Source organism: Pseudobacteriovorax antillogorgiicola (assembly GCF_900177345.1).
GTDB lineage: Bacteria > Bdellovibrionota_B > Oligoflexia > Oligoflexales > Oligoflexaceae > Pseudobacteriovorax > Pseudobacteriovorax antillogorgiicola.
The window spans coordinates 173,014-230,684 of record NZ_FWZT01000006.1 but is presented as its reverse complement, the minus strand read 5'-3'; the positions used below and the strand labels follow the sequence as shown (position 1 = coordinate 230,684).

Genomic DNA, 57,671 nt, shown 5'->3' with positions numbered 1-57,671 from the left:
TCCAGCACTTTCAGTGGCGTTTAGTAAGGATAAGGCCAGTTTTATCCACCTCACACAACAAGCGATTCGATTTCTTTTGATTATTACCTTTCCACTTTCTATGGCCATGACTCTTTTTGCTGGTGAGTTTGCAACAATTCTATATGGGGATGGATTTGAGCCCAGTCATAAAATAATCGCTTATCTAAGTCCTGTCTTGCTATTAACCTATCTGGCCACACTACTGTCTTCGGCACTCTCTATTTCAAAAACAGGAAAAACGCTCGCAACAGTAATTTTTGTAGGGGTTTTGATCAATGTCAGTTTGAATTCGTTCACAGTAAGCTTAGGGTTAGCACACTGGGGAGTCGGGGGCGGAGGATTAGCAGTAACAATATCAACTTTGATCAGTGAAGTCGTCGGTGTTTGTCTCCTTATGCGGTTGTTCCCAGGGAAGCTGGTTAACACAAAGATGATGATGTTAATCGTCCTCTTGGAAGTTCCTGCTTTTCTTTGCCTATGGTTCTTCGATGCCTTACGTGAAACCCCATTAGTGTATCGGATTCTCGGATTTGGTCTGACTCCTTTATATTTGTTTACGATTGGCGCATTGAAAAGAAGTGAGCTTGTAGAAATGATGAAAGAAATTCGGAGACGCTGAAGGGTAAAAAATTCCCAGCAGCTTCATATAGAATATTGGTATGGTTCCATTACAATTATTTTTCAGAGGAACTATGAAAAATAGAACAGATGAATTTAACCAGAACGAGGAAGATTGGCAATTAGCAGGTCCTCTTCCAGATCTAGTTTATCTAAAAAAGTTATTCAAAAGGCATATCCTTTTTGCCATCCAAGGAATCGTTCTCAGCCTGGTGGTTGCAATAGGCATTGCTCTAACAGCAAGAAATGTCTTTGAATCTAAGATTCATGCTGTCTTTGATCAAACTGATATATCAGGTTCAGGGCTGGGGGTCAGTAGCCAAGCGTCTTACAATATCGTCTCTCGCTTGTTTCTGGCACGATTCAACTCTCAAGAATTCTTATATAAAATTGGCAAAGACCTGCATATAATTGACGAACTACGCAAACCTAGATTTCCCTATAATCTTCTGGGTGCAGAGCCGTCGGTGCCTGAAACTCAAGAAGAAATCATTGCTGAAAAGCTCGCAGTTGTTGATTATATGAAGAAGCATCTAAAGGTAGAAGCAGAACCTTATACTGGAATCTTAAATCTCTATTCATATGCAGATACACCCGCGAAAGCAGCTAAACTTGCTACGGTGGCGATGAACGATTTTATTAAGCAAGAGCTTGAGTTTCAGCTAGAGTCCGTTGAGAAAAAGCTCGCTCTTCTGGAAACGGGCGTTGAAAGTGTGACTTTGATCGAGGAAGATGATAGCTCTCAAGACACCTCGGCTTCTCAGCCAGATAGGCTTAAGAAGCTACAGATACGTGAACAGGAATCCCGGCTTGAGGATGATTTAAAGAGGGTAACCTCGGAACTCAACAGTAACCAAGTGAAGCAGAAAAATCTTGAAGCAGCTCATAAAGCCGATCTGGAGAAATTGCTTGGTAGCCTACAGCCTAGCCATCCCACAGTACAAAGCAAAGAACGAACGTTTCGAGTTGAAATGGGTGCTCTTAAAACGGCAGAAGCCAAGCTGATTCGTAACGCTGAAGAAATGCGCCGTGAACTCTGGCGTACTAGAGTTAATAAGGTCAGAACCGAGGGTACCATGGTACCAACTGGAGAAGGTCTTACCTATCAAGGGGCATTTTTTATTGCCGTTTCTGATAGAATTAAGGACCTTTCCTTAGAAAAAAAGAACCTTATTCGGCAAATCAATGACCCAGACCAGAGAACTCGGATCAAGATTCTTTTCCCATCGACATTGGAACGAGTGCCATTTAAAAGTAATCGTCGTAAGATGGCGATGGTAATTAGTGTCATTGGTGGCATGATAGTCTTGGCTCTGGTTTTACTGAGAGAGATTAGAAACCCTATTGCTCGTGATGATTGGCGGATTTTACGTAGAAATGGTCAGCCAATCCTAACCCAGATCGCTCTCGAAAGTAGAAAGCAATTTGAGAGAATTACCCCCCAAGATGCTGACAGTTTGAGATCACTATTTGCCCAAGGAAATCCAAACGAGGAGGGGTTGCGGACCCTGCTTTCATACAGAAGACTTGAATTGGCCGTGAGCCAGAATTGTACAGGAAATATTATCTTGCTCACGAGTTCAGGATCACGAGATGAGCTAGGATCATCTATTTTTAGCTTTTTGAATATTCTAGCTACGGATACTAATCAAAGGGTTCTCGCAATCGACTTTAATGGTTACGATCCTATCTGCCCGAATATCGAACCTAAGAATGACGTGATTGATGTGATTCAAAAAAAGTGCTCCTTAGAATCAATCATTCAAAAAGGAGGTAATGAAACTCATCAGTTCGATGTTATTCCACCCTTCAGAGAGTACGCAGGCGAAAGGACAAGGGTCTTTACTTATAAGAACCTTAGCTCAATTATTGATTCAGTCAAAGGGTCTTACGATCTAATGTTCTTGCGAAGTTTTCCTGAAAGCCAATTCACTGAGAATGTAGTACTTAGTAACATTGCAAGTGACAGCCTTGTTTGTGTAGATGCTGAACGAACATCATTCAACGAATTAGATCGAACGATAACGCATATCGACTCTGAGAAACTACGTGGCCTTGTGTTAGTAGGTACCTAGATGGATCATAGACCCATATTTCTGAGTGGCTTGGTATTCTTATTATTAACTTTGTCGAGCATCGTTCTCCTAGGTGGAAACTTCATTCCAGCCGTGATTCTAGCAAGTGCTTTGTTCGCGGGTGTATTGATTTATTGTCTTAGACCCAGCGTCGACCAGGTCTGCCTTGTTTTGCTTGCCGTCGCTGTAGTTTTGGAGCCACCCGCAGCAAATCCTTACTATGACCACACTCCCATCACAGAGATATTGGGAGCTTTATTTTTTAACTCTATAAAAAAGATCAGCGGTATCCCTCTACCTTTCAATATCTATGAAATGATATCCTTTCTCTGCGCAGGTGCAATCTTAGTCAATTTTCGCCTTAGAAAAAACCCTGTAAATATCGTGACTATCATCGTAGCAGCCTCGATTCCTCTAGTTGCTGTATTCTCCATTCTGGTAGGACAATTGAAAGGCAATCAGTTAGGACTGGCAATCACTCAGATACGTTCGTTTCCGATCCTGCCCACCTGGGTCATTCTTGGCTTCTATTTAGCGCGCAAGCGAGAGAATCTATTTCATATTCTTAATATAGTAAAATGGGGCTCCCTTTTTAAAGCGGTCTATGCCATCCTATTTTTCTCCATATCAATGGGTGGCACCCTTGGGGATCAAGAGTATCTCATCGATCACATGTCATCCTATATTTTGGGCTTAGCCATGGTTATCGTTGCAGCTGAGGTTGTTTTTGATCGCCGAGCTGAGATTCATAAGATTCTGATAAACATGATATTCTTCTTCATTTACCTGATACCTTTTATCATCAACGATCGCAGAACCGCGATGCTAGGCCTCGTATTCATCGTGCTCAGTTTTCCCGCGCTCATTGAAAAAAATCTTCTGAAGAAGCTTTTAGTCCCTCTTCTCATGATCCTGCCATTTGTGATAATGACCATAGTAGGGGTCGTTGGTTTTGCTTTTGTCAGCAATTCAGCCGGAGCCCAGCTGATCCGCTCTTACATATCTGCGGCTCCTGAGCAGAATCTAAGCTATCGCTCCATCGAGAACTTCAACTTATTCCAAGGGGTTCGTCAATCCCCCATCCTAGGCCAGGGCTTCGGTTCGAAGTATCCGATTTATATGGAGCTTCCAGATATTTCTCATGCATTTGAGTTATTTGATGCCATCCCTCATAACCATGTGTTTTATATCTGGGTCTTTGCCGGGCCCATTGGAATCGGGGGGCTGAGCTTAGTCACCTTGATTCCACTAATTTCCGCGGTGAGGCTTTCAGGGCATTCGAGCCATGGTATTATTCCAATTATTGGCTTCGTCACCTTTTCGGCTTTGGTACTGTGGCTTGTCTATGTGTTTTTTGATATGGGTTTGCTTGCTATCCGTCCCATGACGATGACAGCTATTCTGATTGGTGCAACATTTGCTCTGTATAGAAACTACGTTCAGACGGGTAGGGGTGGATTGAGAACCAAACTGTTCTTCAAGCTTTAGAAAGTGGCTCTCAATATCGTTTCTTTAAACCGCATCCACGATATCGACCGTGTTTGCTTTCAACGAAAAATGGGATCCCTGCATCCCAATTACGGTATCAAGAGCGTAGGTATAGTTCTCCTGCCGAGCAGCTGTCATAAGTTGAATCGAGTCTGAAACCAAACTCGTATACCCAGAGACGAGAGCGAGTTCTAAGATATTTTGACTAAGAGCTTCTAATTCCTCAAATTTTTTGAGTGCGATCATCTTGTGGGAGCGCAAGATGAGTTGTTCCAGTACCTCGCTCTTATCGATCAAGTCGGCATTGATTTCACTTTTTAGATTTTTCTTGGTAGTCAGGATACAAGTAGCCTGAGCGACAGGATTTACTCCCACGTCTATCTCCTTGGGTTTGATGTTTTGTCTAGTCGGCGTTTTCATTGGTATCGGAACATAAGGTTGATGAGGCTTACTTATTTTGTAAGCGCAGAAAACAATCGGGGGATTATGGTCAGTAATTGTTGAGTAAGAACATCTTGCTGCTTGACAGGTGATTTATATAGAGAAGACGGCAGTAAATATGATTCAACGTAGAAAACAAACTGGTCACTATAAAAAATTCGTACAGATTTGTAATAGCCCCGATAACTCTAAGAATCCCATATGCATACACACAAGCGGAGGCTCGTCGTGTTTTTTTGCTATCAAGCTCCTTTTCGATTTCTACAAAAAACACCGCCCGTAAAGGTCTTATTAGTTCAATATTAACAGATGTTTATAGACTTAAATATTTTTTTGCTGCTGGTATATGGCTTGCATAGGTGTTCCCATATTTTAAACGACACCCATGCATAGAAATATCAGGAGGCTTTTGTGAGCAAAGCGACTTCTCCATTGAAAACCAACTTTACTGCTGATGACCAAGTTGAACTAAACCCCGTTTTCGTTAAGGTCTACCAAGATGATCGTCGAGGCGGTATCCGATCAGACGACCAAGAAGTTATTATTGGTGGTTTCAATCCAGGTGCACTCCCTGAAAGGCGCTATTCAACACTTTCAGAAGGCATCAAGCGAGCGATCGATATCGCTGGAGCACTGTGTGCGATTCTCCTCTTTTCACCTTTTCTGATTTTATCTGCTTTGGCTGTCAAGCTTACTAGCAAGGGCCCGCTTCTATTTAGCCAGGAGAGGGTAGGACAGGGTGGACGAATATTCAAAATGTATAAGTTCAGAACCATGGTTACCAATGCAGAAGAGTTGAAGGACTCATTAATGAGTAAGAACGAATCTTCGGGTCCTGTTTTTAAAATGACACATGACCCACGAATTACTAAGGTTGGCCGAGTTCTCAGGAAGTTTAGCTTTGATGAATTACCTCAGTTATTTCAGGTTCTTAGCGGTGATATGAGCTTGGTAGGTCCGAGACCTCCGATTCCAAAAGAAGTTAAGAAGTATAAGCAGTGGCAGACGGAAAGGCTTGCCGTGAAGCCAGGTATCACTTGCATCTGGCAGGTGAGCGGAAGAAACCAGATAGGTTTCGAAGACTGGGTTCGTCTTGACATTAAGTACATTAGAAATCGGACCTTATTTCTCGATTTCTTGATACTAGCAAAAACTGTAAAAGTCGTATTTATTTCACCTGATGGTAAATAGATAGCATGGGGGCCTCCAGGTTAACTGGAGGCTTTTTTCTTACCTAAATACTGATTCCCTAACAATTAGAAAAAAATGATCGATAGTTAAAGCATCGTGACGATTGCTTGGACTACCTGCTCATGAATCTAGTGATTTTCATCATTTTTTTTCCTGTCTACCTGCAGGTTATCTGGCTATGTTTGATATTTCTGGGAAACTTAAAACGGCCCAGAGAGCATAGCTCCTATCATTCACCAAAACGTAAGTTTCTGATCCTAGTGCCAGCTCATAATGAATCCGCAGGAATTGCGAATTGTATCCGTTCGCTGAAAACCATCGACTACCCAGAAAATCTTTATAACATTCAGGTTATCGCAGACAACTGCGATGATGATACCGCTCAAAAAGCTCGGGACGAAGGTGCTTTAGTCTGGGAACGAAGCAGTGAGGAGAGAAAAAGTAAAGGTTATGCCTTAGAAGATGCATTCAAAAAGTATCTGGTGGAGACGGATACAGAGGCTTTCATAGTTATCGACGCCGACACAGAGGTTGATAGGAACCTCTTAAACGAGTTTAACGAGGATCTGCAACTAGAGAAGGATTGGATTCAAGCCTACTATACCGGCTCGAATGTCGATGCAAGTTGGCGAACCAGGCTAATGGAGTGGGGCTTTGCTGTTTTCAATGGAAGTTATCTACAAGGACTATCATCTCTTGGATTGAGTGTGCCTCTAAGAGGAAATGGTATGTGCTTCTCCCGTGAAGGCCTTCAAAGAGTGCCATGGTCTTGCAGTGGCTTAGCAGAAGATATGGAGTTTGGCTGGGAATTGAGATTCAAGAACGAGAGAGTCCACTTTAATCCAAATGCACGAGTTAAGGGAGAATTTGTTAGCCAGGGAGCGACTGCTTCGAGTCAGCGCAAACGGTGGGAAGACGGTAGGAGTGCTGTTCGGTCTAGCTTCAAAGATAGGATGAACGAACTGCCTGCCTTCAAGCGTTTCCTCTATGGTTTTGATTTACGTATGTGGCCAATGGCGAAATTGCTTGGATCATTGTTTCTTTATGGCTTGTTGGCTTTCATATTAGCGAGAGATGTTCTGGCACTTGCCATTGTCCTCCTTTTGATTGTCACCCTTTATGTATTCAGCCCGTTTATATTTGGTCTGGCATCACCACGGTTAGTTGGGGCTGCGGTTCATGTTCCTAGGTATGTTATCTGGAAACTATTCGTGAAAATGAAGAAAAGTACGAGTTCATGGGTTCGGACGACTCGGGAGGCAGAAAATTCGGCGGAAACTTTCGATTTCTGCGACCTTCAGTTTTCAAGGCTTTCGAAATCGGAAACCGTAGAAAAAATACTAAGTATCTCCCAAGAAGAGCGAGTCTCCTGGATAGTAACTCCAAATTCGGATATTGTTCTGAGAGCACAGAAGGATCCGAAATTTAAAGGTGTTGTTCAAAAAGCATCTTTGCTTACTCCAGATGGCATGCCCATTGTATGGGCATCCAAGATTTTAGGAGGCCCCATTCCTGAAAGGGTTACGGGGGCAGATTTATTACCCGCGATTTGTCTGGCAGCAGCCAATAGGGGGATCAAAGTTTGCTTTCTTGGTGGACATGAAGGTGAAGCGGAGCAGGCTGTAGAAAATTTTAAGAAGCAGAATTCAAACTTTGACTGTATGACTATATACCCGCCCATGGGATTTGATCAGGATGAAAAACTGAATGATGGCATTGTTGCCAAGCTTCGTCAGGGCAAACCTCAGATTGTTTTTGTGGGTGTTGGTAGTCCAAAACAGGAGTATTGGGTCTACGATAATCGAAGCGATCTTCCTCATGGGGTGTATCTAGGAGTCGGGATGTCGATTTCTTTAGCCGCAGGCAACAAGTCTAGGGCACCTCAGTGGATGCAAGATTCAGGGCTAGAGTGGGTCTATAGGATCTTTCAAGAACCTCGGCGGATGATCAAGAGATACAGCGGTAACTTTGAGATCTTTGTTCTAATATTTCAAGAATGGCGGAAAAAGAGGAGGTAGGGCCCATTTTTCCCTCTTTGATAAGGTATGATGGAAGCGAAGGATTTTATACACAACGAAATCGATTAGAGATTACCATGAAGCCTCTCAAAACATTATTGTATTTAGCCTTCTTGTGGATTTTGGTAGCTGTGACCTCATGTGCATCTAGTGGGGAAATTCTGCCACTACGCAAGGCAGTGAAAGGTAGTACATTCAATGACGATGGCGAGTATCGCCTTGGAGTGAACGATGTTATAGAAATGAAAGTGGCTGGTCAGCCTGATTACAATGGCAATTACGTGATTTCACAATCTGGGGTGCTGAATCTTCCCTTGACTGGCTCGATTCAAGCCCGAGGAATGACCGAAAGACAGTTATTAAGAGTTCTCGAAGGTAGGCTTAGAAATTACATTAAAAATCCAGTGATTACCCTATCTATAATATCCTACGAGAGTTACAAGGTATTTATCTCTGGCACTGTTCGGAACCCTGGGGTTTTTATCTTCAAGGAATCAACAACAATCGTTCAGGCCATAGCTGTTGCTGGTGGGTTGACGCCATTATCCAATGGTGAAATCATCTTGCATAGAAAGAAACCAAATGGTGTCATCGGTAAGTATACAGTGGATTACGATGACCTCATCAGAGGCCCGGCTTCGATTGCCTCTTTTGTCCTAGAACGAGGCGATGTACTTTATGTACAATAAGATCATCACCCTTGGAATTCTAATTTCGTTTTTTGCACCGGCTCTCGTGCTAGCTCGCATTCCTGTGAGAATCACGCCACGATTCGCTTTGAAAGTATTTGTTTCTTATACAGTCGCTTACCTATTCCTAGGTTTGGCTATTAAGTTTGTACCTAATTTAGTCAACCCTTGGTAGGCCTATCGTTCTTCCGATCAATTAGTAGCTGATTTAGGGTTTTAATTTGGGGCAAGGAAGCTCCATGGAAGTCATGGAGCTGTCAGTGTTTTATTTGATGTGATCTAGATCAAAACGATCAAGATTCATAACCTTTGTCCAAGCATTTACAAAATCATGAGCAAATTTCTCCTTAGCGTCGCCAGAGGCATATACTTCAGCCAAAGCTCTCAACTCATGATTGTGTCCGAAGATGAGGTCCACACGGCTTGCGGTGTACTTGCGTGCCCCTGATTTTCTATCGACGCCTTCAAACAGCTGTTCACTACTATCGACGGGCTTCCACTCAGTAGCCATATCGAGGAGATTCACAAAGAAGTCGTTGCTTAAAATGCCCACCTTATCTGTGAAAACCCCATGCTTAACATCTTTGTAATTAGCTCCCAGGACTCTCAGCCCACCAACGAGTACCGTCATCTCGGTGGGTGTTAAGCTAAGGAGTTGGGCCTTATCCACAAGTAGTTTTTCTGAAGAAACAGAGTACACCGTTTTCATAAAGTTGCGAAAACCATCTGTTTCAGGCTCTAATGGTTGAAAACCTTCCGCATCAGTGTGCTGATCTTCGGCGTCCACCCGACCCGGAGTAAATGGAACTTCGAGCTTAAAGCCACCGTCATTTGCCGCTTTTTCAATTGCAGCACAACCGCCAAGAACGATTAGATCAGCCATTGATACCTTGTTGCTGAATTCGTTTTGAATGCCTTCATAAACTTTTAGTACCTTGGCTAGGTTTTCAGGGTCGTTAGCTTGCCAGCTTTTCTGGGGTTCTAGCCGAATGCGTGCGCCGTTCGCACCACCTCTACGATCGGAATTACGATAGGTGGATGCTGATGCCCAAGCAGTTCGAACTAGCTCGGCGATTGATAGCTCCGATGCAAGAATCTTTGCTTTAAGCTTGGCGACCGTATCGGTATTGATAGACTCGCCTTTTGGTTCCGGAAGGGGGTCTTGCCAGATCAGCGATTCTTTGGGAACTTCAGGCCCTAAGTACCTGACGACAGGCCCCATATCTCGGTGAGTGAGCTTAAACCATGCCTTCGCGTAGGCATCTTTAAAATCTTCGTGGTTCTTATGATAACGTTCCGAAATCTTGCGATACTCAGGATCAGTGATCAATGCAATATCTGTCGTTGCCATCATCGTTGGAACTTTTTTACTGGAGCCATCAACTTCTGGGGCAAGATCCGAATCCTCGGCATCGATTGGGTACCACTGCCAGGCACCAGCCGGCGACTTCTTCTTTTCCCATTTATACTTGAAAAGCATATCGAAATAGCCGCTATCCCATTGGGTTGGATTGGGTGTCCAGGCACCTTCAAGGCCACTAGTGATTGTATCGACGCCCTTACCACTGCCGTGACTATTAGCCCAGCCGAAACCTTGTTGGTCGAGAGAGGCAGCGTTTGGGTTTGGCCCTACATTGCTATCTGGAGCAGCACCGTGACATTTGCCAAACGTGTGGCCTCCAGCGATGAGAGCGACAGTTTCCTCGTCATTCATAGCCATGCGCGCAAACGTCTCTCGGATATCCTTTGCCGACTCCATCGGTTCCGGGTTGGCATTGGGACCTTCGGGATTCACATAGATTAACCCCATGTGAACAGCGGCAAGTGGTCGTTCTAAAGCCTCAGCCCCTTCTTTTGCCCGGTCCCCATCATAGCGGGATTTGTTGCCCAACCATTCTGCTTCTTCTCCCCAATAGATATCTTCAGCTGGCTCCCAAACATCCTCCCGTCCACCACCGAAACCGAAAGTTTTAAATCCCATGGATTCGTGGGCGACGTTGCCAGTTAGGATAAATAGGTCAGCCCACGAGATGCTGCTGCCATATTTCTGTTTGATTGGCCATAGCAAACGTCTCGCTTTATCAAGGTTGGCGTTATCGGGCCAACTGTTGGTCGGCGCAAAGCGTTGCAAGCCTTGTCCCGCACCACCACGGCCATCGCTGGTTCGGTAGGTGCCAGCCACATGCCAGGCCATTCGAATAAAAAATGGCCCATAGTGGCCATAGTCTGCGGGCCACCAGTCTTGTGAATCTGTCATCAAGCCGTGAAGATCTTTTTTTAGGGCTCCTAGATCGAGTGCCTCAAACTTTTTAGCATAGTCGAAATTCTCGCCCATGGGTGTGGATAGGGAGGAGTGTTGCCTGAGGATACTGAGATTAAGCATCTCAGGCCACCAGTCACGGTTGCTGCGGCCGCCGCCTGCGGCATGTTTTGCGTTAATTCCTGACATGGGACATGAACTCATGGGAGTCTCCTTGCTAGATTTCTCAAACGACTTATATCTTAGCAAGTGTCAGGGATAGGAGGCAGTGTTTTTCTTGGAAACACGCCAGCCGCAACGCTTTTGCAGCTTGATCCTAGTGACTTTGCTTTCGTTTCTTCCGTGATGCTGCTTTGATATTGATAAACTCGACCATCACGCTAAAGCCCATTGCAAAGTAGACATAGCCTTTAGGTATATGGAGACCGAAACCTTCGGCCAATAGTACTAAACCAATCATTAGCAAGAAACTAAGTGCCAGCACTTTGAGCGATGGGTGTGTTTCGACAAAATCCGAAATTGTTTTTGCAGCCAGCAGCATGACGCCGAGGGCGATAATGTTGGCCAAGACCATCACAGAAATATAGGGGCTGAGTCCTACCGCTGTAATGACTGAGTCAATGGAGAAGACAATATCGAGCAACATGATTTGGCCGATGACTGCTCCCATGGTGCTAACTTTTGTGGTGACGTGAGATTGGTCTCCTGCACCTTCAAGCTTGTGGTGGATCTCGCGGGTTGCCTTGTATAGTAGAAACAAGCCGCCTATCATTAGTATGATTGATTTCCAAGAAATATCGCGACCAAAAATTTGAAAAAGTGGGCTGTCCAACTGCACGATAATCGAGATAACTGACAGCAAAGCCAGCCTCGTCACAAGCGCTCCTGTAAGACCCAGTTTTCTGGCTTTTTCCTGCTGCTCAGCTGGAAGTTTTCCTGCTAGTATTGCGATAAATATGACATTGTCGATTCCAAGCACGATTTCAAGGGATGTTAATGTCAGTAAGCTGATCCAAACTTCGGGAGAGCTAAGTAATTCAATCATCGAGATTCCTATAGTGGTCGTGGCTGCAGTGCAAAGTGCACCACCAATGAAACGATCTGATGTTCGTATGTCAACCTCTTTATAGAGTCGATCTCTTAACTGTCTTATTGCATCGACTTCATATTTGCCGATTATACAGTGGAATGTGTAGATCTGCATCGTCATGGATGATGGGTTGCAAGTAGTTCTAATCTTTATAGAAAAACTACCGACAAGGAAATGTTCGAAATTTTGCTTAAGAGGTGTCTGGACATATGGCAAAATACGTCATATACCCCTGGGTTCTTTGGTCCTTAGTGCTTTCATGCGGTGGGGAGGTCAAGGTCCAATACGTGGGAGGAGAGACTGACTTTTCAGAGCAGGACAACCCACGGGTGCCCATCGATGCACAATTAATTCAGGTGCCCATCACTTTTCGGCAGCAGGAAAACCTTACCCTCCTTGCAGATGCAACTACTTTTTCGATCTCGCTAGATTCCTGTGCGACTGGTCTGACCGCAACAGTAGATGAGACATCGAACTACCTCGAAGTCTACGAGTTTGATCGTGACTGTCTAGCAAAGTTAACGCAGTTTACCCTGAACAGTAAGACCTATACTCCCAAAGCTGGATCTGTTTTCGATACCTGGCAAGCAGGTGACATTGCAACTTTTGAGGTGAATGCAGCAAGCCCAGCTGACGAACTGACAGTAGAAGTGATTGAAACCCTAGGCAGCCCCATATCAAGTACCGATGCAATTCACTATGAATTTTCGGAAATTACTGACGGTGGTGATCAAACTATTGGAGAGCCAACTGTTCGTGAGTCCGCTGAATTGAGCGTTGATGGCCAGGCAGCACCTGATTTTACTGTAAATCAGATTGAATTGGTCGGGATTACAGCAAATGGCAACGGTGAATTCAGGTTTCAGCTCGAATGCAACCAAGCAGTTACAGGGACAGGTAACGACATTACTTGCTTCGATGTACGATTGGATTCCATTTATCTTGCAATGGGCACGGACACATACGGAGGCTCTCCTTCGGTTTCAGACTTGGAAACCATGTTCACTGCCTTTGGCGGGGGAAGTCAAGTCGATATGTCCACAGAAGCATTTGTTGCCGGAGGCGGTTCACCTGTTTTAACAAACGGCGGTTTTATAACCGCTGATACAGGGGATGCTGATGTTATGGTATTGCCAGGCAGCGCCCCCATGCACAGTAACGCAAACATGATATTTGCATTGAAGTCCGGCCCGTCATACCTCTACTTCAATGTGGATGTTACCACTATAGTGCAGAGTGGAGACGGCCCCTAATATGCGCACAGTAATTTTAATCGTTCTAGGTGGTTTATATTCCTGTGGCAAAGAATCGAATGTTGGAGAGGTTAGCTATAACTTAGAAACGGTTGCTAGTTCTGAACCTGGTAATAGACTCTTTCTCACGTCAAGCAAAGGCAGTCCGCCATTCTTTAAAATCACTGGCAATGGCCTAACTGCTAGTGTGGACCTTGATTCTATCTATCCTCTAAGGGATGTTGTGGATTTGATGACTACTGGAGAAGGAGAATACGAATTAGAGCTAGTTCTCCTGAATCAGGATTATCATGCTTACTTAGAAGATAGTCTCTTCTGGGAGTTTAGTACCGAACCTCCTCCGGATCCGGTCGTCAGTTTTAATGAAAATGCTACCCACGATACAGACGTCATTTTGTTAATCCCCTCGACTAAAGGTGAAGATACCAATCAGATTTGGATTGCGGGGGATTTGAATCAATTTTCCGCCGGACAGTGGTATGACATTCCTCTAGATGGTCAAATACCTCTGGTAGTTAGTAGTGAAGATGGAATCAAAAAGTTTCAAGTACGCTATAAGAACATCTTTGGATTAGAAAGCGATCTAGTAGATCTCGAACTTGTTAAAAAATCTACTCCACCACTAGATTGCCAAGCAAATACCAAATCTAACATCGTCAACGAATCACAGGTTGAAATCGCGGTGAGTGCTATTGATCCTTATCCTCTCCAATTTCAGATTACAGGTGATGTAAGGACCATTTACGACTACCAGACATTTTCAGAAGGCGTGAGAGCGTATCGACAGCTAAAGAACTTAAATGGATATAACGATATTCAAGTAACGATAGCAGATATTGCGGGCAATCAATGTGAACCGATCAATCTTAAAATTTACAATGATCCGCAACACAGTGAATTTCAGGTTAGCTTTAAACAGCACACTTTCTATACATTCGACCCTAGAGTCATCGTGCAAGCTCGTGTCGATAGTCTAGAAGATGTGACTATGAAGATAGTTGGAGATGTTATGGACACAGATTCTACTTTCACGACTATGCCTTTCAGTCCTGAAACAGAAGTCGTATTGAGCCCCTCTCAAGGAACAAGAATTGTTGAAATAATATACTATCTAGAGGGACAAGAATTTGGTCGAGCTTCGGGACATATCTATTTACTTCCAGAGCCATCCCTGCAGGGAATAGATCCCAACTTTATCATCGTTCCTAACAAGATAATAGAGCTTTCGAGCATATCTGTCACAGGCTGTGCTGAAATGATTAGCCAGGTAAGCTTTGCTGAAACTCTAGTCTGTACCCGCGTAGATTCGCAAATTAAGGTAAGCTATCTACTCAGTAATGGGGAGATTCTTGAGCACAGCTTCGAATTTTAGAAATTGGCTCTAGAGCGTAAAGCCCAGAACTAAACTGACGCTTAAGATCTGTATTTGACTGTCTTCAATGTCTCTGTTGGTTTCAGAAGGAAGAACTGATTCTTGTGAACTAGATTTAACGATCGAGACTTTGTTGATCGCTTGGGCAACGCCATCTACCGATAGACCATAGAGCAAAAGCTGATCTTTGCTTAAACGGCGATCGCTTCCTTTGAATAGGTATTCAAATCTGGCCCCAATAGGGGGCATACCGCTATGAGTTTCGACCACAGAATAACCATATCCCTTACCATTGATGCGAACCTCACTGATTCCAAGAGTCGAAAAATCTGATATCGGGTAGCTAGAAATGGTGAACTGCAAAAAACTGGATAAACCATCGAAACGAGCGCCCATGGTTGCTCCCACTAAATTGATGGTGGCTGTCTTTGCCATAGGTGCTCCGATGCTTTTTAGTTTGATTTGTTGGCCAGAAACACCGGTTAATAGGCCTAAGAAATCAAAACTCCACAACAGTTGACCAGAAAGATTTAACCCTTGAAAAGTTGTCGACTTATGACTTGCCGTGCTAGCACCTGAGTGAATAAGAAGATTTAAGTTAGCATAAGCGATGTTACTGCTTAAGATTTGAATCCAAGCAAAACAGAGAAGAGCTACATAGATATTGGGTCGTAATATACTGTGCACACCAAGACCTAGCTGTTCGTTTCCAGAGGCAATACACCTTCCTTGTGTTTTATCGTCCTAAAAAAGTAATGACTCAATCGATAATACCTACTTCACCATTTTTTATGATCAGGCAGACTAGCTTGTTTTCCACAAGAGGACAGAAGATGTCGATAATTTCAAGGTCAAGTGAACGGTGTAGGGTACAAAATATTTCGAGTGACTTGGGCTATACCAGAGCTAGTAAAGAAAGCGGCCATATCGCTTATTGTATAATCTTTTTGTAAGATGGCTCGTTCTAAATGTTCAGCCTGGGTTGCTACAATTCTCTCACAATCTCCTAAGGCAGAAAAAATAGGATGTTTTGACCAGTCCATGAACAGTATTTGTGCTGATGGCTGGAAACCTCCAACGATGAACGGGAAATCTTGTATTTTTTTGTTTTTTAAATAGACTAGCATAAGCTTCGCAAGGGCAACGTTGTCCAAATTTTCTTGGATCTGCTTGATGATTGGCCCCCGAAACCAGTGTTTTTTCAAACCTGCGCCAATGTTCTGCCCGTGATTCTTCACAAAACCTTGCACTGCATCCATGGGCACAGCGAAAGTTTGCTGATGCATGGTTCGTCTAATACTGTCAGCGAGATCGCCATAGCACTGCTTTCTCGTGGTATCGAAGTGATTGAAGCGAAGTTCAAGTCCCCATAACGAGGGTTGATCGTAGATATCCCCACTACGAACCCCGACGTTATTTTTCTTAAGTGTTCCTCGTAATTTTGGTTCCTTACCTTGGTAGATATCGAGAAAATAGTGATAAGTCTTTTCAATCTTATCTTTACTTAGAAAATCAATCATAGGAGGCTTTGAAGGAAGCTTATGTGGAATAGTATCCAGGCCAATACCATAGGATCTAGCGTTATCAATAATCAAGCATAGTTCGGCCATTTGCACATAAAATGTCAGAGCGACAGCGGCTTCTTCCCCACTATAGCCCTGTTTTCGAAGTCTTGCAAAATACTTCATTGGTAAGACAGCCGGAATATGTAAATGTATGCCATCTGGAACTAGCTTACTTTCTCCCTCGATACTCGGTACCACTGATTTAAAAAAGATATCGATTTCTCTTCGAAACTCAAGGAAAGGAAGCTTACTTCGAAAATGAAACTCGATTCCAATAGCACCTTTAACACGAGAAGAAGACGAGTACTCAACTAGATCTTGCAAAAAACCTTCTAGATTCAAAGTATAGCTTCTGCCCTTACGGTACTTTACGCCTAAGAAGACAAAATCTTTGCGCGCCTTGATTTCAAAGTGGCGTCGAGCGACAAATCCTGGTAACCGTCGGTCCTTGTCAAAGTCTACTCGACTGGAAAGATCATCAAGAATTCTATTTTTTTCATCCAGATCCAAGTTAACCCAAGGAAGTTGAAGTATCGTGTCCTTGTCCCCATAACGGTCTAAAAGAAATCCTGGTATGTTTTCCTTAGGGTAAAGACCTGAAAGCAACCCATTGCTTGGGGCTATTAAATTGGTAAGTTTAGCTCGACGTAGTACCTCAATTTCAATTGCAGTTTCGGGCATAGAGGTAGCTAAGGCTTGGCATGATTGTGAGCCATGCAGAAGATGAGTGTCGTTAATCAGTTCTGAGTCCATCAGAGGTATCCCCCTACCATTCTATTTCTTTTTCTATCGGGGGTAATACTTTTCTATGCTGGGAAAATCGAGCCTAGTATAGGGTGAAAGTTTAGCTAAAAATATTAGGGAGAACGAAACCTATGATACTTCGTTGCGCTTAAAAAAATACTCGTCCTATACGAATTGTACTATCTCCTCGCATTTTTTAACCAAGCCTTGTCTCATAGGTTTTTCACACCTTGATAACTATCCAGGGCCCTCTAACAGGTTGAAGACCGACTATATACAATGAAATCTAAAAATAGCAGATATATAAAAAAGGAAGCAGTCTGGAGTTTGCAGAATCTATAAGATCGATCTAGTGCTTTAGAATTAATAACTTGTAGTGATGATGTTTATTATTTACCAATTCAAAGATTTGCCATCCCTTCAGCAATAACTATGAGTATTAACTATGAAACCAGTCTATCTCCTCACCATTTGGTGTTCTCTGCTCACGACTCTGTCCGTCGGTCAGGACGTTAACTTTGGAACGGAGGATCGAAAATCTTTGCTTAGACAAGTATCCCTAGAAAATCCTAATTCTGATGCGTCCCCCATCTTTGCGTACGAAGGGTTGTCAGTCAAGGATACCTGGCTTCAATCTCTTCTAACTAGCACACTTACCAAAGAAACGGGAGACTTCAGTCTAGTGAAGTTGGTTCGGACTTTGTACTTTGCACAGAGTCATTCTCAGCAAGTCATATCTGCTCAGATGGAAGATCGACTCCTCCAACAGCTTGCAGATCTCCACTACTGGCAAGAGTATGACGAGGGGCTGTACTGCTATTGGTCTGAAAACCATCTCATCATGTGGATGTCGTCTGCTTACCTCATGAGGCAGCTTAAAGGCTGGCAAATGGATCCTGCCTTGGATGATCGACTCCATCATTATCTAGACCTAAAGATCAAGTACGGTTTTTATGAGTTTTTTTCGACAACTTACCTTCCTTACACGCTTTCTGGCCTTTTGAACCTAGTTGACTTTGCAGAAGATGAGGCCATTCGTATGAAAGCGGAGAAAGCAGCTTCGATACTAATGAAAACATGGTTGATGGTGGTCAACGACCAAGGTTCTTTTTTCCCAGCCGCAGGTCGCAACTACTTAAGTAAGTATAAGGGGACGTCTTACCATCCTTTAACCTATGCTTTAACAGGTCTAGGACGGCAACCAACAGGTCCTTCGCACATTACTGGCTTTCTCGCGACAACTTCAATGAGCTTAGAAGAGGCGGCCTCTACTTGGCGGAATGAGCTAGATGTCTCTTATTCATTCGGCCACTCTATGAGTGACTCTTCTATTCACAAGGGACTCAATCGACAGGATAGAACTTTTTTCCAATGGAGTGCAGGAGGCTATTTCCACCCTAGTGTTGCCAATGACACCACCTACACTGTCGACTTTTATAATCTTGAAAAAAGTAAGCACTTTTCCGTATTCAAGAACATTCCAAATTTTCCTGATTCATGGGCCAACGGTTTTGCAAAAATAGGAGCAAGTTTCTCTAGAGGATCAGCTATATCAGAGGCGACTATTGATATATTTAAAAATCAAGGTGTTGTTTTAACTTCCATTGATAACTACTATGGGGGCTACGCTGGCTATCAACAACGTCCCTGGGCGGCTACTGTAGATGATATATCAGTGTGGACTCAAGCTGGAGAAATATCAAGTCAATGGAATAAATATTCAAGCCTTATGCAGAATACTCATTTACCATCTATCACGCAAAAGGGTCATGTGGCTCTCATCACGTACAATCCTAATAAGGAAATAAAGGTGGCCGATGGGATCAAGCAAATCGACACTGATGTGGCGCTTCACTGGCCAGCAGAAAGGTTTGATGAAACCACAAGCCATGGCCTGTGGGTAATTGGTCGAAAAGGAAGTAGCTATATCGCGGTTTTACGTGATGCGGATACAGTGAAAGACGGCATTTTGTATTCGGGAGCCGATCGCGGCAGGCAGATGTGGGCCGTTGTCGTTGGTAATGAAAAGATGCATCAGAGTTTCTCGCGTTTCCAAGAAGTGGTTAAAGCCGCTACTTACAAGGAGGAATATATCTGGAGTTTCTATGAATGGAACTTCGTTTATAAGACCAACATCGATATCGACGGTGTAACGATCAGCAAGAGATGGTAGATATCAGAGCTTATTAGAAAGCTGCCTATCCAGGGCAGCACTTTCCTCTCAAAAATTAAGCCCCAACACTGTATATTCATCGTCACATTTTTGTGAATTGGTGGTTTTTTGGCTTGGGAGTGCAATTTGCATCAACTCCGCGATATTGGGGGCTGAGCGAGGACACGACCTCTGCTTTTGTCCCCTACATACGATCGAAAGTCTTGTAAAGCAATAGAATGTGGGTGAAATATGAAGTATTTACTGTTGGTTGGTTTGATGAGCATCCTAGTTTCATGTAAAAAAGAGGAGGAATTTTCGGCAAACAACAGGAATTTGACACCCGAGTCTCAAGTCACACCGCCACAAGAAACTAACACTCCAGCATCAGAGTCCGAGCCCTTCGAGCAGTTTGAGCTTCAATTCGAAGACTGGGTTGACTTTGATTTTGATATATATTTCTGTGCAAAAGGAAACTATCGACTCAAAACCGATGATGCAGGTTATACTCGCATTGAGTCTTTGAAAGACCAAACTATAGAAATGAACTCTGGATCACTTAATGAGTTCGGCTGTGCCAATAAACTACTGATCAAACACATCAGAAATGGATCATTGATTCAAGAGCAAACTCTCGATCTAATAAGTGAGGATGGCTCTAAAGATCTAAGCTTTGAAGTTCAAGTTGGTGACCTTATCGACCCAGTCTTTCTAATCGGAGCTGGTGCGTTTTGCGACAAGGATCAAACAACAGGTCTACAGGTTACCATAAGCGACAGAGAGAGAAGTCGAATCTATTATAACCAGGATCAATGCCAAACTAAAGTTTGCAAATGCCCGTTTTTCTAAGCTGTAGGTTTGACCATTCCGTTACAGTCGCTATTAAGACTTAAGGGAGAAAGTTTCAATAGCGGATGCCATGAGAGCGTTGCATAGCCAAATCATATTTGATCCTTGGCGTAGATAGGTGAAATCTTCAAACTTACTGAATAATCGTTCAAAGGCCCTAAAAAGAAATTTCCCATGCTGAACGTAATCTCTCTGACTATTTCGGTTCAATTGAATATAATTGATGAAATTACTTCAAAATGAACTGAATTCGCGGAGCGAAACTATGAACTATTTCCTATGGAACTCAATCATCTTAACTTGCTGTCTCTTGACACTTACGAGTTGCAAGCAGTCTGAAGAGCTTCAAAAGCGCGACGTGGATCGCCTCGAAAACAATGAAGGGAATGCTTCATTGCCACCTCAGCCATGGTTGCCAGAAACCCCTGAAGCCTCTGAAAAAGAGACTACTGAAGACCTCGTAGCCCAAATGCCGCCAGCTGATCCTGGAGAGTCATCAGAAGAGATGTCACCTGGCCCTAAGACTCCTCCAGATGTTGAAATCGATGACCTTGACGAAGACCAACTGGTAGGTGGGGCCGCCGGGCATTGTCTGAGCAAGGGCAACCCTAGCTTACCTAGACCCCTAGCTCTGCGGCAGAAATTTAATATGATGGACCTTGGTTTTTTGGAGGGGCCTGTTTGGCATGAAAATGGTTTTTGGCTCTACTCCGACTTTAACGACTTTCAGAATAAAAGGATTGTATTGCTAAAGGGCGACCAGCGTTCGATTTTCTTGCCACGTTCTGGCTCAAACGGTTTAATTGTCGATCAGAAGGGTGATCTTGTTTTTGCTGGAGACAAACCTAACTCTCTCGACAAAAACGACGGCATTTTTAAAGTGCAAGTCACCGGCGAATTAGCTGGCCCTATTGAGACAGTCGTCGATATGGTTGAAAGTGAAGGTCGCATGGTTCCATTCTGGGGACCAAACGACCTAGTTGAAGATGCTAGTGGTAACATCTTCTTCACCGACCCCAGCTACAATCGTGATGATAACCTTGACGAACTCGGCAATCGGACCCGTGGACCCATGGTTCGTGATGAGCCAATCTATGGCCTTTACGTGATTCAAGATGGATCTAGTACCGCCGAGCTACTGATCGATGCAAACTCAGCGTTTGAAGCTGTCAACCCCAATGGCTTAGCCATTAGTCTCGATGGAAGGAAGCTCTTTTTAGCTCTGAATGACAAAAACAAAGTGATTCAATTTGATTTGGTTTACGAACCTAAGATTGGGGTCGAGAATCCAGTTGCCATAATTGATATCGAAGGCCCTGATGGTATCGATATTGATGCTCTAGGAAATCTTTGGGTAACGAGTCATAGTGGGCAAAAAATAGAAGTCTATAATCAAGATCTAGTTAAGATTGATAGTGACCTCATGGTCGGAAATACCACCAACATCGCTTTTGGTGGTTCCGATGGAAAAACAGTTCTGGTTACAGGCAATGGCTACTTGAGCAGGTACGACTGCTCTTAAATGGGCTGCTGTCTACTTCTGATGACAGGCCATACACGAGTATGATGTGTTAAACATCATCATTGGGTGGCCTGGGATCTCTCCCGCTTTGAATTCTTTACGAAACTCCTCGACATTTTTATCAGCTTGAGCGATACGATTTTCGAGTACCTGACGATAGGGCCAGGTGCTATAGTTTTTCGATAGCTTGGCATTTTTATAGATTTTCTTGGCGGTTTCAACTTTGCCCTTTTTAACGAGCAGGTCGCCCATGTTAAGGAAAAAACCTTCAAAGTTATGAGGAGCTTTTTTTGAGTTCCAACAAGCTCTCATTACACCTTTCTTTGTTTCCTGGTTCATGTACTGGCTGTAATCTGGATTATCGCGGTTTACAGATTCGCCGGTACAAACGTCTAGGTTTTTCCATTGCCAATCAATAGCTAGGTCAAGTAAGTCATCGTCAGCTTTGCGATTACTAAGAACATAGCCGCCGGTGAAGTAATTAAACTGAGGCCAATCGCTAATAGCATCCTTCATCATGAAGAATCCCTTGCGGAGATCTCTTTCCTGACCGTGAATCTCAGCTTCGGCGAGGGTACATGAGGCCCAGAATCCTAGGTATCGAGGGTCGTCCTTAAGCTGATAGGCTTCTTTGAAGTATTTTTGACAAAGACTAGCATGGTCGATGATCGTCGCGGGAATCACTTTCATTCGCCGCCTCTCCGATAAGGCCCATGTATGAAGAAAACCAATTCGAGCTGCCGCTTTGTAGTGCCCTGGATTTTCACTATAGATGCGTTTAAAAAGCTCAAGTAAGCCGGGGATGTTCTGATACTGTCCGCTGTGGAATGATTTCCAAAATAAGCCTTCCGCCTGTCGGTACTCTTTAGTATGGGACCATTTTTTTTCCTTGTCAGGGGCCGTCCACTGAGCCAGGGTTGAGCAGGCTGTCAGAGTTAATGCAATCAGTCCTAGTATTGTGTTTCTAGTATTCATTAAACAAGCCCCTTTCTCATCGCTTTCATATCAGGCAGGTTAGCCTCGCTAGTGTCAACTCCAAGTGCTTGAAGAATGCCAGCAAAGATTTCTTTTTCCGTCATTTGTCGATTTGGGTTAGCCTTGCCGGTTGCGGGATCAAAACCGTAGGTTAAGAGGGTATTGGGGTCAACTCCGCCTAGGACCTGACCTCCGTTAACCATAGGGGAAATGACAGTAATGCCATTATTCTGGTGGTGACCAGAAGAGAACTCCTCAGCATCCTTCGGCCTTGATTTGTCTCGACCAAATTCAGTGGCAATAAGAATCAAGCTGCGATCCCATAGGCTTTCACCTTCATTGCCAAACTCAGTGCGCTTGAGAAGGGTGATCAGGCGATCGATGATGTCCAGACTTCGGTTCCATAGCAAAGCCTGAGTGCCGCGATGGGCGTTATGTGAGTAGTCGAAACCAGTGGGAGTATTCGTTAGCAAAGGATTATCGAGATCGTTGCCGTTGATTGTGACGTTCATCCCAAGGCCCATAGTTACAGCAGAGGATATTCCTTGGCTCACCAGCATGTAGGCGAGAGCTGCCTGAGTTTGCAACGGATCGGCGCCCAGGTCTGGAAAAAGTTCTCGAATGGCATCGCCATTGACATTTGGATTTAAGCCGAAATCAGAAAATGGTAGGTCACTAGTCTCTTCGAAAAGATTGAGCTGATCGATAAGATTGAGAGCTTCGATCTTCTTTTGCTTGTCTTGGCGAAGACGGAGCCACTCTTGTATCTTATCTGATCCTTTGAAAGTTTTGTAAAAGTCACTTTGCTGATCTAGATCACGGCGGAAGCGCCTTGCGATATCCACCAACTTGCCTTCTGGAACACCAGGAACCCCCTTGTGACCATGAAGCCCCAGCGTAAAAAAGTTAGGGTTCGAAACTAGCTCAGCCACAGCATCTTTTGGTAAGCTGCGATCGCTGCCAGGCTCAGCAAAGCCTAAAGAACTCATATTGACATTAGGAAGGGCCATGCCTTGGCCATACTGCAATGCGACGATCTCTTGTAGTGTTCGACCGTTCCAGGCGTCGTTGCCCGTTAGGATTCGTTTCTGGCCAAGAGGATGACTCACGGTTGAGTGTTCCATGGTGCTTACCATGATGTCTCGAAAGTGCTTTTGTACGAAAAGCGACTGATTGGATCGTACAGGAAAGGGTAGGGGGCCGATATCGTTCATCGATAGGTCGACAGCCCGCAGGTGCGTGCCTTCAATTGACTTTACCCACTGATCAGGGAAGGTATTGAGCTCGTTAGCGAAGTCTGATTCCGACTGGCGAACGGCCAAAAAGCTATCGTTAATAGAAGCACCACCCATGGCACCGAAGACGAATAAAAATCTTGGCTTCTGACCGGCAGCTCCTGCTCCCAGGCCGAGACTTGTGCCAGTGGCTCCTCGAAGGTCTATCTTTTGGTTCTTCATGCAACCTTGCAGAGCCAAGCTTGGGCTCAAACCAAGGAGACTAAGCCTAGTCAGAAGCTGTCTTCGATTCATTGGTTTTGTCATCTCATGCCCCTCTTAATAAAACAGGAATTCAATGCTGGATAAGACTACATAGCAACTTAGAACAGCCCAGTTACGTGCCGCTCCTATTGGGTTTTCCTCGTAGATCTCAACGTAGAGATCCTCCATGGCCTTAACCTCTGTGGCCGTTGGATTACGTAGGAAGGCTCTTTGGTACAAACGGTTGATAGAATCATAGAAAGCTTGATCCTTGCTGAGTCGACCGTCGTCCGTAAGATTGATATCTCTAAAAATAACGCCTTGTGCTGGGTTTACAATATCCAGGGATGCGCGCGTTGAGCATGAAGCAAGAACCAGTCGATCGACAGCCATGGGTGCTGTCACTGGTTCGCGACTAGCGTATTCATACTGGCTATTACTGTAGGCATCCATTCCTCCTAAACTAACCTTGTGAACTAAGTCACCACAGGGGATTTTGCCTAGTTCGAGACAAAGTTGGTTTTTTGTCATGCCTAGAATCTTACTAAGACTGCGCTGCATTTGATTAACTCGACGCTTCTTAACTGCGGCCTTAGGCGAGCCGACTAGAGCAGCGCTATCGTAACTAGCAGGGCTTGTGCTTTGTTCTTCCGATGTCATATCCTTGATTTCGCACGCGCTGAGAGCGACGGCCAAGATTAAAACTTTAAGGTACACCGTAAGCCTCCGTTCTAATAAGATCCCGAAGCATGGCCTCAACGGAATAGTTATGACCCGTTTTGAAGTTTTGCCACAGTTGCTTGAATTCTTTTTCTTGATAGCTCTTAACATCAGAGCCCATCAAGACTTTCCAGTAGTCGCGAACCGTATTAGCAGCAAACTGATCGCTATTAGCCATCACCTCAGCCCATTCATAGAGATTCTCCACACGTTGGCCCATAATGTAGCCAGCCTCCGGCATCTCTGATATTCCCGGCATCACATCTTCGTAAAATTCAAGGCGAGGCTTGGAGTAGGAAAGTGGTGTCAGGTTTTCTTCATCTCCGAGGTTGGAAACGCTTGATAAGCCCGTAGCATTCTGGCCTTGAAGAACAGCTGATGTTCCGGTCAGGCCATTGTAGTTTCGAAAGGGGTAAGCTAGTGGATCAATGGTTGTGTGACACACGGCACATTCAGGCTTTTCCATCCCTTTTGAGTCGTAGTCTTTGTAGAGGCTGTCTTCCACAGGTGGTGGGTTCAAGCCTTGCATCTTAGACATGCTCATGCCAGTATAGGCGCGAAAAGCCTGAGCAACAAGAACACGAGCTACTGCTGTATAATTCAAGTAAAAGCTTAGATTCCAGAAAGTCGTTAAGAGACCAACGCGCCGCTCCACCTGCATCACCTGCCCATCAAGAAGGCGATTGGGATCTTGCTTGGTATATTGAGTAGGGGTGCCATTGCCCCCTGATCGAGTTACGGTATAGTCGGCTAGAAGCTGCTCTCTGGCATCGTTACCATCAATCTGGCTCCACATAAACAAGTTGAAGTCGGCATAGTAATCGACGATTGGGATAAGACCTTCATCTTCGCCAAGCTTCACAGAGCCAACGGGACGAATCTTATAGTGACCGACTTCCCAGACAACTCCGTCTTTGCCAAGCCAATGGTCAGAGTCCAAGCATTTATCAAGTACATTGTCGATCTCTTGGGTTTTCTCAGCGGCTCCTAGCTTCTTAAAATCCTGATACTCATCAAAACTGGGCGATTCGCCACAGAAGTCGATCCATACCTTGCGATAAACATAGTCCTGATCATAGGCACATACTTGATGAGCCTGATCCGTGCTTCCAGGAGTGTAATTGTTGCAAGGGTCACTTGCCGCAATGCTTAGCGGATCTCCGGGAAGACTTCCGAACTTTATCTCATCTTGGTTGCTCATACCGTCTTCATCACAGTCTTCAGCTCCAAAAGCGCTTAGCGCAGCGCTCATCGCATCCTTATCTGCTGGAAACAATTGACCGTTGTTCAATAAAGATTGTTGGAAGCATCGGCCATAGGCATTGAATGCCGGGGGCTGACCTGTGTGACAGTACTTGCAAGCGATCGCTGAGCCTGAACACGCTGGGGCATCTGGGTTTGCCTCACAGAAAAGGTGAGGGCCTAGGGGCTTCCCCTGGCTCAAGTCCGACAGCATGAATGTGATAATCGCCACCAAGAGTGCTCGGTAGTTCATGATGCTTATCCTCGTTTTTTTAGTTCCCTATAGGCTATGCACAGGCTAGGCCAAGATGGGTTCCAAAAGATCGTCTCAAGATGCGGAAATAAATAGGAAATTAATCGAAGTGTAGAAGGAGTCTTGTTAGTGAGGCGATCAGTCAAAACCTAAATTGCCGATTATATATGTAAAAATAGACACTTGCCGGGTCTGCGGGGTGACGCCCGCAAAACGTGAGGGTCTAGAAGTGGATCTTAAGTTCGGTAAGAAACCGTTTTGCTTGGTTTAATATGAATTTGGGACTCGAACTCGCTACCTCGCTCTCTTGATACTCCACAGAAATTTGATAGGAGTCAGCAATGATCCCTGCGATTTGAAAGCGGCTAAATCGGTCGTTGTTGTTGATTCCTTGGAAGTGAATTAGCTGGGGCTTGAGGCTTTGGCCAAAGAAATTCGATCGAATGTTGAGCCCTCCCCATAGAAGGTTGCCATCGACATCTGCTTCGCTAGCAAAGGCGCTGTCATTGTATGCCTCTGGCATGAGCCCCCAATTATCGAAATGTAGTTCGAAGCCAAAGGTATGGTCGACCCCTAAGGCTTGATCGAGGCCTAGCATTATCTGAGTCAGGTCTCTTGTTTCCTTGCGACGTACGATTCCCGATAGTTCTTGATCTGGAGTGTGTCTGGCGTCCATCTTCCAGACTCTGGTCATAGTACCAACTGAACTACTCAGACCGAAACTTGTCAGTTTTTGAGTCGCTAGTTCAAGGTCAGAGCCATCGCTAAAGGCTTTGAAGCGAAAGCTTGGTTCGCGATTGCGATGATGTAAAGCATAGAGCTTTAGGTCCAACGAATCGAGGGGAAGTTTATAGCGCAAACCAAATTCCTGATCTTCGATCGGTTTGAGTTCTTCTTGTTCTTCCACAGCATAATCGCCGATCTCCTCAGGCAGCTCTCCGACACGGCTGAGAGGAATGTAGATGAGCTGAAGATTACCCCACGAACTGCTATAAAGCTCGTAATTGATCATAGGAACAGAAAGCTTGGAGTCACTATCTAAGAAGCCCTTAGGGTAGAGTACATCCCGAGGGTTTATCAAGTCAATAATAGGGAAGATCAGCGACTCACCCCAGTTCAGCTCTTGTAAGCCAAGTTTTAGGCTTGAGGATTCGAAAACCTTACTCGCGTATAGTAGTTCGCGGCTCAGATGACGGTGGCTTAAAGCATCGCGAGCTTTCTCATCTTGAAAGTCATAGCGGACGCGAAACCTAAGATGAAGGGTCCAGGCTGTGTAGTCATCTCCCATTTTGAAACGAGTATCCTCCTCATAATAGAGAACTTCACTTTGGCTGCCATCGTCTTGGTCATAGACGTTGTAAAAGCCTAGCTCGCCCTTAGAGCTGCTGGAGATTTCTGATGTGCTTTCCTGCTGGGCCAAAGCCTGGTGGGGAAAGCACATCAAGATGATCATTGTGATGAGGTAGAATTTCACTACTTCAGATTCTCCGTGACAAAATACGATCCTGGAATCGCAGTCTTCTTCATCTTGCGAATGCGAAGAATCGAACTCTTGGATGAGTCTGTAGCGTCAGTGATCACCATCTTTGATGGTCTGAGGCCGCCTGCTAGTTTCTTGAACTTGACAAACTCAATATGCTTGATCTTTCGACCGGTCTTTGTCATGTAGTCAGCCTTTGCTGGACGAAAGTTCTTCTTTTTGATCCATGCTCTAATCTTATCGTAGGTTAAGCCATTCCTTTTGGCAACGAGAAGCAGCTGCCAGTGATCTTTATCCTCTCCCTCAAGGGTTACATCGTAGTCACCGTGCCAACGCATCCGGCTAATATCACCGTTAGACGCTTGACCAGAAATCTTCTGATTGAGTGATACTTGAAGGGATCTGTTGATATTGGGAACATAAGCCCACATATTTTCTTCGAGCATTAAAAAATTCTTGCCCACATCACGGCGGGGCTCAAGTGTTTTGATTAAACTTTTGTCTTTGCCGCCGATAGCAATTTCAAAGCGATTGTGGCTGCCGTCGGTTGACTCTACCGTAACTTCCATCCGGTAAGTATTAGAAGGGTTTCTAATTTCATCGGCTTTCTTCAGAATTGATTCTGCGTCCATGCCGTTGCTTTGTCCTGTGGCCAAAATAGCGGCCATAATGATTAATTTTTTCATGCTGGATTCCTTTAATTTCTATGTTTTTTTAGGTGCTGGATCAGACTAAACCCTAGCTCGGCTAACGTTTAGCCCTAGTATCCAGCACGCTTCACTAAACCCACCTTAAGGTGGGTGAAGAGCTGTGTGTCATTAACCAACGCTGGCGATCGTTTTGTCAGCGATGATTTTCTTGAGCCTTTCCATCACCTTCTCAGGGAGTGGAATCTGCTTTACATTGCCCTCAAGGTCAGACTGCGACCAAACAATCTTATGCTCACCATAAGCTAGTTTCTCGTCTGGTCCATCAGTGTTCACCTTGAAGAATTCAAAGTAGAGGTCGAGCCCGCCTTCGTAGAGTTCGGCAAGAGACATTGTGACTCTGATATCATCGAAAGGCATGGCCTCACGAAGGTGTTGAATCTTACTGTCCTTACATCGGAACTCACCGTTTTCACCAATGCCGATATAGTACTCAGGCATCATCTTTTGGAAATAATGGTCTCGAATCTTACCCATCCAAATCGAGTAGTTGCCAAAGTAGAGGTTGCCAACCAAGTTTGCATCGAACAAGCTCGTTTCAAAGGTCTTCTCTCGGAGTAGAACCCTTGCGCCTGGTCCCTTAGGTGCTTGGAATATGCTTCGACCCGGATTTAAGTTTTTAAGTGGCTCTTCAGCCGGAACATAGCTATCCTGGTCCTCTGTCTGCGCAACCATGCTATCGATGAACTCACGATAGTAGTCAGGGAATGGCGCAGGCTTTACAATGCCATGGCCTAAGATTTCAACCCAGGTGAAACCCATTTTTCCAGTGGCGATTCGCTCCTCGATGCCGTCTTCGCCAAGTGATACCCAATCGAAGTTTAGGGTGACGGAGGACTCTTGTGAGCCACTGATCTTGCCACACCACATCCGGGCCTGAACGATTCGGTCGCGGTTTCGACACTGGCCGAGGACATTGATCGATGCCCAGTTGGTAACAAGACCCCATTTTCCAGTTTCTGTTAATTCGCGAATCCGATCGAGTACTGGTACGGAGGAAAGTTCTCGGGCAGAACCCATCCAGTTGAAGAAATGGCTGAAGTAAACCGAGCGACCTAGATTTGAAAAGGTCTTAAAATCAGGGATAAAGCTGTTAACAAAGACAGATTGCCCCTGTGGTCCGTTCGGCTCTGCATCGATCCGAAGAACCTTGGAAAGTTCCTGGTATGGCTTGAGAAGCTTGTTCTCACCCTCACCTAAGATACTCGTTTCAACAGCTTCTGGAGATTCGACGATGCCTTGCTCAAGAGATTCTGAGGTTTCCATGACTTCTTGCTCCTTGGTGACTTGGCGATTCACTAGGGTATAGACCCGATCGTCGCCATTGCTGACCTGGAGACTGCTGACGTGCAACTCCTGACCTTGATCATCATTCCAGAAAAATTCTATTTGCTGATCATCTAATCGGTCAAAGCGGATGCTAGCAGGCTCTACCTCTAGACCGAGGGCTAGGAACACCTTCCATAGACCGAGGAGTCTGTCATTGAGGTAGGCATCACTAAGACCCATTTGAGTAAAGTCTTTTATTCCATTGCTCATCATTGGTAGCGCGGCTTTATCAATGGCTTCACCGCTGTTGATTGACATGTAGCAAGGTAGCATCTGCTCAAGGGATGCTGAAACCAGTCTGTCGTTGGCCTTGCTACAGCTTGTGATTGATAGCTCACCAGCGCTTGTAGCGACTTTATGGGCACCATGACCAAGTTCCAGACTCGCTAGGATCTTGATATCGTCATCATTTAATCCAAGACGCTGAGCTAGAGTCTCTAGGAGAACAATGTCATTGTCCTGTGGCCCGACAAAGGTGACCCGGCCTGCTGTATCTCGCTCGAATCGGCTGCTATGAGCCTCTAGATTCATCAGAGCTTTCTTCTCGTCATGAATCAAATCTAGAGCTCTCGGGTTATCTTCGATTCGCTCGATGAACTGGAGACGATAATCCTCCATAATTTCAAGGACGGTGCCTTGAGCATTCATCACTTTGACCGTAGCTGAGAAGCTCTTCTCATCGACACGGTGAACATCTGATAGAGCCATACGAACTTGGTTACCCCTCTCGATGGACTGATTGCTCACTTGCAGAGATGAAATCTTCACGGGCAAACACTGATTTTTCGGGATGATCAGCTGGGCTGACTGAAGAAGAGCATCGCGATAGTATGGATCGCCGAGCACTGTGGTAAAGCCAAGATCATCCTGATAGTCTGCTCTGAAAACAGTCATGCCTTCATTTTCGTCGTCTGACTCTAGCTGGTAGATCTCGCGAATCCGCTGAAAGCTAGGTCCCTGGAATAAGATTGGTCCGTAAAGATCTGTTTGTGGATCAATACCAAGTGGGCAGAGACTTTCGTCAAAGCCAAGGTAATCTTCGCTGATGCTGCCTTTGCAGACGTAATCAGCAGCGAAGTGATCATACTTATATCCTGTTTTAGCACAGCGTATTCCAGCACGAACGACCTTCACGCCATCACGGCTGGCTTCTAGCACTTCAGCGTAGACTTCAACCTGATCTCCCTGTGGACCAACAGTAATCGGCTTTTCTAGGGAAATATTTTCAATTGTTACACCATCAAGCTTGTCGAGGCCCAAGGTGTAGCAGACGACCTGTGCCATGGCTTCTAAGCCAAAAACTGTCGGGAAGAGATAAGTTCCCTTGTAATTATGATCGATCAGATACGGGTCATTTTCTGGCGAAAGTGTAACGCGGCTCACCGTTTCGATATTTTTGTGGAACGCCTTGATATCATCCACGTAGCGGAAGCTATCGGCTTTTTCCAAGGTAACTCCAGCTAGACCCATCCTAGATGTGATCACATGTTGCTGATCAGCAAGTTTAGTGAAGAAGCCATCAAGGAATCGTTGGATGCCTTGTTCAGGGGAAATGCTGCTAATTCCCATAGTCTCTAGCTTATCGACACTACCAAGCTTCGCACCCATACCGACCTCGTCCCAAACACTATAGGCAAGGCTTACTGTATGAATTTGGTTATGCTTAGTTCTAATGTTTCGTGAAAGCCGATCTAAAGTTTCATTAGCAAGAGCGTACCAAGTGTTACCCGGCATTCCTAAGACACCGATTACAGAGGTTAGCGACGCGAACACTTTTAATTCGTCAAGCTTGATGACATCCAGGAAGTTCTGCGCGCCAACAACTTTTACTTTGAACTCCTTCTGAGCCTGAGGCACGGCAGAAAGGTGAAGTGGTGCGGGCTTGTTCAAGCCTGCGCCTTGGATGAAAGCTGTAATAGTACCGAGGTCTTTCTGGATTTTTTCTACGGTTTCGGTAACTCTTTCCTTGCTAAGAATATCGCAGGAATAGTAACGAGCTTCAAAGCCTGCATCCTTGAATTGGGCTAAGGTATCGAAAATTTCCTGGCTTCTTGAGCATGGTTCCTCTGGAAGAGGTGAGCTGCCGATCAACGCGAATTTCGAACCTGTGCGGGCTGCGAGAGCCAAAACACAAGCAGCGGTAATTCCCTTTGCGCCGCCAGTGACGAGGACAACATCGTTCTTGCCGAGCTTAGGGTCGAAATCACTACGATCGTCCGCAGCCACAACATCCAAGCTAGGAGTGAGACGCTCAGCAGACTGATTGTACCAGACTTTTTTGATAGGCTTCGCGGTTGCTAGTTCATGACTTAACTTTTGGCTTACCAGCTCAGAAGTCAGATCATCTGCAAAACAGATGTACGATACATCAAGGTCAACACGTTCTTGGTGAAGGCTCGAAGCGAATGATTTAAGCTGGACCAATTGGCTATCATTCTGAACAAAATGTATCCCAACTCTTTTGCCACCCTGAGGAACCTGGGCGATTCGGTGAAGATCTGCTAAATAGTTATCAGCATCTGCGTCGGTAATATTTTTGAGATCGGCAACGAATATCACTATATGATCCTTGCCGATTGTGTCAGCAGCGCTTACTTCAGAGATTGTTTTGTAAACAACCTCACTGGCGCCATCTACCTGAGCCTTGTCTTTTATGCTCTCTAGGTCAGTAGCTATCACAAGGACGCTTCCGCTGCTCAATTTTTGAAGGTTTTTTTCCGGGCTTGCGACGAGTGACTCGGTGAATGTTCGAACCCAAGGAGTCCGGTTGGACCGTAATGTCGTCGAGGAGGTCTTAGCTGCGTTGGCTGCCGGCAGAGCTTCTGGCTTTGAAGGATTGGCTGCAATCATACCGCTACTGGCATCGGCCGCATCCACGATTTCCTGAAGAGATGCGTTAGCAAAGTTTCCAAAGTCGATTTCTCCAGGCCTTCCTAGCTTCATCGCGATGGTTGATACCAGTTCGCTTGCTTTGATGGAGTCCATGTTGAGATCGTCTAGGACCCTCATCTCCATGCTAATGGAGTCAGTTTCGAAGCCTGTAAGCTCGTGAACAGTTTCTAAGACCACATCATGAGCAGATCCAGAGGCCGGAACTGACGCTTCGATAACTTCGGGAACAACAGCTGATTCCTGCACAGCAATGCCATTGCTTGGTACTACAAGACTCGCAGTATTGCCAAAGCTGGTAGGCGCGATCGCTCCTGCTGATGCCGTAACCGTTAGCTCACGCTCACATGGATTTTCAATGTAGATTCGGTCTCTAGGATCGACCAATGGTTTGACAAATCGGTCATTGAAAAGCTCTGTCCACTGAATCTTGCCACCGCTTACGAACCAGTTCGCTACGAGGGATTTGAAGCTGTCGTCGTTCTGGTCATCGGTTGAAAGGACGAGAGTGTTGCTGTCTAGATTTTTCATATTAAGGTTGCTAAGCACTCGGCCTGGGCCAACTTCGATGATCACATCGTGGCTTTCCGCAAGTGTTTTAACCGTTTGCTGGTAGTTTACCTGACCTAGCATCTGGGCCGCGAGATATTCACCCAAATTACTTTGCTCGTCTAGGAAACTGCCATCAAGAGATGATAGAAATTTTATATCGCTCTTTTTGATTTGCTTATTCTTTAGCTTCTCTGCCAACGTCTCACTAGCATCTGTCATGAACTTAGAGTGAAAAGCGTTAGACACCGCTAACTCCTGTGCACGGTAGCCGCGATCATTGGCTAGCTTGATGAAAGATGCTATGCCAGTCAAAGAGCCTGATACGATCGTTTGGTCATCAGCGTTAAGATTGGCGATGACAAGGTAGTCGTCACTGATCTCCTTGATGAGAGACTCCGTTGTGGCTCGATCACTAGAGATAAATGCCATGGTTCCTCGCTCGTGGTCTTTGGCAGCCATAAGCTGACCACGACGACCTGCGATTCGAACTAGATCCGAGTAGGAAATTTTTCCAGCTGCCCATAGTGCCGTGAGTTCTCCAAGGGAATGACCAGCTACCGTATCAGCTTTGATACCCAAGGTCTTGAGTCGCTTGGCCCAAATCGCACTGGCAACGCAGATTCCAGGTTGCGCAATCTCTGTTTGCTTTGCCTGACTTAAGAGTTGCTCTTGCTCCTCTTGGGGAAGCTTGTGGAGGTTCTTGACAAAGTAGCTCGCTGCCAGAGAAATACCTTCATCAGAAAGCAGGTCTTCCGCTTGTTCCCAAAGATCTTGGGCCCAATCATGTCGCTCGACGAGCTTGCGGCTCATATTTATTTTCTGAGAACCTTGACCGGGAAATACGAATGCTGTTGCACCAATCTTAGCATGAGATGAAACGGCTATATTACCTTTCTGTATGACCTGCCCCTCTACTAAGTTAGCTAGCTCAAGCAGCAGTTGATTCAGCTTCTCAACAAGGTCGTCGGGCTTCCATGCAATGACAGCAGCTTTTACCGGCTCACGATTGAGAACACGGCGGCATAGGTCTGCTGAAAGGTCGATCATTTCGCCACGTGCCATCTTACTTGCGATAGCGATTGCCTTTTCAACCTTACGGCTCAACTCCTGTGTAGAGTCTGCAGAGAAAGGGAAAACCTCGGTACTATCGTAGGATGCCATCAGTTTATCTTCAGATACCTCAGGTTCTAAGCTGTCGTCAGCTTGTGGGCCAGAACTTAGAGTCACGTGAGAGTTAATGCCACCAAATCCCATGGCAGAGACGCCAGCACGGATGATTGCGCCTTTGTCATCGCTATATCCATCGATAAGAGGATATAGCTTTTCAGCTTCTTTGCTGAAAATATCATGAGGAATTTCACACCCAGCCAGAGGTGGAACAACCCGGCGATTCACGGCAATAACCGCTTTAATGAGTGCACCGATTCCAGCGGCAGCCTTGGTGTGACCAATGATCGTTTTGAGCGAGGTGAGCCCTACGGAAGCGTCTTCCGTCTCATCAAGAGCGTCTGCTAATGCACCTACTTCAACACGGTCGCCAAGAGGTGTTCCGGTACCATGACCCTCGATGAAATCAACGTCATTAAGCTTATAGTCTGTCATGTTGTAAGCAGTTTGGATCGCCTGTGATTGCCCTCGAACAGAAGGAGCTGTAAGGCCGCCCTTACCATCAGATGAAATGCCCCAGCCATTGAGTGTTGCATAAATGCGGTCGCCATCGCGAACCGCATCTTCATGGCGCTTTAGAATAAGAAAGCCACAGCCTTCACCTGGGATAAAGCCAGAGGCTCTTTTGTCGTAAACTCGCATATCACTGGCAGTGAGAGCGCCAGTCTTAGCAAATCCAATAAGCTCAAAGGTATCGAGACTGATATCGATACCACCGGCAAAGGCAACATCAAGATCGCCGTTGCTAAGGGATCTTGCGGCATTGATTACCGCAAGTAAAGATGATGAGCAGGCACCGTCGATGGTATAGCCGCCACCGTGCAGATCTAGGAAGTTACACACACGACCCGCAATTGTATTTGACAGAGCACCTGCCAGAGTATCTTCGGTAACATCAGGAAACACCGATTTGAAAGTCGATTCAGTGGTTCTCAGGTAGGCCTCCAGAGCCTCGCCTTCGATACCATGAGCCTTGGCTGCGGCAATCATTGTGTCCCGGAAGAATGGCCAACGCATCCGCATGGCATTGGTCCGCGTCCACTCACCAGTTAAGGTGTTGCCCAAGATCACACCGGTATTAAACTTCTTTATGGAGTCTTGATTGTAACCAGAATCCTTGAGAGCCTTAAGTGCAACATCAAGAGCAAGCCAATGAACAATATCAGTGCCTTCGAAAGTTTTCTTTGGAATGCGACGTCCCTGCCAATCGAAGTCGAAACCATCGATCACAGCGGCTTCTGTTCCATAGGTCATGTCTGGAACTTTTTTATCTGGGTTATGGTATTTATCAAGAGGAAGACGCTCGTCCGGCATTTTTCTAAACTGTTGCCGCTTGCTTAAAATATTTTCCCAGAGTTCTAAAGGAGACTTCGCTCCTGGATACCAGCAGGAAATACCAATGACTGCGATATCATCTCGTTTGTTCCTCATGTTCGTCTCCCATAGTTTCTTGTGCTTTGGATACAGGCGAGCTTCAGCTCGGATAACGATACATCTGCCGGGATTTTGAACTGGTGTGCTGCCCGTTCGACCGACGTCTGCTCTAAAAATTTTTCTTTGTTATGGGATAAGCAATCCACTGGCCAACAATCCTTGAAAGCCTGTTGCGAGCCAATCTGAAGGAATGATGAAGCTTTTAGCAGACTCGGAAATCTTGTGTGAATTAAGGGGGGTGCATAGCAAAACAGCCTGTCTAGATGCTCCTGGGAGGCTAAAAATACATTTAATCAAGAAATAACTGGGTGTTACGTAAGTTGTCCTGAATGTGACGTGATCACAAGCTTATCTGTTTTGGATGAATCGGTGTTATCTAGTTGATATAAAACAAAAAATAGCTAGAGTCGCTCTTTATATTGGCATCGTTTGTGACCCTAAAGGTCAATAAATTGGTCGCCAGCCCCCATGGTGTGATCCTTGCTTGTAAAGGTTATCCAGCATATTTGGTTTCGGCTCAAACGGGTCGACCACAGGTAAATGAGGAGTTCGATATGAGCGCTTTGATCGAAGTCAATGCTCTTGGTTTTTCTTATGGAAGCCGTGACTTTAAGCATGAGCTTTTCGATGGCTTGAACCTAAATATCCAAGCCGGTGAGTTTATCGGTCTAACTGGCCCTTCCGGCTCCGGAAAGTCGACCCTACTTAATATCTTGGGCTTGATTGAATCCATTCAGCACGGCGATGTTCGCCTGATGGGTGAGTCCCTTAAAAGTGCCAGTGAAGATCGTAAGAACTACCTTCGTCTGAACACGCTAGGTTTCATCTTTCAAGACTTCCATCTTATGAATACTCTTACGGTACTAGAAAATGTTCAGTTTTTTGCCTCCCTACAAGGTCTTGATGAAAGACAAGCAAGATTGCGAGCCCTCCTTGCACTAAGGAGGGTAGGAATGCTAAAGCACTATCGCAAGAAGCCTTTTGAACTATCAGGTGGGCAGCGGCAGCGAGTGGCTATTGCAAGGGCCTTAGCGAAGCGTCCTCAAGTACTGATTGCTGACGAACCTACCGCAAGCCTGGATCAAGATAGCGGCACCGTGGTTATGGAAACGCTACGTTACCTCAATGAAGCACTTGGGGTAACGATCATTGTTGCCAGCCACGATAGTATTATAGACAGCTACGTGCAGCGAACGATTCATATGGTGGATGGTGTGATTGTTGATCATGGAGGAGCGCATCATGCAGCTGAAGTTTTCGCTACTTAATGTGAGCCGCAACCGTCGTCGCTCATTGGTGTGCTTGATCAGTATAGCTGTGAGTGTATTCGGCCTCTACTTTTTAGATGGTTTTTTTACTGGTTTGATTGCCATGCACCGAGAGAATTCCATTCACTCTCGATTTGGTCACGGCCAAATCTTCCAAAAGGGCTACTACGATCAGTCTCATGCTAAGCCTTGGCAACATTGGATTGAGAACCCAGAAGAGGTAATGACAAAAGTTTTAGAACACCCTCATGTAGAACAAGTGTTTCCACGAGTACAGTTTTTTTCATTGCTTAGCAACGGTGAAATGTCTGTAGCGGGTCGAGGAATGGGTGTCCGCGGTAAAGAGGAAGAAAGCTTCTTCAATAAGATGAATATCGTTGAAGGGAGCGTGTTATCGGATCATGATGATGGCATTGTAATTGGAATAGGCCTTGCCAAAGCTCTTGGAGTGAAAGTCGGCGATCCCGTTACTGTAGTTGGTAATACCATCTATGGCTCGATCAATGCTCTTGATCTGAAGGTGGTTGGAATTTTTCATATGGGCCTTAAAGAGGCTGACGATATGCTTTTTCAGGTGCAACTTGATCAAGCACAGACTCTTTTGGATACGAAGAAAGTCGAAAGCATATCACTTGGGAATACCAGTCACTTGGTCTGGGATCAGGTGGAAGGCTTTGTTGAAAAAAGCTTTCCTGTATTAGAGGCTCGTAGCGTTAACGTCTTGGATAAGATCTGGGCCGAAAATGGTGAAAACTTTCTCACCGCATTATTGAACATCTTTCGTCTAGTTTTTTTAGGAGTGATCTCTCTCTCCATTTATAATAGCTCCGCAAACACTGTTTTAGAGCGCACCCGAGAGCTGGGAATGTTGCGTGCTAACGGTTTGAGTGGCAGCCTCCTCGTAAAGCTAATGACTTTGGAAAGTGCCTTCCTTGCGATCGCTGGTGCAGCCATTGGGTTGCTACTCACATTGCTTGTGACTCAGATCTTCGCGGATGGGGTCCCGATGCCCCCAACACCTGGTACCAATCGAGAGTTACCAGTGGTCATTCAACTGGAATGGCTCGATGGTTTTCTAGCTGTTGGACTTGGGGTTGGTGTTTCGATTTTAGCAAGCATGAGCGCTTCATTGCAGGTGCTCTTCCTACCGATTTCAAAGGCCTTGCGAAGCCTAAGTTAAAGCTGATAGAAATACTCCCAGTTCACACTGGGAGGATCTATGAAAATAGCAATACTAACATGTCAAAAAATACTAGAGTTACCAGAGTCTGAAAAACCCCTGGTAGCAGCCCTCGAAGAGCGAGGAGCTGAAGCTATATGTGTCGACTGGCGGGATCATAATGCAAATTGGAGTGCCTTCGATGGAGTGATTCCCAAGCTTTGTTGGGACTACTATCGGCACATCGATGAGTTTCTAGCGCTGCTTGAGCAATTAGACCAACTCCGAATACCCTGCCTCAATCCAAGTAATATCATCCGGTGGAACTGCCGAAAACGTTATCTTCACCATCTTGAAAAGGCTGGTAATCTGGTTGCGCCCACAATATTTATCCAGCAGGATCAGGCTGAACTTGGCTTGAAATCCCTATATGAAACGAGCTGGCAAAAAATTGTTTTAAAGCCGGAAGTTTCAGCGGGGAGCTACCTAACAAAGGTACTTGACCTGCAACAAGATAACCTCGAACCCACCCTCAAAGAGGTCCTTAAGCATGGTGATGCCATGATCCAGCCATTCTTTTCTGAGATTGCTGACCATGGAGAAATTTCCCTAGTTTTTATTGGCGGAACGTACTGCCATGGGGTTCTGAAAAAACCAAAGTCTGGGGACTTTCGGTCTCAGCCACAATTTGGGGCAGATGTCGCGCCAATCTCCTACAATCGGGATTGGATTCATGAGGCCCGATCTATCCTTGAAGCCATACCATTTGATGCTGCCGACCAGCTTATCTATAGCCGAGTCGATGGCTTTCTTCGCGATGGAAAGTTTGTTCTCATGGAGCTTGAGCTGATTGAACCCTATCTTTTCCTGGAACACGGCAGCAGCGAAAGTGTAAACGTTTTAGCGAGAACAATTTGTGATCGTTTAAACTTGTTCAAAAATAAATGAAGGCTACACAGCAAAGTTGCTTTGATGAAAACTAGCACTTACCGAGAAAGTGCTTTTAATTTTACAGCGACTTCATCAAGATACGATTCCAGAAGTCTATACTATGAATAGTCAACACATTTAGAACGGATTATTTCTGTTAATGGAGGAGTGTCTTATGTGGAAGTCGAGTCTACTTTTATTATCGATGGCTAGCCCTTTGTTTGGGCAAGGTTTTGGCCAGAAACCTTTCGTTCAACCCTACCTCAAATGTGAAACGATCGATGGCAAAGAAGTTTGCGCCAACGTTTCAATCTCGGGAGCGACTCATCCTGGATACTATTTTCCCGATGTGGCAGTTTGCGAAGATGTCAAAACTCAGAGACCATTTTGGCCTCTGCCAGTTGATACTAAGACTGACCCAAAAGATCCTCGCCTACAAGATAAAGCCTTCATGAAAGAGCTGGCCTGGGTGACGAATCAAACCCGGTCAACAGCCTGCACCTGTTGCCACGATAGCTCTTTGGGGACTAGCTATGCAGCATGGGATATCAGTGAGCCCTTGATCTGGACGGACCAACTCACAGAGAGGGGAGTTGCGATTCTTGCTGGAGAGCTGTCGTCAGCGTCTTCTGGTGTTTTTAAGAAGGAAGATAACTTTGGCTTCGATCGGAGAATCACAGGAATCCCCTCAACCGATCCAGAGCGGATGAAAGCTTTTTTTATGAATGAGTTCAATCGTCGCGGCATCACGCAGGAAATGGTTGATTCCTACGGCGACTTTGGTGGTTTTATATTTGATCGAGCTCGCAACCAGGTGCCAACCTTATGCACACCCGAAGAGGAAGGTCTTCTTTCCAATGGGACAGTGGCTTGGTCTGGTGGACCAGCTCGCTATGTCTATATTCTGCCTGCCTTAGCGCCTAACCCACTTGTGCCACCCAACTCAGACACTCCAGAGGGGACTGTATGGCGATTGAATGTGGATCATCGGGCTCCCGCCTTAGAGTCTGGTGTAACTTATGGCGGGATTCCCCAGGGCAGCTATCAAGCTGTACCAGTGGCTGATCAAGTTGCTCCTCCCTTGGTATCCGGCCAGGTCTATCGCCTCTATGTTTTGAAGGATGTCTTGTTTCCTCTGACAAACTGTTTCTTTAAGGCTCCATAATTCCTAGTGCCTAGCCGAGAATTCAACTTGACTTGGCTAGTTGAATTCATCGAGCAGGTGTTGTGAGATCAACACCTGCCATAATATGAGGCCTTTTAAAATTCAAACTGTCACCTCTCGATTATCCTTGTCGAACTCTTAGAATCAAGCAACTAGTATGGGGCTTCGCGGCTGACAAGCCCCACGAGTGAGTCAAGATTCCTAGGAGGTACCAATGTATAGCATCTATAAATCCGATCTATGGCCTGTCCAAGACAAGTCGAAAATCCAGTTATATTCCTTAGCTACTCCCAATGGCCGCAAGGTTAGCATCGCACTTGAAGAGCTAGGTCTCGATTACGAAGCCCACAAAGTTAATATTTTAGACAATACTCAGTTTCGTGATGAATTTGTAGAAATCAACCCAAACAGTAAAATCCCCACAATCATTGATCCCGATGGGCCAGGGGGCGAGCCCATTGCAATTATGGAATCTGGTGCAATCCTCATCTATCTGGCAGAGAAAACTGGTAAGCTTTTGCCAGATGATCCTCGGCTGAGGAATGAAACATTGCAGTGGCTGTTTTTCCAAATGGCAAGTGTTGGACCAATGTTTGGTCAGTTCGGGCATTTTTATAAGTATGCCGGTGAAAAGTGTGACCACCCTTATCCAACGGAACGATACACCAACGAGGCGAGGCGGTTACTGGGTGTGCTTGAGAAGCGATTGACGGGGCGAAAATTCTTGATGGGCGATCAGTATACCATTGCAGACATTGCAACCTTTCCTTGGGTGGGCTGCCTGGATTGGGGCTATGATGCTGTAGACCAGCTAGGTCTTGGCGAATTCAAAGAAGTTATGCGGTGGCATGATGCTTGTGATAGTCGAGATGCAAGCCAAAGAGGAAACAAAGTCTGTGGCTTTGATTGATTCAATAAGTCTGCTATGAACCTACGGCGCCCTGTGGTGCCGTTATTCTTCTTTCGATTGTTTCGCAACCCATCATTAATGAGTGATATTTCATACAGCTCGAAGGGTTTTTCATCCACAAACATATTCAATTCGCGCGAAGCTCTTAAGCTAGGAGCGCGGGCTAGCACGAGTTTCTCAAAACTTGTCCTCATTGATGCGGCTGAATTTTGTGGTCTGGAACTTGCTAATCTTAGGTGTCGGCGCAAAGCATGTGATCAATAACTGCACCGTAGTTCAACTAACTGAAAGAAAGAGAGAAGTATGGATTCAACTATTTTTGAAGAACTAAGAAACGATCATCAAAAGCAAAGAACGCTGGTTCAGATTCTTGCCAAAACAAGTGGTGATTCCGAAGGGCGCCGAGAGATATTCGAAAAGCTCAAGAATGAACTTGAAGCCCATGCAGCAGCAGAAGAAAAAACGCTTTATGCTGAGATGATGAGATATGATAACACCCTAGAGAAAGCGAGACACAGTGTCGCGGAGCATAAAGAGCTAGATGACCTCTTAGAGAAAATGGAGGAGACTGACTATAGCTCTCCAGCATGGATTGCTATCGCTAAAAATCTGGAAGAAAGGCTGATCCACCATCTCAATGAGGAAGAGCAGGAAGTTTTTAAATCTGCCGGCTATGCCTTAGGAAAGGAAAGCAAACAGCTGCTGGGGAAGCAATATGTGCAAGAAATGCAGGTCCTAAGATAGGGCCTAAAATCATTTCACAGGTGAACCCGAGATAAGATTCTGAGCACAGTCAAGCGTCTGGCTCAGAGTCTCGTTTATATGCCCTCAAACCTCTACTGTTGAGTTACGGTAGTCTTCCTACGATAAGCGCCACTATAGCAAACGTTTAGGCCGCTGCTTCACTGGTAGAGCTTTGCTTCACCGGCTCGAAGAAGCTCTTTAGTGTGATTGTAGTGACAGTTCCTCTACCTGGCTGGCTGCTCAAGGATATGGTCCCACCCGCTTCAATAGCTGCATCTTTTAAAGCGCCCATTCCGACACCCCGTCCTGATATTTCGCTGACGTCTTCCTTGGAGGAAAAGTCAGGTGAAAAAACTAATTCAATAGCTTCTTGATCACTCAGCTTCGTTGCTTCGGACTCGGTCATGATGCCTTTCTTAACAGCCACTTTGCGCATGATACTAGAGTCAATACCCCTTCCGTCATCTTCTAGTTTTATAGTTAGATCGTTTTGATCTTTGGAAAACGTGAGTCGAATGATTCCTTGTTCCGGCTTGTCTGATCTTTCGGAGGGGGCCTCAATGCCATGGTCCACAGCATTATTTACTGCGTGAATAAGATTCTTTAAGATTCCCCTTAAAGGCTTGGGGTTGATTATGAGATCCTTATTCACTATTTCAAAGGATACTTTTTTGTCGAGCTTTTTAGCTAGCTGCAACGCTCTTTCTCTGAAATGCTCCGTAAGCTTCTCAGTGGTAAAAGTTGTGACTTCATTAACCCAATCGCGAAGAAAGTTGGCATTTTCATCTTTTTCATCATAGTCTGATATAAATTTTTCAAGTTTCGCAATATAATTTTCCGAAACCTCATAGATAGCTTGATCACCATTGCCGAAGACTATGCCGAGGGTATCTTCTATAGCTAATTTCACGTCATTCATATTTTCTTCGATGGCTGAAAGGTGACTTAGTTCGATGGTAGATTGCCCTTCGATATCGTGGATCATCGCGCCCAATTCTTGCAGGCCAATAGAGAGAAAGTTGCCTTTAAACGTGTGAAGTATCTTCCGAACATCGGACGTCTCATTTTTTTCTAAAAAACTTTTGGCTCTGTTGATATCTCTTGAGAACTCAGCGAGTAAGAGGGCGAAACTATTCTTGTCCGTTGCGATTCTAAATAGAGCGTTTTTCCAAACCGCTTCTTTCTTCGAGGCAATCAGTTCCGTTATCTCTTCTATTGTTGCAAGAATGTTCACAATCTCATTTTTTGAGTTTCGCACCACAGAATACTTTGCTTGATAGACTTTATCGCCGATTGTAAAATCACTGGGTAGTTGGCCGATGGTAGCTTCTTCCGGCATAAAATCTGCGAAAACTTGTTCAACTCCCATGGCAAAGGCTTGTCGCTCGCTATCGTCGTTGAACATGAGTTGATCGATTTTTTCGCCAGTAATGTTTCTCTCTAGGAATATTTTTGTGCACTCTCTACTAAAACCATCCAAGACATTTAGATCCTGATCGAATGCTATCAAGCCGGTTTTAACGTTATCAGATATTACAGCCATATCATTCACAGCTTTCCTTAGCTTTAGGAGGCTCGCTACTGCGTGAGATAAGGCTTTCATAGCATATTTTTGCTCGTCGGAGAGTTTTTTTGGTTGAACATCAAAGACACAAAGTGTTCCAATATTTTCTCCGTCAATGGGTAGAGGATAGCCTGCGTAGAAGCGGATGTTAGGTGCTGAAACGACGATAGGGTTGTCATGAAAGCGCTCATCAAGGCTGGCATCTTGAATTTCGAAAAGGTCATCTTGCTGAATTGCGTGACCGCAAAAGGACTCCTCCCGAGGCGCTTCGATCAGATCAACGCCGTGCTTTGACTTGAACCAGTTTCTATCTCCGTCTAAGAAAGCGACCAGTGATATGGGGGATTCGCAGATTATACTGGCCAATTTCGTAATTTCATCATAGGCTGCTTCAGCATCTGAATCTAGAACATCGAGAGTATTTAATCTAGCTTGACGCTCTGCTTCATTGGGGCCTATGGGTGCTTTTATCATAGATTCGATTTCCTTGCTTAGACATGAAAGCTCCATAGTTCTCGACATAGAAAGACGTAAACCTGAGCTATTTTTATGTCCGACTCTAAGTCATTCATAAAAATTCATTTTGCCCATAACCCTTCTGTCAAAGACTCAGTTCTTTATCACTGCTATCCCTAATGCTGCGGCTATCTGGACTATGAGTATGTTTTTGTAGCGTAGTTCGACCAATTAGATATTCAAAGAATGAAAAAATATAGCAGAATTCTGCAATATCATTCTCCGTTCCACATCACTATCTGTTACCTATGATAGTGGCTATGACAAAATAGCTGCTGTCTAAGATAATTTTGTAGACCCTTGAAAAGGGGTCCATTGCATTCACAAAAAGGACGAGCAAATGCACAAACTTCCAGTCTCTCTTATTCTGCTTGGAGCAGTAACTTCTTGCGGCGATAAATCAAGCAGTAACACTCCTGACCCAGTGCCACAGAAGCCCAAAGCCCCGGTGTCTGCTATGAAGAACCTCGTTGGTGAATGGCAGCTTCCTTGTAGTGAGCTAGAAGCTACAGATGGCCCATTTGAGGGCTACGAAGTCTATTCGACGTATGATATCTTGGTAACAAACGAAAATGCGATAGAACTCAAGGAAACTCTATTCGAAGACGAAGCATGTGAAATTAAATTTGCATCGTCTGTGAAATCTGGAACTATCGCTGCAACTGATAGCGAGAATAAATTCCAAATTAGTTTCACTCAAGAAGATAAAGTCGTTTTTGATGCTGATGTTAGTGCAGAGTCATTGGCACTGTTGGAGCAAAACCTTTCTATTTCCTGTAATGGTGATGAAATTGATGATTGGGATTACAATAAGCCAGTGACCTGTCAGTTTAAGAAGGCCGAGACCCTGGAAAGAACAATCGAAGTCAATGCTGACAAAGGTACATTGAAGGTTGTTGAAGATCAGGATGTTTTCAAGAAAGTCGTCAAGTAGCTTTTGAAAGAGGCTTAAGGTAGTCCTTCTTCGTTGCAGGCGCACTTGTATGTGCGCCCCGAATAGGTAAATCTATACCGTTTTCCCAACTTGCTCATTGCGATCTGATGGGAACAGTGCTTCGATCGCTAAAGCAATCTGTTTTCTTTTCATTGGCTTGGAAATGAAGTCGTCCATACCAGCCTCGGTGCATTCGTGTCTCTGCTCTGGTAGAACATTTGCTGTCATGGCCACAATTTTCACAGTATCCGAGTCGAATATTTGCCGGATTTTTTTCGTAGCTTCAATCCCACCCATAACTGGCATCTGCATATCCATGAAAATTAAGTCATAAGGCTTACTGCTAACGGCTTCCACAGCTATTTGGCCATTAATCGCATAGTCAGCCTCTATGCCCAGCTTTTTTAGAAAAACCATCATTAGTTCACGATTTAGATCATTGTCCTCTACCACCAAAACTTTCAAGCCTAGGCTGGAAAAATCATTCGCTCTCTGCTTAGAATCTATCGCCTCACTAATCATGGCCTTCTTTGCAGGAATGCTTAAGGTAAAATTCGAGCCTTGCCCTTCAATACTAACGACGGCTAAATCTCCGTTAAGGAGTTCCGCTAATCGCTTACTAATGGTAAGGCCTAGCCCAGTACCACCATATTTACGACTTATGGACGAATCAGCCTGTGTGAAAGAGCTGAAAATAGTTGCGAGTTTGTTCTTAGGAATCCCAATACCAGAGTCTACAACGGAGATGTCGAGTTGATATAGATCACCTTTTATAGAAGTTGTTTTGGCTGAAATCGCGACAGGATGACCTTCACTAAATTTAATTGCATTGTTTACTAAATTGCATAGTATTTGGAAAACTCTCGATTCGTCGGATTCTAAGACATCAAGATCAAGCTGTGAAAGATCCGTTTTGAATTCTATATTTTTTTCGGAGGCTTTAGATTTATATAGACTTATACATTTCTCAATTGTATCTGTAACCCTAAAAGGGGCTTTTCGAATCTCAAGTTTGCCAGACTCAATCTTAGAAAAATCGAGAATATCGTTGACTATAACCATGAGATTGTCGGCGCAGGAAGATATGGTGTCAATATACCTCTTTTTTTCCGGTGAGAAGCTCTCTTCGGAAAGGAGAGATGTGAGGCCAATGATGCCATTCAAGGGCGTTCTGATTTCATGGCTCATATTCGCCAGGAAGCTAGATTTCACCTTTTCACTTTTGATAGCGATATCTCTAGCAATTTCCAAGTCTGCTGTCCTCTCTGCAACTTTCTTTTCTAAGATCTTCTCAGCTTGTTGTTTTTGGATAAAGGCAGCTTCTACTACAGCTTCCCGACCACTGATTACAAGAAGTAGTGTATTGAGAAGCGAGACAAACAACAAACCAACAAGTGATAGGAACCACAGTTTCCACGATTGATCTCTCATGATGGATTCAGATTTTAAGCTGGTGATGATTTCAAAGTCTCTCGCACCGAAAGAGAATTTTCTACTTGTCGAGAATTTATTCTCGGAATCAAGTGATAGAGTCTCATAATAGGAGATAGGATGATTTTCCTTGGTACTACTGTAGACCAAAATTTCAGATGTGTTAGGTGTGCGATCGATGACGAAGAGGTCCATTCCTTGTTTATTGAGCCTTTGTAGTGACGTTTCTACCATGACTTGGATGTCGATGACGACTACCAGAAAGCCCATAACACGGGTAAGGTTTGGTTCTTCAATATTTCTGTTTTTGAATACTGGATAAAGCAAGAGCATGCCATCATGTGTTCTTTCGCCTTGAACGAGACTAATGATCTCTGTTGTCACAGGGCCTTTTATTTGGACAGCTCTGTCAATGGCTAGCTTCCGCTTAGGGTTCGAATAGATATTCAAGCCCAAAGCTTTAATATTTCTTTCCCTAGGTTCGATATAGGTTACTACTACATAGTTTGAATGCTGATCTGCCGGCACTAAGCCCTCTGCTGTTTTGTCGCGGATCTCAAAAGTATTTGAACCTTTTTCTTTCATCCAGGTTTCGAAAGATTTTCGCTGTTCGTCGGAAAGAACTCGATTCCAGGATAGAGCCAGGATCCCCGGATTAAACCGGAGAAAGTGATCGGCTATCTCGGCGAATTTGGCTTCATTAATGCTTCCTTGAAGTTTCACGAAACTCTCAAAGATGGTGACATTCTTCGAATACTCTGAGAGTCTTTGGATTATGGCATGGTTGATATCATCAGCTGATTCTTGAAAGACTAGGTTTGCCCGTTGGATCTCCCATTCAAGGCCCTTTTGAAAGAAGAAAGCGACTCCCAAAAATGCTATGGTCAGTGGAACGACAACCGTGAGTCGTCGTCTTTTCCATAAGGAGCTTTTAGGGTTGAAGAAGCAGAGAGTAATGGGGGCGAAAACCAGGACTCCGAGGGTATTTCCGACCCACCAAGTGAGCCACGTAGTAGCTAAGCCGTCTGAGTTGATTGCATCTTGATGGTAGAGAGTTGTTGTGCCCACAGAAGGGCTTATTAAGCATGAGATAGGTCCGCCAATAATCATGAATTTTACGACCGTACTAAATGACTTGAGGTCGAGATCTCGTTGGGTGACGGTTTTGACGATTTTAAAAGCCACGAGGGCCTGGATACTCGAACCAAAGGCAATCGATGCTCCTGTTACAAGGGTATTGAGGTTCATGGCGTCACTAAAGCTGCCGCCGCTAGAGATGAGTAAATTAAGTGTAAATGAGCCTAAAAACACGCCCCCAATGGCTCTATATCCCCAGAGAAGGCCAGCTGAAAGTGCTAACCCCGAAGGTGGCCAGATGGAAGTCGCGAAGCCAGGTGGAATGGCAAAGGTGAGACCCAGAGTCCCGAGAAGATAGTATGCAATTGCGATCAACATGACGACCGCAATATCTTTTAGTACAGAATTTCCCATATCGTTCCGAATAACTCTGAGTGTGATCTCCGGATGATTCCTATTAGCCCGATCGGTAGGGTAGGGAAAGACTTAATTTTACCTTTCAGAATTCATTGTTCAGATGTGGTAACATTCAAAATTACGAAGCTAATGCCTTCAATTCTTTATGATCGCCATGAGAATCCTAGGAAATATTTCAGCAGCTCCTCTGGCTACGTAATACAGGAAGCGCGAACTAGGTTGAATATTGATATGATGGTGATAATCGTAGCGGTGCTGCCATTGTCGTCTAGGTTTTATTTGAAATGTGAGGTTGAGTCCATAGGCAAGAACTAGGTCTTGGTTGTTCTTGATCATATGACTCCCTATATCAAGGTGCTTCGCCCTAGCGAACAATCCAAGCTTAAGACTCTCACTATGATAGAGGTTGCCTTGAATTCCTAAATCATATCTCACTAGGGAGTACGAGCTTGCTTGCCCTGTAAGATAGCCATCCTCATACAAGTAGTCGGTGGCTGAGCCTACAGCTACCCCTAGCCATGTTTGAAATCGCCCCGGATGGTAGATGAATCGGGTACCGATGGTGTAGCCTTCACTTTCAGCTTTGGTCAATGGCTTTTGTCGGAGTTATGAAAGCTAATGGCTCCCATGGTTAGATCAATGGATGTTGTTTCAGAAAGAGTCGTCCCCATGGTAACTTCTGCTTCACCCATCCGGTCGTAATATCCAGGCCCGGAAAATTGAAGGATTCCTCCTTCCATCTGAAACCCCAGTCTAGCATCAGCAAGCGCAGGTTGAGTATGGATGATGAAAAATACCCAAGGTATGATTGATAATAGTCTCATGGATGATCCTCCTAACCTTCAGTAAGCAAGAGGGAGTCCAGAAAATATATTAATATATACAGATCATTACGCTTATAGACTGACTATATATATGTGTCTATATAACCACATGTGAGCAGCCCAGGAGAGATTGACGGCTTCCCCGTAGATACCTTAATAAGCCCTCGACACCCTTGCGATTCAAAACTCGCTACGTACGGAGACTCTTTATAGTCGATTTCATTGTAGGAAGGGTTCCCATCCGCTTGTACTTCTTTCTCAACCAGATCATTTGCATCTATGACTCTCAATTCAAAAGTTTGATCGGAGCGAGTTGGGCAGATGAAAAGTGGGATTCGCTTTCTTCCACCTGTGGGAAAGAAAGATGCGCCTATAACAGGTTCCGACTCGACGATTTCTCTAGTTTTTTCATTTGTCAATTCATAAGTAACAGGATGTATAGAGCTGAAACAAATTTTTTAGACTCAAAGTTTTCTCCTATCGCGTAAGAATTGCTTTAGTCGCAAATGTTTTTCAGGAAACAGGCTTGGATACTGTAAGTTTTCTATATAACACATGTCAGCTTAACTTCTATTAGCTGGCGCGATATGGTCCAATACCTGCGCAACCCTCTGTGAAATATCTCCCGATATCTCTACGACTCTTGCGCTGCCCAGAAGCTCGTCACTATCATTGAAGAGTTCGTGAAGAATTTCGTCCACCTGGCCTCGGAATTCGAGGTTTTCCTCGTCAGGGACTTCGATTCTATCAGGCTGCTCTATTGGAATATAGAAAATGTAATCAAGAGCATCGATCTCTTCCGTAATAAGCTCTTGCCAATGGGAAGGATCAATGTCTTCACCTTGAGCTTTTGCAAAAGCCAAAAAGTCGAGGGGACTGCGATCGAATATCGAAAGACTGGGGCTGGAACTGATGAGCGAATTTAGATAATTCAACTGGTCTTCATATTCGTCAACGGTGGGCGGATGAGAAAAGCTGTGTCCATCCTCCTCCATCAAATGATATGGTTCTGAAAAAGTCTCGTAGCCCTTCAAGGCAGTCGATAAGCTTTCAACTAAGCTTGTTTTTCCGACGCAAAAGCTTCCAGAAATGGCGATTCTCACGGCAGTGTCCTTTCGATGAATATTTACTGAGAAATTTGAGCGAGAAGGTTTGTTCGTTTTCAATCTTCTGAAATGATACAGGAAGAATCAGCTAATCCACTAGCTGTTGGAGTTAGTAGCTGTTTGCGATGTGATAAGCAATAGTTTTCGAAATAGCAAGCTACTCGTGGATGATTGCTATATTAACCAGTAAGATTTCAAAAAGCGCCTTTTCTGATCCTACCTGATCTGCGGTAATTCGCAAATTTGATGGAATTGCCAATGATTTCGGTGATTCAAGGTTGATGGTAAAAGCCATCGGAAGCTGGGTGACAAACAGCCGTCCGGCAAAATGGAGTGTCAGGACCTTTAGTGCAAGCCTTGGGATTCATTCACGATGTCCCCCCATGTCCCCCTATCAAAATTGATTTTGATGCTCAGGCCAGTTAATCAAATTCTTATCGAAGAGAGATCTTATCCGAAACTTATCTGTAAGGAAGATACTGTGAGAATTTCAACCTTAGTACTATTGGTAGCTACGACTGGAAGTATGGCAGGATTGGCAACAGCTGGAAGTAAAATATCAGCGAACCAAAGCATTAACCTTCCTCGCTACGATAGCAACGGCAATCAGATCGGAACCCGTACTGTCAGAGCGCAAGACCTATGGAATGAAGTGGATGCCTGGCAAAATGAAACTTATCAGCGCTATCAGAGGACGAGCGGTGTCGAACTGATGACAGCTCAGCCCACAGTTTTCGCTGATGGCGAACGACACGAGCAGTGGACGATTCCTCAAGAGCCAGCCCAACAGCTGAAGCTTAAGGAACAATCAGAGCCTATCTATACGACTATGCCTGTTGACCCTGGTCCTGTCTTCTGGCCACAACCGGCTAATACACCTAGATACCGTCAAACTAGTATGAGTAATAACTTCGGCAATAGCGGAACCTTCAGCGTACAACAGCTTGCCAACTTCAATACCTCTGGCAATATCAACAGTGTAAATTACTCTGATAACTTCGACGTCAATGGCTATGTCTTTGGTGGGCGAACGTCTCTTATTTCGAAAACCACTCGTAAGACATCCACAAAGACCTCCAAAACAACAAGAACCGATGTCAAAGCTATGGGCACGACGTTTTATGTGACTCAGAACGGATATGTTAGGAACTACAACGCTAGTGTTTCTCGTAGCTATCGCAAGACGAAGCTATTCTTTGTTGGAGTTCCTGTTTCTGTTGGAGGCCGAGTTTCTGGAACTATGGGAGCTAATATCAACTATAGCACTAACTTCATGTCAATTAGTGGCGGTATCAACCCCTATGTAAACACAGGTGGCCGAGTCGATGCCGGTATTAATCTGGTGTTCGTTAGTGCGGGAGTGCGAGGAACTCTTAGATTTATCAATGCGAGCGTGAATGCTGGATTTTCAGCCGCAGTAAACGCTTCGTCACGCCTTCTGACAGGTAATCTTAACGTGTCTCAGTCTCACGACTTGTTGAGTGGAAAGGTCTCCGTTTTCGCTAAGATCTTCTACCTCTTTGGTTCAAAAACCTTTACTCACGACATATTCTCTTGGAATGGTATCCGATCAAACTCAACACTGATCAACCAGAATATCTACTCCCAGCTTTAGCAGTAGAGAAGAAATCGACACAAACGAAGGGTGGGTGGTAACTTGGTGAGCCCACCCACTTCATCTGATCAAGGAGAGAACTATGAAACTGAAGTCAATGATCCTAGCAGGAGCAATAGCTGTTTGTCTGGCCTACATTGTTTTGCCAGATAGGAACCCATCGCAATCACCTCGACCTGAGCTATCGGCTGAGCAAGAGGTGAAAAGTGCGGAGCATGTCGACTTCAGTTTTCCATTTCAACCTGGTGAGGAGCGAGTTTATGAAGGCTCGATCCAGTTTGAGCTTCAGATGGAGCAAAACCAATCGGTGCAGACTCAAGCCTTTGCCTTAGCCATGGACCTCCATCTTCAGAGCCATGAGATTGTTGATGATCAGCTCTTCTGGAGTATGAGGGCCCTGCAGGTAGAGGTTAAAGGGGCGCAGACCATCGAGGGGGCGTTACCTAGCTCTACCGAGGCGATCTATTTTCGCTCGCAGGGTGGATTGATCGAAGAAATTCATACCCCAGAAAACGGCAATGAGATGCTTCAAGGTCTTATGAAAAGCATCGCCCTCAGAATGCAGATCGAGACCCCGAGTCATGCCACACAGCCGCTGCCTTTCCTATGGCAGGGCAGCGAACTTGATAGCAATGGTAAATACCAAATATCCTATAGTGCCCGTGGGCCACAAGGTGAGGTGAGGTTACTTAAATCTTATGATGGCCTAGCCAATGATCAGAACCTACTGCTAGCCAATGGTAGTCATGTGGAATTTACCCTGAGCAAGAACGCTTCTATGATTGAGCAGTTCCGTTTCGACTTTGGCATCAGAACCGATGACAGCATGCTTAAAGTGGATGCTCGCCAGCAGGTAGCATTTAAACTATCTCATATCAATCGTGGCTTGCCCATTGGGGATGTATCCTTGAAGAGTCAAGAGAAGTTTGCTGTGTCAAAGCCTAGCAGTCTACCAAGCTATGGCAGTCAAAATAAAAAGAAGCGTATGCAAGATATGCTTGGGGGTGCTAGCAAAGCTCAAGTCCTAGCTCTTGTAGGCGATTTAGAAGACGAGCATGATGTTCGCGTTAGCAACACGTTCGACAAACTTGAGGCCCTCCTATACCTTCATCCAAAACATGGTAAGGACTTGTTAGATTACTTAGACCAGAGAATGAATGATAAGAATATCTCAGCTCAATTGAGCCTTATTATGGGTGCGATCTCGACGATGGAGGCTAAGGATATTGAAGAGGCTCTACTTGATTTCGCCCAGCGCTACGATCGCAAGGATGTTGAGCTACAGACCTCCTTCGCACTTGCTGAGCTTAAAGGTAGCTCCGATAAGGTCTATGATCATCTCCATAGCATGAGCAAAAGTCCGGATTTAGATACCCGATCCACGGGAATGCTGTCTCTAGGTGTTCTTGGTAGACAAGGTCATCATCGCGATAATGTGGGCGCTGTTTTAAGGGCACAATTAGAGCGTGATAAGAGCGATAAAGGGCTGGCCTTAGCCGCGCTCAATAACAGCCGAGACAGCAATAACTTAGAAGTCAATCTATCATACATAGATGATCAGGATTCCTATGTTGCCTCACAAGCGGTGTACGGGCTAGGGCAAACCAATCAAGGGGAAGCCTATCAGGCTCTGGTCAAGATTCTCAAAGGGGAGAGCCGGGAAGCCGTCCTACAGACAGCAGTCGACGCTATGGCTGGCCACCTCGATCAGGACGGTGCGGTATGGGAGCTAATCAACCTTGCGACAAAGAAAGTTTCTGATCATTTAATGATGCGCATCGTAAATGTTCTAGCTGGTTCTCGCTCCCCAGAAGCCCGTGACTTTGTCGAGGCATTAGGTCAAGAAGGTAGTCGTTCGCAAGAAGTGCAGCGTCACGCTCAAAGAACTCTTCTCACTATGTCTTCTTAGACGAACGATCGATTGGTACTGTCTTTAGAGTTCCTGCCAAGGTTCGCCGCAGACAGTTACCGCATCCCGGTAGACTTCAACAGTAAAAAAATTGACAACTTTACTTGATAAAATTGACTGCTTGTTGAATATCGCCAGGCAGTCTGCTTTAGGGTAGCGTTTGGATGGGTATAGGAGTCCCTCATAACCTTCAGACTGATACTGAAGGCCAATTTTTTGAGATTCGAAGTAGGGTGGGTCGTCGTGAAGATGCCAGTGATCTCTTGTGAATGATCGTAGGTCTCCTACCAATGGGTTTTCAACCGCTGCCTTGCACATGGCTCTCTGATAGCAAACGTAGGCCTCATCGGGAACCATATCGACCCGTGCCTGACGGCAGAGGTGGTAGATGATTTCTGCGCGGGAAGCCTCTTCTTTATCAATGGCAGCATACCAAACAGGAAAGCTACCATCTGTGTACCGCGAAGGTGGAACCACCACTCCTTCAAAGCAGAACGAAAGATCTTCCGGGTCATTGTAGTCATACCAACGGTCTTTATAGGCCTGGTCTTGATCGATACCTGAGCCGTGGTCAGCCCAAAACTGAACCAGTTCGATCTCATCTTCCGTGAGATCGTCGCCATAAAGGTGGCGCTTCGGATGATTGGTAGGAATGTTGCGGTAGGCATGACTCGTTGTGTAAGGAGCTTTCTCGATCATCATATACAGATCCCATCTGTGCCTTAAGTTCGATTAGATTCAAAAGATACGAAGCCGCGTCGGCTAAATTAATTCCGGTATGCTGCCTACACGCCAGAGATCCATCAAGCGACGCACTTGAAACAAGCGCACACCAGTTTGAAACATATCTTCGGTGATGAAGTCGATAGCGCTTGCACCTTGAAAAGCCTCTCGCTTGACCTTCAGCCAATTGGATTTGACTTTGGGGTTCACAGGATACTGCACTTCAAGACATTTCTTGATGCCAAGCAACTGACCGACACGGGCATAGGCTTCGGCCTTCTGTGGTATTTTCCGAGTGCGACTCAAGTTGGAAACCTGCGCTGTGGTAACATCGAGAATTGTGGCGACTTGCTTGTTGCTAAGGTCATATTCATCCACAAGTCTCCAGAAGACCTTGCCCAAGGTCGCTGTATTTTCGGACGACAGTGCTTGGAGCTTGGCTCGGTTGCTTTGTCTTTGAGAGTTCGTTAGCATTTCGCACCTCCTTAGTCCCTTTATACCATATATCGGCAGTAAATATCAAATATTTGATATAAAAAATAATATATAATTATATCATCTACTTATGAAGTCTAAATATTTGATACTTGCTGGATTAGAGGTGCTCTGGGCCGTGCCTTAGTACCGATTCTATAGGCTAAGTGGGTCGCCTGCTGATCGTTTCGAACCTTGAGTTTCGTGGTTTCCAAGTCGATCAGTTTGTAGCTGATTTGCAGCTCTGTGGGTAAGCCGTGATAGACTGTCTGCTGAAGGGTGATGATATGATTTTCTTCGAGACCTTCAGCGAGGAATAGTTTCTTGCGAATGGATTCATAACGGGTGGCGTGAACCACAGCTGGCCCCCAAAGATCGTGGCGAATTGCGCCAGACTTTGAGAAGTAACCCCTCACGGTACCTTTAGCAATGCCGATGGAGCAATGCACCTCTTGCCGACAGCCTTTGGGATTCATTAATTTATGAAACAATAACGTCATGTTTTCTGCTAGTTGGACAGCGTCTTGGGAAAGGTTGTCCCCGATGTTGTCGAATGGATAGCCAATGGAGCAAAGAAAACCATCGCCCATCTCTTTGATCATGTAACCAGTGCTTGCCAATTTCTCAATATCGTAGCCATCCATCATAATCGCTCGACAATGGGACATAAACTCTTCCCATGAATGAGCAAAACTTTCTTCCTCAATAGCGGAACTGTTGATTACGTCAAATGCAAGTATACAGGCCTCCTTCTCTCCTACTGGCATGGTGTTTTCTAACGTTTGCCCAGCTTTCATTTGCTTGAGTTGATGGGGAAAGAATACTTTTGCGAGTTGGCCGTAGCTGTGCTTCCGCTGCCGTTCTGATTGGTAGATTTTCTGACCCATCGCGACCATCATAAGAATATTTTCAATCAAGGCTCCGCTTTGCATACCGCCTAGGTAGTCAAGGTCGCTTACCATCCCTTGATTAAATAAAACAGTCATCAAGACGCCGATGAGGAAGGTTCCAAAGGCTACCGAGTAAATATAGGCGTGAATCTGCCTTTCGCGGAGAGAGATGATGATTCCACAAAGCAAGCAGAATGGTGAGCCGAACATCGATGTGACGTGAACCATTAGAAAACCAAGCTTGCTATCGAAAATAGATACCAGCACGTTGATCACTGAGAAAGCTAGCAAGACCTTGGCAATTGCATAAAGTTTTTTATATCGCTTCAGGTTGAGAAATTCCATTGAGAATAAAAGTGCAAAAAGACCCATCAGAGATGCTGTCACAGCGATTCCATCATTGCTACCCCATATCTGTCTAGCTATATTGGTGACACTATAATTCCAGAGACCCAAAAAGACGAGATACATGATGTAGGACAAATAGGTGCGATCTCTATATGCAAGAAAGACCAAAAGATTGAATAGGATACTCATCCCGATAATCGAATAGGTCATGGTGTAATAGTTCTTGGTTTCTAGTTCTCTGATGAAGTATTTTGTTTTTGAGCGCCAAGAAAATACAAGTAGGTTGCTTGTTAACCCATCACCAATTCGGATATGAATGCTAGCCTCTTGATGCGGCTCGATCTGAGTTGAGAAAAAACGTTCTTGACGCCCCCCAATAACCATTCTGTCTCGAAGTTGACCATTTACATAAAACTCAGAAAAGTCAAATGGCCAGGATAAGGCGTCTAGCACAAAAGTTTGGCTTTTGTCCCCAGAGTTTGTGACATCAAACCGAACCCAGACTGGTTTGGTGGCGCGCAAACTTGAACCAGGATTCCGCAATATGATGTAGAGAAAGTCGTTGTCGAAAAACTTGCTTGCAAAGGATGGTTCTATCACCTGATCGATAGTCTCATCGCCAATATACACGGATGCATAAGGCCCTAGCCACGCGCCCTCAAACTTTTCATCATTAATATCGATAGGTTTTTTTCCATAAGCAATGGTGCTTAGGAAAATTAGGATGAGCGCTGTTAGGGGAGTCTTGAACATCGACTACTTCCGATGAGATTACGCCTGAGTTGTCTTCGGCCTACGACCCCGCATTCGGTAAGGAATTTTCTGCCTAGGTCTTTTGGAAGGGGTGAAGCATTGATGGGATCTAGGGTCCCATCAATGCCGAGCTTTAGAAGGAATATTAGGTTTCAATGGCAAGTTCTGCATTTGCTCCACCTAGGACGCGTGCTGGAGCTTCAATGACCTCTTTCGGGGCCTTTTTGCGCCGAATATCAACAACTTTACCATTTCTAAGTTCGATCACCTGATCGCAGTGAGCTACAGTTCCCAGCCGGTGGGCGATGATCAATACAGTCTTGTCGCGACAATGCTCGTGAAGAACAGTATGGATCACCCGATCGGTGATGACGTCAACCGATGCTGTCGCCTCATCGAGGCAAATCACAGGAGTATCCATCAGCAAGGCACGGGCGAAACAGAACAGCTGACGCTGCCCGCGACTAAAGTTGCTACCGTTTTCCGCGACAGCGGCATCCAGGCCTTGCTCAAAGCTTGACACAAGATCGTGCAGCTGCACTTTCCCCAGAACATCCCAGATCTCAGCGTCGCTAAACTCTTGGAAGCGATCCAAGTTCGAGCGAATCGTACCCACAAATAGGGTTGGGTCCTGGGGAATAATCGCAATCTTCTTTCGCAAGGTATCGAGAGCGATATCACGGTGGTCCGCACCATCGATTAAGATACGTCCCGACTCGATCTCTACCAAGCGAAACAAGCTCTGGAAGAGGGTTGACTTACCAGAACCAGTGCGACCAATGAGCCCCACATTTTGACCATGAGGAATCACAAAGCTCACTCCATCAAGCACCAAGGGTAAATGTTTGTCATAGCGAAGACTCACATTTTCAAACACGATGGAGCCACTTTTGGGGTGCCACTCACGACAGCCCTCAGAGCTTTCCTGTGCCAGCGTACCGTAATACTTCAAGCGCTCCACTGCGGTAAGGCGTGATTCAACTTCACTGAAACAGCGTACAGCCATGCTCATCTGTGACGCAAAGTTTCTCGTGTAGAGCAAGGTTAAGCCAGCTAGACCCGCAGCAATCAATCCTTGCTTTGCTAGGAGCACGACTGCGATCCCCACTGCTAAGGTAATCACTCCGCTCATGACAGGCATTCTGACTGAAAACCAACGGTTGACAAGAATCATCGTCCAAAAAGTCTTCTGATTGCGCGTGGCGGCCTTATGAAAACCATTGATAAACAATTTTTCCTGACCATAAGCTCTGATCGTATCGACCCCTTCCAGGGTTTGCTTAAAATGGGCGAAAAGAGGCGATCGAGATATGGAGAACAAGCGCTTCGTTTCACGGGCT

The 57,671-nt window shown here is 45.1% G+C and carries 42 protein-coding genes (2 of these 42 only partly in view); 21 read left to right on the top strand and 21 right to left on the bottom strand.

What is annotated here, in order from left to right; all coding sequences use genetic code 11:
* The 3 genes from B9N89_RS10235 to B9N89_RS10225 all read left to right on the top strand — a co-directional run.
* Positions 1–640: the final stretch of an oligosaccharide flippase family protein gene (locus tag B9N89_RS10235; RefSeq protein ID WP_132317785.1), read on the top strand. It extends 818 nt beyond the left edge of the window; the window shows 640 of its 1,458 coding nt (coding positions 819–1,458); its start codon lies beyond the left edge, outside the window; the stop codon is at positions 638–640.
* Positions 641–713: 73 nt separating this feature from the next.
* Entirely contained in the window at positions 714–2,714 is a 2,001-nt protein-coding gene (locus B9N89_RS10230) for a hypothetical protein (RefSeq protein WP_132317787.1), read from the top strand.
* A complete protein-coding gene (locus tag B9N89_RS10225; protein ID WP_132317789.1) occupies positions 2,715–4,202 on the top strand; it encodes an O-antigen ligase family protein in 1,488 nt (495 codons plus the stop codon).
* A gap of 24 nt (positions 4,203–4,226) precedes the next feature.
* Here B9N89_RS10225 and B9N89_RS10220 read toward each other — a convergent pair whose 3' ends face one another.
* On the bottom strand, positions 4,227–4,577 hold the full coding sequence (locus B9N89_RS10220; RefSeq protein ID WP_132317791.1) for a hypothetical protein: 351 nt from the start codon (positions 4,575–4,577) through the stop codon (positions 4,227–4,229).
* Between the two features lie 477 nt (positions 4,578–5,054).
* Between B9N89_RS10220 and B9N89_RS10215 the strand changes: the two genes are divergently transcribed.
* The 4 genes from B9N89_RS10215 (at position 5,055) to B9N89_RS10200 (ending at position 8,716) form a co-directional block, all read left to right on the top strand.
* Positions 5,055–5,834, top strand: a complete 780-nt coding sequence (locus tag B9N89_RS10215; RefSeq protein ID WP_132317793.1) for a sugar transferase — start codon at positions 5,055–5,057, stop codon at positions 5,832–5,834.
* A 122-nt stretch (positions 5,835–5,956) separates the two neighbouring features.
* Positions 5,957–7,852: a WecB/TagA/CpsF family glycosyltransferase gene (locus B9N89_RS10210; RefSeq protein WP_132317795.1), complete on the top strand. Its 1,896-nt coding sequence runs from the start codon at positions 5,957–5,959 to the stop codon at positions 7,850–7,852.
* Positions 7,853–7,929: 77 nt separating this feature from the next.
* Positions 7,930–8,541 (top strand): polysaccharide biosynthesis/export family protein, encoded by a 612-nt coding sequence (locus B9N89_RS10205; protein WP_159455285.1) that lies wholly within the window; start codon positions 7,930–7,932, stop codon positions 8,539–8,541.
* Positions 8,522–8,716: a hypothetical protein gene (locus tag B9N89_RS10200; RefSeq protein WP_132317799.1), complete on the top strand. Its 195-nt coding sequence runs from the start codon at positions 8,522–8,524 to the stop codon at positions 8,714–8,716. Before B9N89_RS10205 ends, B9N89_RS10200 begins: the two co-directional genes overlap by 20 nt.
* Before the next feature lie 90 nt (positions 8,717–8,806).
* On the opposite strand, the gene katG is transcribed toward B9N89_RS10200, so the two are convergent.
* Together katG and B9N89_RS10190 are read right to left on the bottom strand one after the other, a co-directional pair.
* Entirely contained in the window at positions 8,807–11,005 is a 2,199-nt protein-coding gene (katG, locus tag B9N89_RS10195) for a catalase/peroxidase HPI (protein ID WP_132317801.1), read from the bottom strand.
* 112 nt (positions 11,006–11,117) lie between these two features.
* Entirely contained in the window at positions 11,118–11,843 is a 726-nt protein-coding gene (locus tag B9N89_RS10190; protein ID WP_412535408.1) for a TerC family protein, read from the bottom strand.
* A 257-nt stretch (positions 11,844–12,100) separates the two neighbouring features.
* On the opposite strand from B9N89_RS10190, the gene B9N89_RS10185 reads away from it, so the two are divergent.
* The gene (locus B9N89_RS10185; protein WP_132317805.1) at positions 12,101–13,144 is read left to right on the top strand and encodes a hypothetical protein; all 1,044 of its coding nucleotides are present in this window, start codon (positions 12,101–12,103) and stop codon (positions 13,142–13,144) included.
* A gap of 1 nt (position 13,145) precedes the next feature.
* The gene (locus B9N89_RS10180) at positions 13,146–14,516 is read left to right on the top strand and encodes a hypothetical protein (protein ID WP_132317807.1); all 1,371 of its coding nucleotides are present in this window, start codon (positions 13,146–13,148) and stop codon (positions 14,514–14,516) included.
* Between the two features lie 9 nt (positions 14,517–14,525).
* On the opposite strand, the gene B9N89_RS10175 is transcribed toward B9N89_RS10180, so the two are convergent.
* Together B9N89_RS10175 and B9N89_RS10170 are read right to left on the bottom strand one after the other, a co-directional pair.
* Positions 14,526–15,203 carry a hypothetical protein gene (locus B9N89_RS10175; protein WP_132317809.1) on the bottom strand — a complete coding sequence of 226 codons (678 nt, stop codon included), beginning with the start codon at positions 15,201–15,203 and terminating at the stop codon, positions 14,526–14,528.
* Between the two features lie 164 nt (positions 15,204–15,367).
* Entirely contained in the window at positions 15,368–16,834 is a 1,467-nt protein-coding gene (locus tag B9N89_RS10170) for a hypothetical protein (RefSeq protein WP_132317811.1), read from the bottom strand.
* 436 nt (positions 16,835–17,270) lie between these two features.
* Between B9N89_RS10170 and B9N89_RS10165 the strand changes: the two genes are divergently transcribed.
* The 3 genes from B9N89_RS10165 (at position 17,271) to B9N89_RS10155 (ending at position 21,348) form a co-directional block, all read left to right on the top strand.
* Positions 17,271–18,998 carry a hypothetical protein gene (locus B9N89_RS10165; protein WP_132317813.1) on the top strand — a complete coding sequence of 576 codons (1,728 nt, stop codon included), beginning with the start codon at positions 17,271–17,273 and terminating at the stop codon, positions 18,996–18,998.
* 231 nt (positions 18,999–19,229) lie between these two features.
* Positions 19,230–19,826, top strand: a complete 597-nt coding sequence (locus B9N89_RS10160; protein ID WP_132317815.1) for a hypothetical protein — start codon at positions 19,230–19,232, stop codon at positions 19,824–19,826.
* A 265-nt stretch (positions 19,827–20,091) separates the two neighbouring features.
* Positions 20,092–21,348 carry an SMP-30/gluconolactonase/LRE family protein gene (locus B9N89_RS10155; RefSeq protein WP_159455284.1) on the top strand — a complete coding sequence of 419 codons (1,257 nt, stop codon included), beginning with the start codon at positions 20,092–20,094 and terminating at the stop codon, positions 21,346–21,348.
* A 12-nt stretch (positions 21,349–21,360) separates the two neighbouring features.
* Here B9N89_RS10155 and B9N89_RS10150 read toward each other — a convergent pair whose 3' ends face one another.
* The 7 genes from B9N89_RS10150 to B9N89_RS10120 form a co-directional block, all read right to left on the bottom strand.
* A complete protein-coding gene (locus tag B9N89_RS10150; protein ID WP_132317819.1) occupies positions 21,361–22,323 on the bottom strand; it encodes a hypothetical protein in 963 nt (320 codons plus the stop codon).
* A complete protein-coding gene (locus B9N89_RS10145) occupies positions 22,323–23,864 on the bottom strand; it encodes a hypothetical protein (RefSeq protein WP_132317821.1) in 1,542 nt (513 codons plus the stop codon). Before B9N89_RS10145 ends, B9N89_RS10150 begins: the two co-directional genes overlap by 1 nt.
* A gap of 12 nt (positions 23,865–23,876) precedes the next feature.
* Complete coding sequence (locus tag B9N89_RS10140) at positions 23,877–24,518, bottom strand: hypothetical protein (protein WP_132317823.1); 642 nt, start codon at positions 24,516–24,518, stop codon at positions 23,877–23,879.
* Complete coding sequence (locus tag B9N89_RS10135; RefSeq protein ID WP_132317825.1) at positions 24,508–26,016, bottom strand: hypothetical protein; 1,509 nt, start codon at positions 26,014–26,016, stop codon at positions 24,508–24,510. Before B9N89_RS10135 ends, B9N89_RS10140 begins: the two co-directional genes overlap by 11 nt.
* A gap of 223 nt (positions 26,017–26,239) precedes the next feature.
* Positions 26,240–27,490, bottom strand: a complete 1,251-nt coding sequence (locus B9N89_RS10130; RefSeq protein WP_132317827.1) for a DUF1302 domain-containing protein — start codon at positions 27,488–27,490, stop codon at positions 26,240–26,242.
* On the bottom strand, positions 27,490–28,182 hold the full coding sequence (locus tag B9N89_RS10125) for an outer membrane lipoprotein-sorting protein (RefSeq protein ID WP_132317829.1): 693 nt from the start codon (positions 28,180–28,182) through the stop codon (positions 27,490–27,492). The genes B9N89_RS10130 and B9N89_RS10125 overlap by 1 nt, the downstream gene beginning before the upstream one ends.
* A 132-nt stretch (positions 28,183–28,314) precedes the next feature.
* Positions 28,315–35,571 carry a type I polyketide synthase gene (locus B9N89_RS10120; protein ID WP_132317831.1) on the bottom strand — a complete coding sequence of 2,419 codons (7,257 nt, stop codon included), beginning with the start codon at positions 35,569–35,571 and terminating at the stop codon, positions 28,315–28,317.
* Positions 35,572–36,005: 434 nt separating this feature from the next.
* Between B9N89_RS10120 and B9N89_RS10115 the strand changes: the two genes are divergently transcribed.
* From B9N89_RS10115 to B9N89_RS10090, 6 genes are all read left to right on the top strand, one after another.
* Entirely contained in the window at positions 36,006–36,842 is an 837-nt protein-coding gene (locus tag B9N89_RS10115) for an ABC transporter ATP-binding protein (RefSeq protein WP_132317833.1), read from the top strand.
* Complete coding sequence (locus B9N89_RS10110) at positions 36,817–38,022, top strand: FtsX-like permease family protein (protein ID WP_159455283.1); 1,206 nt, start codon at positions 36,817–36,819, stop codon at positions 38,020–38,022. Before B9N89_RS10115 ends, B9N89_RS10110 begins: the two co-directional genes overlap by 26 nt.
* A gap of 39 nt (positions 38,023–38,061) precedes the next feature.
* The gene (locus B9N89_RS10105) at positions 38,062–38,949 is read left to right on the top strand and encodes an ATP-grasp domain-containing protein (RefSeq protein ID WP_132317837.1); all 888 of its coding nucleotides are present in this window, start codon (positions 38,062–38,064) and stop codon (positions 38,947–38,949) included.
* A 157-nt stretch (positions 38,950–39,106) separates the two neighbouring features.
* Positions 39,107–40,096, top strand: a complete 990-nt coding sequence (locus B9N89_RS10100; protein ID WP_132317839.1) for a hypothetical protein — start codon at positions 39,107–39,109, stop codon at positions 40,094–40,096.
* 214 nt (positions 40,097–40,310) lie between these two features.
* Positions 40,311–41,006 (top strand): glutathione S-transferase N-terminal domain-containing protein, encoded by a 696-nt coding sequence (locus B9N89_RS10095; RefSeq protein WP_132317841.1) that lies wholly within the window; start codon positions 40,311–40,313, stop codon positions 41,004–41,006.
* A gap of 303 nt (positions 41,007–41,309) precedes the next feature.
* Entirely contained in the window at positions 41,310–41,750 is a 441-nt protein-coding gene (locus B9N89_RS10090; protein ID WP_132317843.1) for a hemerythrin domain-containing protein, read from the top strand.
* A 145-nt stretch (positions 41,751–41,895) separates the two neighbouring features.
* On the opposite strand, the gene B9N89_RS10085 is transcribed toward B9N89_RS10090, so the two are convergent.
* Positions 41,896–43,788, bottom strand: coding sequence for an ATP-binding protein (locus B9N89_RS10085; RefSeq protein ID WP_159455282.1), 1,893 nt, complete (start codon positions 43,786–43,788; stop codon positions 41,896–41,898).
* A gap of 382 nt (positions 43,789–44,170) precedes the next feature.
* Between B9N89_RS10085 and B9N89_RS10080 the strand changes: the two genes are divergently transcribed.
* Positions 44,171–44,764, top strand: a complete 594-nt coding sequence (locus tag B9N89_RS10080) for a hypothetical protein (protein WP_132317847.1) — start codon at positions 44,171–44,173, stop codon at positions 44,762–44,764.
* Between the two features lie 72 nt (positions 44,765–44,836).
* On the opposite strand, the gene B9N89_RS10075 is transcribed toward B9N89_RS10080, so the two are convergent.
* The 4 genes from B9N89_RS10075 to B9N89_RS10060 all read right to left on the bottom strand — a co-directional run bounded on the left by B9N89_RS10075 (position 44,837) and on the right by B9N89_RS10060 (position 49,616).
* Entirely contained in the window at positions 44,837–47,686 is a 2,850-nt protein-coding gene (locus tag B9N89_RS10075; protein ID WP_132317849.1) for a CHASE domain-containing protein, read from the bottom strand.
* A gap of 138 nt (positions 47,687–47,824) precedes the next feature.
* Positions 47,825–48,280 (bottom strand): hypothetical protein, encoded by a 456-nt coding sequence (locus B9N89_RS10070; RefSeq protein WP_132317851.1) that lies wholly within the window; start codon positions 48,278–48,280, stop codon positions 47,825–47,827.
* On the bottom strand, positions 48,277–48,513 hold the full coding sequence (locus B9N89_RS10065) for a hypothetical protein (RefSeq protein ID WP_132317853.1): 237 nt from the start codon (positions 48,511–48,513) through the stop codon (positions 48,277–48,279). The genes B9N89_RS10070 and B9N89_RS10065 overlap by 4 nt, the downstream gene beginning before the upstream one ends.
* A gap of 563 nt (positions 48,514–49,076) precedes the next feature.
* On the bottom strand, positions 49,077–49,616 hold the full coding sequence (locus tag B9N89_RS10060; RefSeq protein WP_159455281.1) for an AAA family ATPase: 540 nt from the start codon (positions 49,614–49,616) through the stop codon (positions 49,077–49,079).
* A 484-nt stretch (positions 49,617–50,100) separates the two neighbouring features.
* Here B9N89_RS10060 and B9N89_RS10055 point away from each other — a divergent pair, with 484 nt between their 5' ends.
* Positions 50,101–51,234 carry a hypothetical protein gene (locus B9N89_RS10055; protein WP_132317857.1) on the top strand — a complete coding sequence of 378 codons (1,134 nt, stop codon included), beginning with the start codon at positions 50,101–50,103 and terminating at the stop codon, positions 51,232–51,234.
* A gap of 82 nt (positions 51,235–51,316) precedes the next feature.
* Positions 51,317–53,143, top strand: coding sequence for a HEAT repeat domain-containing protein (locus tag B9N89_RS10050; RefSeq protein WP_132317859.1), 1,827 nt, complete (start codon positions 51,317–51,319; stop codon positions 53,141–53,143).
* 24 nt (positions 53,144–53,167) lie between these two features.
* On the opposite strand, the gene B9N89_RS10045 is transcribed toward B9N89_RS10050, so the two are convergent.
* The 4 genes from B9N89_RS10045 to B9N89_RS10030 all read right to left on the bottom strand — a co-directional run.
* Positions 53,168–53,845 carry an RES family NAD+ phosphorylase gene (locus B9N89_RS10045; RefSeq protein WP_132317861.1) on the bottom strand — a complete coding sequence of 226 codons (678 nt, stop codon included), beginning with the start codon at positions 53,843–53,845 and terminating at the stop codon, positions 53,168–53,170.
* Positions 53,846–53,905: 60 nt separating this feature from the next.
* A complete protein-coding gene (locus tag B9N89_RS10040; protein ID WP_132317863.1) occupies positions 53,906–54,340 on the bottom strand; it encodes a hypothetical protein in 435 nt (144 codons plus the stop codon).
* Between the two features lie 98 nt (positions 54,341–54,438).
* Complete coding sequence (locus tag B9N89_RS10035) at positions 54,439–56,331, bottom strand: 7TM diverse intracellular signaling domain-containing protein (protein WP_132317865.1); 1,893 nt, start codon at positions 56,329–56,331, stop codon at positions 54,439–54,441.
* 145 nt (positions 56,332–56,476) lie between these two features.
* On the bottom strand, positions 56,477–57,671 hold the end of the coding sequence (locus tag B9N89_RS10030; protein WP_159455280.1) for an ABC transporter transmembrane domain-containing protein. It continues 2,513 nt past the right edge of the window; 1,195 of the gene's 3,708 nt are visible here — the last part of the coding sequence; the start codon falls outside the window, past its right edge; its stop codon occupies positions 56,477–56,479.

What these genes read in the sequence shown, in the direction of transcription:
- B9N89_RS10230 (WP_132317787.1), top strand. Translation starts at nt 714, where the DNA reads ATGAAAAATAGAACAGATGAATTTAACCAGAACGAGGAAGATTGGCAA.
- B9N89_RS10225 (WP_132317789.1), top strand. Translation starts at nt 2,715, where the DNA reads ATGGATCATAGACCCATATTTCTGAGTGGCTTGGTATTCTTATTATTA.
- B9N89_RS10210 (WP_132317795.1), top strand. Translation starts at nt 5,957, where the DNA reads ATGAATCTAGTGATTTTCATCATTTTTTTTCCTGTCTACCTGCAGGTT.
- B9N89_RS10205 (WP_159455285.1), top strand. Translation starts at nt 7,930, where the DNA reads ATGAAGCCTCTCAAAACATTATTGTATTTAGCCTTCTTGTGGATTTTG.
- B9N89_RS10200 (WP_132317799.1), top strand. Translation starts at nt 8,522, where the DNA reads ATGTACTTTATGTACAATAAGATCATCACCCTTGGAATTCTAATTTCG.
- katG (WP_132317801.1), bottom strand. Translation starts at nt 11,005, where the DNA reads ATGAGTTCATGTCCCATGTCAGGAATTAACGCAAAACATGCCGCAGGC.
- B9N89_RS10185 (WP_132317805.1), top strand. Translation starts at nt 12,101, where the DNA reads ATGGCAAAATACGTCATATACCCCTGGGTTCTTTGGTCCTTAGTGCTT.
- B9N89_RS10180 (WP_132317807.1), top strand. Translation starts at nt 13,146, where the DNA reads ATGCGCACAGTAATTTTAATCGTTCTAGGTGGTTTATATTCCTGTGGC.
- B9N89_RS10170 (WP_132317811.1), bottom strand. Translation starts at nt 16,834, where the DNA reads ATGGACTCAGAACTGATTAACGACACTCATCTTCTGCATGGCTCACAA.
- B9N89_RS10165 (WP_132317813.1), top strand. Translation starts at nt 17,271, where the DNA reads ATGAAACCAGTCTATCTCCTCACCATTTGGTGTTCTCTGCTCACGACT.
- B9N89_RS10160 (WP_132317815.1), top strand. Translation starts at nt 19,230, where the DNA reads ATGAAGTATTTACTGTTGGTTGGTTTGATGAGCATCCTAGTTTCATGT.
- B9N89_RS10155 (WP_159455284.1), top strand. Translation starts at nt 20,092, where the DNA reads ATGAACTATTTCCTATGGAACTCAATCATCTTAACTTGCTGTCTCTTG.
- B9N89_RS10150 (WP_132317819.1), bottom strand. Translation starts at nt 22,323, where the DNA reads ATGAATACTAGAAACACAATACTAGGACTGATTGCATTAACTCTGACA.
- B9N89_RS10145 (WP_132317821.1), bottom strand. Translation starts at nt 23,864, where the DNA reads ATGACAAAACCAATGAATCGAAGACAGCTTCTGACTAGGCTTAGTCTC.
- B9N89_RS10135 (WP_132317825.1), bottom strand. Translation starts at nt 26,016, where the DNA reads ATGAACTACCGAGCACTCTTGGTGGCGATTATCACATTCATGCTGTCG.
- B9N89_RS10125 (WP_132317829.1), bottom strand. Translation starts at nt 28,182, where the DNA reads ATGAAAAAATTAATCATTATGGCCGCTATTTTGGCCACAGGACAAAGC.
- B9N89_RS10120 (WP_132317831.1), bottom strand. Translation starts at nt 35,571, where the DNA reads ATGAGGAACAAACGAGATGATATCGCAGTCATTGGTATTTCCTGCTGG.
- B9N89_RS10110 (WP_159455283.1), top strand. Translation starts at nt 36,817, where the DNA reads ATGCAGCTGAAGTTTTCGCTACTTAATGTGAGCCGCAACCGTCGTCGC.
- B9N89_RS10105 (WP_132317837.1), top strand. Translation starts at nt 38,062, where the DNA reads ATGAAAATAGCAATACTAACATGTCAAAAAATACTAGAGTTACCAGAG.
- B9N89_RS10100 (WP_132317839.1), top strand. Translation starts at nt 39,107, where the DNA reads ATGTGGAAGTCGAGTCTACTTTTATTATCGATGGCTAGCCCTTTGTTT.
- B9N89_RS10095 (WP_132317841.1), top strand. Translation starts at nt 40,311, where the DNA reads ATGTATAGCATCTATAAATCCGATCTATGGCCTGTCCAAGACAAGTCG.
- B9N89_RS10090 (WP_132317843.1), top strand. Translation starts at nt 41,310, where the DNA reads ATGGATTCAACTATTTTTGAAGAACTAAGAAACGATCATCAAAAGCAA.
- B9N89_RS10085 (WP_159455282.1), bottom strand. Translation starts at nt 43,788, where the DNA reads ATGATAAAAGCACCCATAGGCCCCAATGAAGCAGAGCGTCAAGCTAGA.
- B9N89_RS10080 (WP_132317847.1), top strand. Translation starts at nt 44,171, where the DNA reads ATGCACAAACTTCCAGTCTCTCTTATTCTGCTTGGAGCAGTAACTTCT.
- B9N89_RS10075 (WP_132317849.1), bottom strand. Translation starts at nt 47,686, where the DNA reads ATGGGAAATTCTGTACTAAAAGATATTGCGGTCGTCATGTTGATCGCA.
- B9N89_RS10065 (WP_132317853.1), bottom strand. Translation starts at nt 48,513, where the DNA reads ATGAGACTATTATCAATCATACCTTGGGTATTTTTCATCATCCATACT.
- B9N89_RS10050 (WP_132317859.1), top strand. Translation starts at nt 51,317, where the DNA reads ATGAAACTGAAGTCAATGATCCTAGCAGGAGCAATAGCTGTTTGTCTG.
- B9N89_RS10045 (WP_132317861.1), bottom strand. Translation starts at nt 53,845, where the DNA reads ATGATGATCGAGAAAGCTCCTTACACAACGAGTCATGCCTACCGCAAC.
- B9N89_RS10040 (WP_132317863.1), bottom strand. Translation starts at nt 54,340, where the DNA reads ATGCTAACGAACTCTCAAAGACAAAGCAACCGAGCCAAGCTCCAAGCA.
- B9N89_RS10035 (WP_132317865.1), bottom strand. Translation starts at nt 56,331, where the DNA reads ATGTTCAAGACTCCCCTAACAGCGCTCATCCTAATTTTCCTAAGCACC.